This is a genomic window from Leucobacter chromiisoli, assembly GCF_016522505.1.
GTDB classification, from domain to species: Bacteria; Actinomycetota; Actinomycetes; order Actinomycetales; family Microbacteriaceae; genus Leucobacter; species Leucobacter chromiisoli.
In genome coordinates this window covers 113,452-170,080 of sequence record NZ_JAEHOH010000003.1, presented here as the reverse complement: position 1 = coordinate 170,080, position 56,629 = coordinate 113,452, and the positions used below count along the sequence as shown (strand labels likewise).

Below are 56,629 nucleotides of genomic sequence, written 5' to 3'. Positions count from 1 at the left end.
GGACCCCGACGCGGCCCTCGGCCGCGTGCTCGACATCGCGGAGCGGCACCCCGACGTGCTCGGCGCCCTCGACCGGGAACAGGGGGAGCGGCTCGCCCTGCTGGTCGGCGCGTCGCCCGCGCTCGGAGACTTCTTCTGCCGGCAGCCGACGCGACTCGACGAGGTGCTCGCGGGCGGCGGGCGGCTGGTCTCCGAGGTCGAGGCGAAGGGCAGGCTCCTCGACGCCGTCGCCGGCCTCGAGTCCGAGCCGGCGTGGAACGCACTGCGCGTGCGCTACCGCGAGCTGCTCGCGGAGGTCATGCTGTTCGACCTGCTCGAGGGGCGCCGCGGCGACCCGCTCGCCCCCTTCGACGAGGTCGCGGCGTCGCTCTCCGCTCTGGCGAGCGGGGCCCTCGAGGCCGGTCTGGCGATCGCGCGCGCCGACCTCGCCGCCGGCGCCGACGGCGGCGCCCCCGTGCCCGCCGAGCGGCTCGCCGCGACGCGCATCGCCGTCGTGGCGATGGGCAAGTGCGGGGCGAACGAGCTCAACGTGGTCTCGGACGTGGACGTCGTGTTCGTCGTCGAGACCGTCGACCCCGAGATCGTGGACGGCGACGCGCTGATCCGCGTCGGCACGCGGCTCGCGAGCGAGATGATGCGCGCCGCGCACGATCCCGCGTTCGAACCGCCGCTCTGGCAGGTCGACCCGAACCTGCGGCCCGAAGGGCGTCACGGCCCGCTCGTGCGCAGCCTCGGATCGATGATGAACTACTACGAGCGCTGGGCGAAGGCCTGGGAGTTCCAGGCGCTGCTCAAGGCGCGCGCGATCGCGGGCGACATCGAGCTCGGCGAGGAGTTCGTCGCCCGGACGCGGGCGATGGTCTGGGCGTCGGGTTCGCGCGAGGACTTCGTCGGCTCGGTGCAGCGCATGCGGCAGCGGGTCACCGAGCACATCGGCGAGGGGGACCTGGAGTACCAGCTGAAGCTCGGGCCCGGCGGTCTGCGCGACATCGAGTTCAGCGTGCAGCTGCTGCAGCTGGTGCACGGCCAGTACGACGACCGGTTGCACCTGCGGGGCACGCTGCCGGCCCTGCACGCCCTCGTCGAGGGCGGCTACGTGGCGCGCGGCGACGGAGAGCGGCTCGCCGCCGACTACCGGAGGCTGCGGGTGCTGGAGCACCGGCTGCAGCTCCGGGATCTGCGTCGCACGGCGCTCATGCCGCGCGACGAGGAGGGGCTGCGCGTGCTCGCCCGGTCGAGCGGGCTCGCGCGCGGCGGCGACGAGCTGCGCCGCCTGTGGGAGGCGACCAAGCGCGAGGTGCGCGAGCTGCATCTCAAGATCTTCTACGCTCCGCTTCTCAGCGCCGTCGCGGCGCTGCCCGAGGAGGAGCTGATCCTCGGCAGCGACGAGGCGCGGGCCCGCCTCGCCAGCATCGGCTTCCGCGATCCGGACGGGGCCATGCGCCACCTGACGGCGCTGACGCGCGGCACCTCGCGGCGTGCGCGGATCCAGCGCAACCTGATGCCCGTGCTGCTGCAGTGGCTCGCCGAGGGCACCGATCCCGACTTCGGCCTGCTGGCCTTCCGCCGGGTGAGCGAGGCGAATCTGGAGACGCCCTGGTACCTCCGTCTGCTCCGCGACGGCGCCGAGGCGGCGGAGCGCTTGACGCAGGTGCTCTCGAACTCGAAGTACGCCGCCGAGCTGCTCGAGTCGATCCCCGAGGCCGTCGCCTGGCTCGAGAAGGACGAGTCGCTGCGGCCGAGCGCGCTGCCGACGCTGCTCGAGGAGATGCGCGCACTCGCTTCCCGCCGGGAGAGCATCGACGACGCTGCGGCGGCGCTGCGCGCCGTCCACCGCCGGGAGGTGCTGCGCCTCGCGATGGGCCGGCTCGTCGACGTGATCGACGACGCCGAGGTGGCGCTCGGGCTGGATGCGGCCCACACCGCGCTGCTCGACGGCCTGCTGCTGGCGCTCGTCGGCGCCGAGTCGCGGGCCGGGCAGGGCGACCGCGGTGCGGGCGAGAGCGGGGCCGCCGCGGTCGAGCTCGCGCTCATCGGCATGGGTCGCTACGGCGGCCGCGAACTCGGCTTCGCCTCCGACATCGACATCATGGCGGTGTACCGCGCCGAGGAGGGAGTGCCGGCGGAGGCGGCCGCCCGCACGGCGCAACGACTGATCTCCGAGCTGCGGCGGCTGGTCTCGGATCCGCGCTTCCCCGTCGATCTCGACTTCGATCTCCGGCCTGAGGGGAAGAGCGGTCCCGTCGCCCGCAGTCTCGCGTCCTACCGCAGCTACTACGAGCGCTGGTCGCTGACCTGGGAGGCCCAGGCGCTGCTCCGCGCCCGCCCGGTGGCGGGCAGCCCGGGGCTCGGGGCCGCCTTCGTCGAGCTGGCCGACGAGATCCGCTTCCCGTCGCGCTTCGGGGAGAACGAGGTGCGCGAGGTGCGCAGGATGAAGGCGCGGGTCGAGGCGGAGCGCCTGCCGCACGGAGCCGATCCGAAGCGGCATCTCAAGCTCGGACCCGGCGGGATCAGCGACGTGGAGTGGCTCGTGCAGCTCCTGCAGCTGCGCCACGGCGCGGAGCACGCGGAGCTGCGCACCGTGTCGACGCTCTCGGCGCTGGCGGGGGCGGACGAGCTCGGGCTGATCGATGCCGAGGGGCGGGAGGCGCTGGAGGAGGCGTGGATCTTCGCGAGCCAGGTGCGTTCTGCGCTCAAGCTGTGGACGGATCGCGCCTCGGACGTGCTGCCCTTCGCGCGCGAGGATCTCGAGGGGATCGCGGGGGTGCTCGGGTTGCCTCGCGGGCGCACCTCGGAACTCGAGGAGCGGTGGCTCGCGCTCTCGCGGAGGGCCCGAGCGGTGTTCGAGCGGGCGTTCTTCGGCTTCGGCGAGGAGGACGAGCGGTTCCCTGCGTACTGAGGAGCTCGCCGGACTGGTAGCGTGAGGCCGGACCGGATGATCGGGACGCGGACCGGATGATCGGGACGCAGAGCGGAGCGAAGGCGGGGGAGGCCAGATGCAGCTGCGGGACAGGGTCGCACTCGTGAGCGGCGGGAGTCGCGGCATTGGCCGCGGAATCGTCGACCGGTTCCTCGCGGAGGGCGCGCGCGTCGCGATCGTGCAGCGACGCGCGGCCGATCCCGAGCTCGAACGAGACCCCAGGGTCGCCTGCATCAGGGCCGATCTCGCCGATCCGGACGCTCCGGCCGTCGCGGTCGAGGAGACGGTGCAGCGCTTCGGCGGGCTGGACGTGCTGGTGAACAACGCCGGCGCCATGTTCGAGCGAGACCTCTCGGAGCTCACCGTCGCCGAGTGGGACCTCATGGCCGCGCTGAACCTCCGTGCGCCGCTCTTCCTCGCGCAGGCGGCGCTGCCGCACCTGCGGGATCGGAGCGGCAGCGTCATCAACATCGGCTCCGTCGAGGGGGAGGCCACGAACCCGGGGCACACCGCCTACGCCGCGACGAAGGCGGGTGTGCACGGGATGACGCGGGCGATGGCGATCGATCTGGGGCGCCACGGAATCCGCTGCAACGCGATCGCGCCGGGTTGGATCGTCTCCGACCTGAGCGAGGAGTACCTGGCGTCGAGGTCCGACCCCCTCGTGGCGCGCGCCGAACTGATCCGGCTGCACCCGGCCGGACGGCTCGGCACACCGGAGGACGTCGGAGATCTCGCCGTCTACCTGGCGGCCGCCACGAGCCGGTTCCTCACGGGCGAGGTGATCACGCTCGACGGCGGCCGCACGGTGCGACTGCCGACGCCGGAGTAGGGCCCAGAGCGCCGGTGCGGAGTGTGCGCCGCCGTGGGGTGCATGGCGGCGCGGGGTGCGTGCGGTGTCTGACCGAGGGGCGGCTCAGGAGACGGCGACGCCGAAGAGCGTGCCGATCAGATAGGTCGCGGCCATCGTGGCGGATCCCATGAGCACGTTCCTCAGGATCGCCCTGATGCGGGGCGCTCCTCCGAGCGCGGCGCTGATCCACCCCGTCAGCAGCAGGCCGATCACCACGGCGAGCGCCGCCACCCACACGCGATGATCGCCGACGGGGAGCAGGATCATGAGCAGGGGGATCAGCGCCCCGATCGCGAAGGACACGAACGAGGACAGCGCCGCCGCCCACGGGCTGGTGTAGTCCTCGGGATCGATCCGGAGCTCGATCTCGGCGTGCGCGGCGAGGGCGTCGTGCGCGGTGAGCTCCTCGGCCACCCGGCGCGCGAGGTCCGCCGAGAGGCCGCGCTGCCGGTAGAGGCCCGTGAGCTCCTCCAACTCCTCCTGCGGCATCTCGCGGAGCTCGCGCCGCTCCTTCTCGATGAGGGCCCGCTCGGTGTCGCGCTGGGTGCTGACGGAGACGTACTCGCCGCCGGCCATGGAGAACGCGCCGGCGACGAGCGCGGCGACTCCCGCGGTCGCGATCGCGATCACGCTGCCGGTCGCCCCCGCGACGCCGATCACCACGCCAGCCGTCGAGACGATGCCGTCGTTGGCCCCGAGCACGCCGGCGCGCAGCCAGTTGAGCCGCTGCCCGACCCGGGCATCGTGCGGTTCGTCCGCGTGCGCGCCCGCGGGCATCTCACCGCGTCCCGGCCGTGGTCGCTCGTTCATGGGTTCATCCTCTCAGGGTTCCGCATCGGCGCGCACGAGGAAAAACGCCTCCGGCGCGTCGGGCGACCTTCGCGTCATTCAGCGGGAGCCGCGGAGATTCGGACACCTGATGTTCACTCCTGGGTCTTCCCTTATTCGTTATGGAAGCGTAACCTTATCGTTATGAACTACCTGCAGAACTTCCTTGAGGCGATGCTGGCGGAGGACGGGGCGGAGCTCGAAGACGAGCTCGAGTCCTAGACTTCCAGCAGCGCGGAGAAGACGAGAGATCGGAACCCACCGCCACCTACGAATCGGCAGAGGCCCCGCTCAGGCGGGGCCTCTGCCGTGCGGCGGGGGTGTTCGCGAGCGGTGGGGGGGTGTTCGCGAGCGGCGGGATGTTCGGCCGCAGGACGGCACCGCGGGGGCTGCGTGATCGCCGATGGGGATGGCCCGTTCGTATCACTCTTGACTTATATAAGTTGCGGCGCAAATATTGGAGCATGCACGCGTTCGACGTCCTCGGAGACCCGGTCCGCCGGAGGATCCTCGAGCTCATCGTCGACGGCGAGGAGCCCGCGGGGCGCATCACGGCCGTCATCGCCGAGGAGTTCGGGATCAGCCAGCCGGCCGTCTCCCAGCACCTGCGGGTGCTGAGAGAGCACGGTTTCGCGACCGTGCGCCCCGACGGTGCGCGAAGGCTCTACGCCGTGGATCCGCGGGGCCTCCGCGAGGCCGTCGAGTGGCTGAGCCCGTTCGAGCGATTCTGGCGGGGGCCGCTCGCCGCGCTCGGCACCGAGCTGGCCCGCGGCAGGCGGGAGCGCAGGATCGCGGCGGAGCGCAGCCGTGCGCAGAGCCGAGACCCCGGTGCCGGCAGCAGCCGCACCGGTTCCACGAGAGCAGGAAACGAGGAATGATCATGGTCGACGTACACTCGCAGATCGGCGCGGTGAGCCGCGCGCTGCGCACCGAGGAAGTGGACGGGGAGCCGTCGCACGTCCAGACGCTCGTGCAGGAGTACCCGTCCGGCATCGACGACGTCTGGGACGCCGTGACCAACGCCGAGCGCATCGAGCGGTGGTTCCTGCCCGTGACCGGTGAGCTGCGGCTCGGCGGCCGGTATCAGCTGCAGGGCAATGCGGGCGGGGAGATCCTCACCTGCCTGCCGCCGGAGGAGGGGGCCGCAGAGTACCTGGTGACCTGGGAGTTCGGCGGCGGTGTCTCCTGGGTCGCGGTGCGGCTCTCTGCGGCGGGGGAGGAGCGCACCCGCTTCGAGCTCGAGCACACCGCGCGCGAGGCGGACCTGCCGCCCGGCATGTGGGACACGTTCGGGCCGGGAGCCACGGGCGTCGGCTGGGATCAGGGGCTGCTGGGGCTCGCCCTGCACCTCGGCGCCCAGAGCGGGAGCGTTCCGCCGGAGGAGGCCGAGGCGTGGATGCTCTCGGACGAGGGGAAGGCGTTCGCACGACAGGCCGCGGACCGGTGGGCGGAGGCGCACGCCGCCGCGGGCGCCGATCGCGAGGCCGCTGAGCGCGCGGCGGACGCCACCTACGGCTTCTACACCGGCGAGACGCCGGAGGGGTGAGGCGGGTCGCGAGCTGGCGATGCGGGGGTGGCGGGACCGCTCCTGCGTGCGGCTATGCGACGACGAGCGCGCCGTCCTCGCGGCGGGGCAGCGACGGGTCGGCGAACACCGCAGGCAGCAGCGACTCCGGCAGGTTCTGATAGGCGACCGGGCGGAGGAAGCGCTCCACCGCGAGCGTGCCGACCGACGTCGTGCGACTGTCGGAGGTCGCGGGGAACGGGCCTCCGTGCACCATCGAGTCGATGACCTCGACTCCGGTCGGCCACTCGTTCACGATGATGCGCCCGGCGAGCCGCTCCAGCTGCGGCAGCAGTCGTCGGGCAAACGCGAGATCGCGCTCGCCTTCCGTCATGCGCAGCGTCGCGGTGAGCTGCCCGCCCAGAGCGGAGAGGGCGCGCGAGAGCTCCTCCTCGTCGCGGTAGACGACCACGAGCGCCGCCGCGCCGAAGACCTCCTCGTGCATCTCGGGCCGCTCCGCGAACGTCGCCGCGTGGGTGAGCAGGGTCCTCGGAGCCGGTGCATTCGGCCCCGCTCCGGCCTCGCCCTCGGCGTGGGTCGTCGCGCCGGCGCCGTGCAGCCGCTCGACGCCGGAGTCGAACGCCGAGCGGATCGAGGCGGTGAGCATCGTCTGGCCGGTGCTCGAGGCCACGGCCTCGCGGATCTCGGCGAGGTACGCGTCGGCCTCGTCCGTGGCCTCGACGAAGACGAGGCCGGGGTTCGTGCAGAACTGGCCGGAGCCGAGCGTGAGCGAGCCGACGAAGCCGGCCGCCTCGCCCGCGGCGTCCGCGCGGATGGCATCGCGGGTCACGAGCACTGGATTGATGCTCGACATCTCGGCGTAGACGGGGATGGGGCGCGGCCGGGCGGCGGCGGTCGCCATCAGCGCGGTGCCCGCCGCCTGCGAGCCGGTGAAGCCGATCGCCGCGATCGCGGGATGCGAGGCGAGCTGCTGACCGACCAGCGAGCCCGAGCCGAACAGCACCGAGAAGACTCCCTCGGGCATCCCCGTCCGCGCCGCGGCGCGAGCGATGGCCTGGCCGGCGAGTTCGGCGGTACCGGCGTGCGCCGAGTGGCCCTTCACCACCACCGGGCAGCCCGCCGCGAGTGCGGAGGCGGTGTCGCCGCCCGCCGTCGAGAACGCGAGAGGGAAGTTGCTGGCGCCGAAGACCGCGACCGGGCCGAGCGGGATGCGCCGCTGCCGGATGTCGGAGCGGGGCGCGGGCTGCCGCTCGGGCAGCGCGGAGTCGTGGCGCAGCCCGTGGAAGGCCCCGAGACGCACCTCGCGAGCGAAAAGCCGGAACTGCCCGCCGGTGCGACCGACCTCGCCCTTGATGCGGCCGACGGGCAGGCCGGTCTCGGCCGTGGCCCGCTCCACGAGCTGCGGACGCATCGCCTCGAGCTCGTCGGCGACGGCATCGAGGAACGCGGCCCGGCGCTCGTCGTCGACGGCGCGATAGGCGTCGAAGCACTCGAGCGCCGCGCGTGCCGCCCGATCGACCTCGGCGGCGCCGACAAACCCGAACTCGGGCCCCAGGGCGGAGCCGTCGACCGGCTGCACGCTGCGGTGGGTGCCCTCGGCGCCGGAGACGGGCCGGCCGGCGATGATCGAGCGGCCGGTGACGGCCGGGGTGTTCGGCAGGGTCGGAATGTTGTTCATGATGCGAGCCATCCTCCATCGACGTTGAGCAGTGTTCCGCTGACGTACTGCGAAGCGGTTGAGAGCAGGTAGACGCAGGCGTTGCCGATATCGCTCGGGTCGCCGAGCCTGCGCATGGGGATGCGACCCATGATCCGGTCGTGATCCGCCCGGTTCGCGAGCAGGCCCTCCGTCATCTCGGTCGCGAAGTATCCCGGACCGATGACGTTCGCGCGGATTCCGTGGCGCGCCCACTCCGTGGAGAAGGCACGGGCCATGCCGACGAGGCCGGTCTTCGAGACGACGTACGGGGAGATGCCCGGCAGTCCGATGCTGGAGTTCAGCGAACCGATGAACACGTGCGATCCGGGCGATTCCGAGTCGATCTGCCGACGTGCGACCGCGGTGCTCAGGAAGTACGGGGCGTGCAGGTTCACGTTCTGGACCCGGAGGAACTCGTCGGGCGCGATCTCGACCGCCGGCTTGCGCAGCTGGATGCCTGCGGCGTGCACGACGCCGTCGATCGGCGCGGCCTCGGAGATCTCACCCACGAGCGCGTCGAGGGCGCCGATCTCGCCGACATCGGCCGCCCGCACGCGAGCGATGCCGCCCGCCTGCTCGATCTCCAGCGCGGCGTCCCGCGCCTGCTCAGCGTTCCGCGCGATGATCGTCACGGCCCCGCCGGCCCGTGCGATCGCGAGCGATACGGCCCTGCCGAGCCCCCGGCTGCCGCCGGTGACGACGATGTGCGCGCCGCCGAGGTCGAACAGGGACGGCTGGGCAAGCGAGGTCATGGGGTTCCCCCGAATCGGATGTGCGGGGTCAGCGCCTCCGCGGCGGCGGTGACCCGGTTGACGTGTTCGATGGCCACGGTCCGCGCGAGCTCCGCGTCGCCCGCCGCGATGGCGTCGGCGATCCGGGCGTGCTCGTCGTGGGTCTTCGAGCGCTCGGGAGCGTAGCCCGGGCTCTGCAGGTAGGTCGCGGTGAGGATCTCGTTGAACGGCAGCGTCATGTGGGAGAAGAAGGGGTTGCCGGTGGCGTGCGCGATGACCGAGTGGAAGCCGAGGTCGCTCTCGATGTGCAGCGCCCGCTCGCTCTCCGTCTCGTCGCCGGTCGCCCGCACGAGCTCCACGAGGCGGTAGAGCTCCTCGACATCGGCGTCGCTGCGCCGCATCGCCGCGTAGGCCGTCATGCCGGGCTCGAGCGAGCGGCGCATCTCCATGAGCTGGGTGAACGTGCCGCCGCCCAGGCGCAGCATGAGCGCCACCTGCCGGGAGAAGTTCTGCTCGTCGAACTCGGCGACCTGCATCCCGCGGCGGGGGCGGATGTTCACGACGCCGCGTGCGACGAGCGTGCGACCGGCCTCCCGCACCACGGTACGGCTCACTCCGAAGCTCTCGATGAGCTCGGGCTCGGTGGGCAGCTGATCGCCCGGCTGCAGGTTCTCGTCGAGGATGCGGGACATGATCGCATCGGCCACCTGCTCGGAGAGTGGGCGGCGGTCGGCGAAGGGTGCGACTCTGGTCATGTCGGGGTTCCTCTGCTCGTGGTGTCAGGCAACTCGGCAGCGGAGCGTCGCCCCGCTGAGCGCCCGGACGGCTTCCTCGCTCGCGAGGCGCTGCAGATTGTCGAGTGACTCCTCATCGTAGAACGCCGCGTGCGGAGTGAAGAGCAGTCGGGCGGCGTCTCTCAACGGCGAGTCCGCGGGCACCGGCTCGGGTCGGGTGACGTCGAGCAGCGCTCCCGCGAGGCGACCCGAGTCGAGGGCGGCGGCGAGCGCCTCCTCGTCGATGAGCCCGCCGCGGGCGGTGTTCACGATGATCGATGCCTCGGGCATCCTCGCGAGGAAGGCCGCGTCCACGACGTTCTCGGTCTCGGGGGTGAGCGGCGCGTGCAGCGAGAGCGCCGTGGCGCGGCGCGCCAGCTCGTCGAGCGTGACGCGCTCGATCCCGGCCTCGGCGAAGGCCTCGTCGGGGCAGAAGGGGTCGTATGCGATGGTCTTCGCCCCGAAGGCGCTCACGCGCTTGTGGACGGAGCGGGCGATGCGTCCGAACCCGAGCAGGCCCACCGTGTGCTGGCGCAGGCTGCGCACGGGCCCGAGCCCCGTCGGCGTGGACCAGCCGTCGTCCCTGATCGCCCGGTCGTAGAAGGGCACGCGGCGGGCGAGGGAGAGCAGCGAGGCCGCAGCGTGGTCGGCGACGGTCTCGATCCCGTAGTCGGGCACGTTGGCGACGCGCACGCCGCGCTCCTCGGCGGCCGGCAGGTCGACGTTGTCGACGCCGATCCCGTAGCGGATCACCGTGCTGCCCGGCTGCATGGTCTGCAGCACGCGGCGCGTCATCGGGGCGAAGTTGACGAACGCGACGTCGGCGCCGGCGACGGCTGCGATCGTCTCGTCCTCGGTCGCCGCCGCGTACTCCGCGAACGCCGCGCCGACGCTGCGCGCGGCCTCCTGCTCGTAACGGGTGGTGGCGAAGGCGTGGTCGGTGACGACGATGCGTGGCGTCATGACCGTCCTTTCTTGGGGGGTGATGCTGCGCGGTGTTCGACGAGGAGTCGGCGGCGGTGGGCATCGTGAGTGGAGATTATTTAGATCGTATCATAGTATGAATGCACTCGCACGGGTCGCACTGCTCCCGCAGGCGGCTCAGAGGGGCACCAGACCACAGATAAGAGAACACCCAATGAAGGGATCGCTCATGAGACACGTCAGTTCGCGGATCATGCCTCGCTCGCTCGCCTCTATCGCACTCCTCGGCGCGGCCTCGCTCGTGCTCGTCGGCTGCGGCGGCAAGGCGCCCACGGCCCAGGGGGAGGAGGACTCGCTCAACATTGGCGTCTTCGTCGACAACGCCTTCGGCGACGGCGACTTCTTCGATCAGGCGAGCCTCGCGGAGGATCCGCTCGCAGAGCAGTTCGACGCGACGGTCAGCACCTACGAGGGCCAGCTCGAGGCACAGAACTTCGCACCGCTGCTGCAGGACGCGGCGGATCGCAACGACCTCGTGTTCGTGCTCGGCTTCGAGGCGATCGACGCCATGAACGAGGCCGCCGCCGCGAATCCCGACACGCAGTTCGTCTTCATAGACGGCGAGGCGGGGAGCGAGGACGTCGTCTCGGCCGTCTTCCGCACTCAGGAGGGGTGCTTCATGGCGGGCGCGCTCGCCGCCACCGTGAACGCGGCGAACGGCTCCTCGACGGCCGGCTTCATCGGCGGCGTCAACGCGCCGGTGGTCGAGAACTGCGAGTCGGGATACACGCAGGGCGTGGCTGAGGTTGACAGCGCGCAGACGGTCGCCTCGCAATACGTGGGCAGCTTCGTCGATCCGGGCAAGGGCTCGGAGATCGCTTCCACCCTCGGCTCCACCCGAGGCGCGTACAGCGTCTTCGCATACGCCGGCCTGTCGGGCTCCGGCGTGTTCGACGCCGCCAAGGCCGGTACGGACATCGCGCCCATCGGCGTCGTGGCCGACAAGTCCGCGCTGGCGCCCAGCAAGGTGCCGGGCAGCCTCACCATGGGCGTTGACACGGTGATGGTCGACCTCACCCGGCAGTTCGTCGACGGGAAGCTCTCGGGCGGCGACGTCCAGGACTACGGATTCGCCGAGGGCGGCTGGGCTATGGTCTACGACGAGGAGCTGCTGAGCGCGGACGACATCGCGAAGCTGGAGGCGCTGCAGGAGTCGATCGTCGCGGGGGACGTGGAGATCGATGAGTGAATCTGCACCCGCCCCGGTGCTGGAGCTGCGGGGCATCTCGAAGCGGTTCGGCGAGGTGGTGGCCAACGACCGCGTGGATCTGACCCTGTATCCGGGAGAGATCCACGCGCTCGTGGGCGAGAACGGGGCCGGCAAGACGACGCTGATGCGGATCCTCTTCGGGATGTATCGCGCGGATGCCGGGACGGTGATGTTCCGGGGGAGCCCCGCCGACTTCCACCGGCCCATGGACGCCATCCGGGCCGGCATCGGCATGGTGCACCAGCACTTCATGCTCGTGCCGTCGTTCACCGTCGCGGAGAACATCGTGCTCGGCGCCGAGCCGCCCCGCGGCGGAGGGTACAGCGCCAAGACCGCGGCTGCCGCGATAGCCCCGGTCGCCGAGCGCCTCGGCATGACGGTCGACCCGCAGGCGATCGTCGGAGACCTCAGCGTCGCCACCCAGCAGAAGCTCGAGATTATGAAGGTGCTCTACCGCGGAGCGCGGGTGATCGTGCTCGACGAGCCGACCGCGGTACTCACCCCAGCGGAGACGCGCGAGCTGTTCGGGCTGCTGCGGCGCCTCGCGACCGAGGAGGACGCCGCGATCGTCTTCATCTCGCACAAACTGCGCGAGGTGTTCGAGATCGCCGACAGGATCACAGTGCTGCGACAGGGCCGCACCGTCGACTCGCTGCTCGCCGCGGAGGCCACGACGGAGGAGGTGGTCGCGGCCATGACGGGCCGCAGCGACGTGAACCTCGGCCGCGTCGAACGCGCCCACCGCATCGCACCGACGGCGGTGCTGGAGGTCGACGGCCTCGAGACCGAGAAGGCGCCGCACGACGCCGCGCTCGGCGGCGTGGGCTTCTCGATCCGCCCCGGAGAGATCGTCGGCATCGCCGGGGTCGAGGGCAACGGCCAGACGGCGCTCGTCGAAGCGCTCGTCGGCCAGACGAGCGCGCAGGGCGGCTCCGTGCGCCTGGCCAGCGAGGAGCTCGCGGGCCTCACCGTCGCCCAGCGCCGCGACCGCGGTGTCTCGTTCGTGCCCGAGGATCGGCAGCGCGAGGGGATCCCCATGAACGGCTCGGTGCTGGAGGGCCTCGCGGCCGGCCGCATCCGCCGGGTGCACCGGAGCTCCTGGCTCGCCCGCGCGCTGCCGAAGCAAACGCGGGAGTGGGCGCGCGACCTCGTCGACCGCCACCGCATCCGCACCGCCTCGATCGACACGAGGTGCGCCTACCTGTCGGGGGGCAACCAGCAGAAGATCGTCATCGCGCGCGAGCTGGAGGAGGATCCGAAGCTCCTCGTGCTCGCGCAGCCCACCCGCGGCGTCGACCTCGGCGCTATCGACTTCATCTACGCGCGCATCGTGGAGGCCGCGGCCGCGGGATGCGCCGTGCTGCTCGTCTCCGCGGATCTCGACGAACTGCTGCGGCTGAGTGATCGCATCCTCGTGATGTACGACGGCCGCATCGTCGCCGAGGAGCCGGCGGCCTCGGCGACGCGCGAGCAGCTCGGCGTCCACATGGTCGGGATCGGCAAGGAGGAATCGTGACGAACACCACCGCCATCATCACGGCGCAGACCAAGCGCGCGACCGCGCAGACGCTGCGCACCATCCGCAACGGCGCATTCGTGTTCGTCGTCGCGGTGATCGCCGCCGTCGTGCTCATCCAGGCGCAGGGGTACGCCGCGTTCCCCACCGTCGCGGCCGGCTTCGACTACTCGCTCGGCACCCCGACCGCGATCGCTCGCACCTTCGCCTGGGGACTGCCGCTCGTCGTCGCCGCGCTCGGCGTCTCGCTCGCCTTCCGCTCCGGCATGTTCAACCTGGGCGCGGAGGGCCAGGTGTACGCCGGTGCGATGGCCGCGGCCCTCACCGGCGCGTACATCGGCCCCCTCTTCCCCGCCCTCCACCTCCTGCTCGTTACCCTCGTCGCCGCGGTCGTGGGCGGCCTCATCGCAGGCGGCCTCGGCTGGCTGCGGGCGAGATGGAACGTGGACGAGGTGGTCTCGACCCTCCTGTCGAACTACATCCTCATCCTCTTCTGCACCTACCTGGTGACCGGGCCGCTGCGGGACCCCTCGCGGCAGAGCGGCACCACCCGGCGCGTGTACGACACGGCGATGTTCCAGGAGGTGATCCCGCGGACCGGCCTCACCTCGGGCGTCGTGCTCGTCGTGATCGTGGCCGTCTTCGTCTGGTGGCTCAGCGAGCGCAGCGTCACGGGCTATCGCTGGCGCATGACGGGCAACGCGCACGGCTTCGCGGCCGCCTCGGGCGTCGACACTGCCCGCTCGCAGATCCGATCCATGGTGGTCAGCGGCGCCTTCGCCGCGACAGCCGGATCCCTGCTCGTCACCGCCTCGCAGGGACGGTACTGGACCGAGATCGGCTCGGGCATCGGCTGGGACGCCGTGCTCATCGCGCTCGTCGCGCGCGCCAAGCCCGTGCCGACGATCATCTGGGTCGCCGTCTACAGCATCATGCGGTCGACCGCTCGCGGGATCGAGCAGGTCTCGACGGTGCCCTCGGAGCTCTCGAGCGTGCTGATCTCCATCATCATCATCGTCGTCGCGGCACGGGCCGGGCTGTTCGCCCGCGCGGCCGGAGCGCTCGCGCGACTCACCTCACGGAAGGGGCGCTAGCGCATGGACATCATCGACGCATTCCTCTCCTCGGGGATCCGGTTCATCACCCCGATCCTGCTGGCAGCACTCGGCTGCCTGCTGACCGAGTGGACGAAGGATCTCAACGTCGGCCTCGAAGGCGCGATGCTCTTCGGCGCGTTCTTCGGCGTGGTGATCGGCCTCGGCACCGGCAACGCCGCGCTCGCCGTGATCCTCACCCTCCTGCTCGGCGCGATCGCCGGCGCGATCTTCGGCATCCTCGTCTCGGTGTTCCGGGTCAATGTCTTCGTCGCGGGCATCGTGCTGAACATCTTCGCCGCCGGGGCGACCGTCTACCTCCTGCGCAGCATGTACGGAGTGAAGGGCACGCTGAGCGACACCGCGATCCCGAAGCTGCCGAAGATCGTGATCCCCGGCCTCGACGACGTCCCGGTGCTCGGGGCGCTGCTCTCCGGGCACACGATCCTCACCTACCTGAGCTGGATCATCGTCATCGGGCTGGCGCTGGCCGCCCGCTACACGGTGGTCGCCCGGCACCTGAAGGCGGCGGGCGAGCACCCCGAGGCGCTCGCGGCGGCGGGCGGCAACGTCACGCTCATGCGCGTGCTCGCCCAGGTGTGGTGCTTCGCGATGTGCGCGCTCGCCGGCGTGCAGCTCAGCATGGGGCAGCTCTCGCTGTTCACCGAGGGCATGACGAGCGGCCTCGGCTTCGTGGCGCTCGCCGCGGTGATCTTCTGTCGGGGCCGGGTCGGGCTGCTCACGCTGATGTGCGTGCTGTTCGGGCTCGCGACGGCCGTCTCGATCCTGGTGGACGCCTCCGTCATGCCGCCGCAGTTCGGCCAGATGCTCCCGTACATCGTGGCGTTCGTCGGCCTCGTCGTGCTCGCGCGCACCTCCAAGTCCGGAGGCATGCGCATCGCGACCCCGAAACTGGAGGAGGCCTAGATGAGACGCGCACCCGATGCTCGGCACATCGAGTTGTTCGAGGCCGCGAGGGATCTGCTCGCAGCCCGCCACCACCCCGAGATCCACCAGGTCGCCGCAGCCGTGCGCGGCAGCGACGGCCGGGTGTACCTCGGCCTGCACATCGGCTCGCGCCGCGTGAACGTCTGCGCGGAGTCCTCGGCCATCGCCAACGCCGAGATGGCGGGCGCCGGCCCGCTCGTCGCGATGGTCGCCGTGTGCAGGAACGACTCCGACGACATCGTCGTCACGAACCCCTGCGGTGTCTGCCGCGAGCTCATGGGCACCTACGCGCAGGACGCGGAGGTCATGATCGACGACCGCGGATCGGTTGTCATGGCGCCAGCCGAGCTGCTTATGCCCAACCGATGGATGTTCCCCTCCGAGAATGATTGGACCCCCGATGACCCTTCAGCCCGATAGCGACCCGTCGACGCGCCGCCGGCCCACCATCACCGATATCTGCCTCATCACCGCCGACGTCGATCGCAGCGTCGAGTTCTACACGCAGAAGCTCGGCTTCACTCTGCGCAGTCGGATGCCCGGCTTCGCCGACTTCCAGGGCCCCGGCGTGATCCTCGCGCTGTGGGAGCGCAATCAGCTCGAGGGGGCCACCGGCATCCCCGGCCACGACGCATCCGCGCCCGGCCGCACCGTCATGCTCGCCTGCGAGCTCGGCTCGCCCGAGGAGATCGACCGCACCTACGACGAGTACCGCGCACGCGGCGTCGAGTTCGCCTCCGAGCCGCGCGACTATCCGTGGAACGCGCGCTGCATCTACTTCGACGGGCCCAACGGCGAGTTCTGGGAGTTCTTCGCCTGGTACGAGGGCGGGGAACCCGGCATGGTCGAGCCCGCTGCGGAGAGCGAGGCGGCACGGTGACCGAGCGGCTGCAGGCGCGGGAGGTGCTGCCCGAGGACGCCGACGCGCTGCTGGTCGGCCGGATCCACGACCCCGTCGCGGGCGGTGCCAGCCTCGTGCTCGTCGACGGTGATCGTCTCATCGACATCACGGACCTCGGCCCGACCGCCTCGGTGCTGTTCTCGCGCGCGGATCTCGCGGGGATGCTGCGCGAGGCGCGCAACGAGACGGACCGCGCCGGCTGGGATCTCGCCGACGCGCTCGACTTCGATCCGCTGGCTCCCGCCGACGACGCGCTGCGGCTGCTCGCTCCGATCGACCTGCAGGTGGTGAAAGCGGCGGGCGTCACCTTCGTCGAGTCCATGCTGGAACGGGTCATCGAGGAGCGCGCCGGAGGCGACTCATCGCGGGCGAAGAGCATCCGCGAGCAGCTCGTCGAGACCATCGGCGGAGCGATCTCGAGCATCGTGCCCGGCTCCCCCGAGGCGGAGGGGGTGAAGGCGGTGCTGCAGGCCGAGGGACTGTGGTCGCAGTACCTCGAAGTCGGCATCGGTCCGGACCCCGAGATCTTCACGAAGGCGCCCGTGCTCTCCGCGGTCGGCACCGGCCAGGCGATCGGCGTGCACGCAGCGTCGAGCTGGAACAACCCCGAGCCCGAGGTCGTGCTCGTCGTGCGCGCCGACGGCATCGCGGTCGGCGCGACCCTCGGCAACGACGTGAACCTGCGCGACTTCGAGGGCCGCAGCGCGCTGCTGCTCACCGAGGCGAAGGACAACAATGCGTCGTGCGCGATCGGTCCGTTCGTGCGGGTCTTCGACGACACCTTCGACATGGACGCGGTGCGGTCGCTCGACGTGCGCCTGAAGGTCGAGGGGCCGGACGGCTTCGTGCTCGACGGATTCAGCTCGATGCGCAACATCAGCCGCGACCCCGAGAGCCTCATCCGCCACGCCTGGGGCGACCACCACCAGTACCCCGACGGCTTCGTGCTCTTCACGGGCACGCTGTTCGCACCCACCCGCGACCGGCGCGCGCCGGGCGCCGGCTTCACCCACGAGCTCGGGGATCGCGTGAGCATCTCGAACCCGCGGCTCGGTGCGCTCGTCAACACGGTCGCCCAATCCCAGACGGCGCCCCGGTGGAGCACCGGGATCTGGGACTTCTTCGCGAACCTGCGCGAGCGGGAGCTGCTGTAGCGGCAGCGCCCACGGCTGCCCCGCCTCCGCCCCGCCCGATGACGGCGCACGGACGCATCCACCGCACGAAACCCACATCCACGAGAAGAAGCAGGAGATTATGTACCGAGTCGTGAACCCCGCCAGCGGCGAGACGCTGAGCGAATACCCCGTCCTGTGCGACGACGAGCTGCAGCACGAGATCGAAGCCGCAGCCGCCGCCTTCCCCGACTGGGCCGCCCGCACGATCGCCGACCGCGCGGCGCTGACGCGTCGCGTCGCCGACGTGTTCGAGGAGCGCATCGACGACTTCCTGCCGATCATGGCTCGCGAGATGGGCAAGCGCCCGGCCGAGGGCCGCGGCGAGATCGAGACGGTCGTCTCCATCTTCCGCTACTACGCCGATCGGGCGGACGAACTCCTCGCCGACGAGCAGCTCGACATCGTCGGCGGCACCGTGACGATCCGCCGCCGCCCGACCGGGGTGATCCTCGGCATCATGCCCTGGAACTACCCGGTGTACCAGGTCGCGAGATTCGTCGCCCCGAACCTCGCGCTCGGGAACACCATGGTGCTCAAGCACGCCTCGAACTGCCCCGAGACGGCGCTCGCGATCGTCGACGCGCTGACCGAGGCAAACGTGCCGGAAGGCGTCTACCGCAACCTCTTCATCTCGACCTCACAGGTCGAGCAGGTGATCGCGCACCCCGCCGTCCAGGGCGTCTCCCTCACCGGCAGCGAGCGCGCCGGTCGGGTCGTCGCCGAGACGGCGGGTCGCTACCTGAAGAAGGTCGTGCTCGAACTCGGGGGCTCGGATCCGCTGATCGTGCTCGACTCCGACGACGTCGCAGGGACGGCCGGGACGATCGTCGCCTCGCGCCTGAGCAACGCCGGCCAAGCGTGCAACGCGCCGAAGCGGGTCATCGTGCTGGACGATCTGTACGACGAGCTGCTCGCCGCGGTGGTCGCCGAGACTGAGCGGTACCGCGCCGGCGATCCGTTCGACGAGACGGCCTCGCTCGCACCGCTGTCGTCGCGCGCCGCCGCCGAGGAGGTCGTGGCGCAGGTGCGGCGCGCGGTGGAACAGGGCGCGACGCTGCACACCGGCGGCGCGCTGCTGGACGACACGAGCGCGCTCATGGAGCCCGCCGTGCTCAGCGACGTGCGGCCCGGCACCGACGCATACCGCGAGGAGATCTTCGGGCCCGTCGTCGTGCTCTACCGCGCCGCCGACGTCGAGGAGGCGCTCGCGCTCGCCAACGACACCGAGTTCGGCCTCGGCTCGAGCGTCTTCAGCAGCGATCGACGGCGGGCCCGCGAGATCGGCGCGCGCATCGAGGCCGGCATGGTGTACGTGAACCAGGCCGGCGGATCGCAGGCCGACATGCCCTTCGGCGGCATCAAGAGGTCGGGCATCGGCCGCGAACTCGGCCCACTCGGCATCGACGAGTTCGCGAACCGGATGACGATCCGGCACTAGACGCCCTGTGGGGGATCGAGCAGCGGCGCCGTCATTGGATCCCCGGGGAATGGAGATTGCCCCTCACGATCGCGCATCGTGAGGGGCAATGCACGGCCTGTCCGTGGACGTGACCGGGGCGTCGCGCGCTACACGCCGTAGTACATCTCGAACTCGTAGGGGTGCGGCCGCAGCGCCAGCGGGGCGATCTCGTTCTCGCGCTTGTACTCGATCCAGGTCTGGATCAGCTCCTCGGTGAACACGCCGCCCTCGAGCAGGAACGCGTGGTCCGCCTCGAGCGCGTCGAGCGCCTCCTCGAGCGAGCCGGGCACCTGGGGGATGTTCTTCGCCTCCTCCGGGGGCAGCTCGTAGAGATCCTTGTCGATCGGCTCCATCGGCTCGATGCGGTTGCGGATGCCGTCGAGGCCCGCCATGAGCTGCGCGGCGAATGCGAGATAGGGGTTGCCGGAGGCGTCGGGCGCGCGGAACTCGATGCGCTTCGCCTTCGGGTTCGAGCCGGTCAGCGGGATGCGCACCGCGGCGGAGCGGTTGCCGGCCGAGTAGGCGAGGTTCACGGGGGCCTCGTAGCCCTTGACCAGGCGACGGTAGCTGTTGATGGTCGGGTTGGTGAACGCGAGCACCGCCGGCGCGTGGTGCAGGATGCCGCCGATGAACCAGCGGGCGACGTCGGAGAGGCCGCCGTAGCCGTTCTCGTCGTAGAACAGCGGCTCGCCGCCCTTCCAGAGCGACATGTGGGTGTGCATGCCCGAGCCGTTGTCGCCGAAGACCGGCTTCGGCATGAAGGTCGCCGTCTTGCCCCACAGCTCGGCGGTGTTCTTCACCACGTACTTGAACTTCAGCACGTCGTCGGCCGCCTTGACCATCGTGTCGAAGCGGTAGTTGATCTCGGCCTGGCCGGGCGCGCCCACCTCGTGGTGCGAACGCTCGAGCTCGAGGCCGGCGTCGATCAGGCGCAGCGAGATGTCATCGCGCAGATCGGCCTGCTTGTCGACGGGGGAGACGGGGAAGTAGCCGCCCTTCTCGCTCGTCGTGTTGCCCAGGTTGCCGCCCTCGTACTTGCGGGCGGAGTTCCAGTGCGCCTCCTCCGAGTCGATCTCGTAGAAGGTGCGGCGAGGAGTGGTCTCGTAGCGCACGGAGTCGAGGATGTAGAACTCGGCCTCCGGCGCGAAGAAGGCCGTGTCCGCGATGCCGGTCGAGGAGAGGTAGCGCTCGGCCTTCTTCGCGACCTGGCGGGGATCCTTCGAGTAGATCTCGCCGGTGCGGGGGTTGAAGATGTCGAACAGCATGATCAGAGTGCGCTCAGCGCGGAACTGATCGAGGTAGGCCGTGGTGACGTCGGGGATGAGCTGCATGTCCGACTCGGCGATGCCGGCGAAGCCGCGGATGGAGGAGCCGTCGAACATCTGCCCGACCTCGAAGAAGTCCAGGTCGACGGTCGATGCGGGGATGTTGAAGTGCTGCTGCACCCCCGGCAGATCGGTGAACCGGACATCAAGGAACTTGACGTCGGTCTCCTTGATATAGTCGAGGACTTCCTGGGGGGTCTTGAACATGCTGCTCCTCATCGCCAGAGCACCGGACTGGTGCCGTTCGGTCTGCACACCACCTTACGCGAGGCGGGTTTCGTTATCGTGTGAGCCGTGTTTCGGCGCTGTTACGGGCGTCCGCCGCAGGCAATAGAATCGGAGTCATGCCCGCACCCCAGCAGCCGCAGCGATTCGGAGATCTCGAACCCAGCAAGTGGCCGGGGGAGCGGCTCGGGCTCCCGGAGACCGGACCGCGCTCCGTCGCGCGCCTCGGCCGTCGCGCCCTCGCCCTCTGCATCGACTGGGCCATCGCCGCCCTCCCGGCCTACCTGCTGATCGGCGGCCCGCAGGCTTCGTGGTGGCAGTACGGCATCTTCCTCGCCATGCAGGTGATCTTCATCCCCACCCTCGGGGGGTCGATCGGCCACCGGATCTGCGGGATGCGCGTCGTGCCGATCGCCGGCGGCTGGGTGGGGCCGTGGCGCCCGGTCCTGCGGACGGTCCTGCTGGCGCTCGTGATCCCGGTCCTCGTCTGGGACTCCGATCAGCGCGGCTTCCACGACAAGATCGCCGGGACCGTGCTGATCCGGATGTGACCCCGAGCCGCACCGAGAACGGGCCTCTCCCGCGCACTCGCGGGAGAGGCCCGTTCTCTCTGAGGGATCGAGCTGGGGCGCTCGATCAGCGGGGACGCTGCGAGCGCACCTTCATCGGGTCGATCCCCTTCGGGATCCCGACCGGCGACGCCTGCGACTGCAGGGACGAGAGCCGGTTGTGCACCGCGACGACCTCCTGCCGGCGCAGCACCGGCTTGATCTTGAGGAGTGTGCGGGAGAGCTTCTCCAGGGGGACGCTGTCGGCGTCGGGACCGACCTGCAGACGCGTGACCTGCACGGTGGGGAGCACCCGCTTGACCTTCCGCTCCTCCGCGGCCAGCAGCGGCTTCGTGCGCTGCGCCGGGCCCTCGCCGATGAGGACGATGCCGCCGCGCCCGACGACCCGGTAGACGGCGTCCTGGTTGCGGGTCACCGCCACCGGGACCTCCGACCCGCGCCAGGAGCGGCGCAGCGCGCCCTGGACGACCGCCCCGACGGCGCCGGGCTGGCCGGCGATGCGCTGGTAGGCCATCTTCTCGGCCCGCCGGCCGAGCACGATCATGACCAGGAGGATGCCGACGAGGACGCCGGTCACCGGCCACAGGATCCAGGAGATCCATCCGCCGCCCAGCAGCCACGCCAGCAGTACCGAAAGTGCGATGGGAGCGAGGAAGCACAGGAGCAGTACGAACGGGAGCGCGCGGTCGTGCTCCTTCGTGGTGCGGTAGATCTGCACCATCTGCTTGATGCGGCCTGGCTCCTTGGCGACGCTCTGGTTCTTGTCCTTGGGCATACCTTCCATGGTATCGCCTCGACGAGGGGAGCGACGCCCGACCCGTGACCGGGCGGATCGCTGTCCCCAGTCGCTCACAGACGCGTTGAGCACCTCATACCCGGGGTGTCGTCCACATCGGGCGGTCTCGCCGTGCGCGTGCGGCGAGCAGCGGGCATGCTGCAGGGACGACCGGGAGAACGACCGCCGGGACGCTGGCGGGGAGGCCCGGGCCGGGAACGCCGCGGAGCGGCTGCGAGGAGAGCGAGGGCGGCGATGCGACCAGGTGGACGGAGCGGAGCGAGCGTGGGCGTCGGCGTCGGACGCGCCGAGGCGGGATCCGCCGGCGAGCTGGCCTGGAGACTCGGCGGCCTGTGCCGCGCGGGGATCGACGCGCGCGCCTCGGGCTGGTGCGTCGGGGAACTGCTGAGCACCGAGATCGCGATCGTGGCGCGCCGCGGCGTCGCGAGGGCGATCCGGGTCGACGCCGGAGGCGAGCGGTACCGCCGCGCTCGGAGACGGGCTCACGAGCAGTGCGGTCACGATGCCGCGTGCGCGGCGCTCGGGGTTCCCCGCGGAACGCTGAGGCGCGTGCTCGCGGCCTGGGACGCGGTGGGGGCGGGGGCCCTGATGGAGGAGGCCCTGGAGGAGGCGATCGAGGGCATCGCCGACGCGGCCGTGACGCAGCGCGTCGGCTGGCGGCGCGAAGACGCGCTCGAGGCCGTCGCGCACGCCGTCGGGCGCAGGATCACGCCGCTGCCCCCGGCCCGCTCCGCCTCCGGGCCCGTCCGCAGCGGCGGCGCGGGCAGGGGGACGGAGCGGGGCCGCGCCGTCCCCGTGGAACGAACGCGGCCCCGACTCCTCGCGGAGATGCTGCGGATCGCGGCTAGAGGCCGAGATCGTCCTCGAACCGACCGGCCTCGAGGCGCTGCTTCACCTGAGTGAGGAAGCGCGCGGCATCCGCGCCGTCGACGACCCGGTGATCGTAGGAGATCGCGAGATTGACGGTGGAGTGGATGGCGATGGCGTCGCCGTCATCGGTCGAGACCACGACGGGCTTCTTCACGACCGCGCCCGTGCCGAGGATGGCGACCTGCGGCAGGAACACGAGCGGCGTGTCGAACAGGGCGCCGCGCGAACCGGTGTTGGTGAGCGTGAAGGTGCCGCCGGCGAGCTCGTCGGGCTTCAGCTTGTTGTCACGGGTGCGCGCCGCCAGATCGGCGATCTCGGAGGAGATCTGGGCGAGGTTCTTCTCGCCCGCGTCTCGCAGCACCGGCGTCAGCAGGCCGCGCTCGGTGTCGACCGCGATGCTGATGTTCTCGGTGCTCGGGTAGACGATGGAGTCGCCGTCGATCGTCGCGTTGATGATCGGGTAGGTGCGGAGGGCCTCCGCGGCCGCCAGCGCGAAGAACGGCAGGAAGGAGAGCTTCGACCCGGTCCGGGAGAGGAACTCGTCCTTCTTCGCCTGGCGGAGCTTCGCGATGCGGGTCACGTCGACCTCGACCACGGTGGTGAGCTGGGCCGTCGTGTTGAGCGACGTGACGGCGCGCTCGGAGATCACCTTGCGCAGGCGGCTCATCTTCTGCGTGGTGCCGCGCAGCGGCGAGACCTCGACGGGCGCGGGTGCGGCGGCCGCGGTCGGCTGAGATGCCCCGGCTCCGTCCTTCGCAGCGGCGAGCACGTCCTCCTTGCGGATGCGTCCGCCGACGCCGGTACCGGAGACCTTCGTGAGGTCGACGCCCGACTCGTTGGCGAGCTTCCGCACGATCGGCGTCACGTAGCCGGCCTGGGAGCCGCCGGCGGGAGCCGCGTGCGCGGGCGCAGCAGCCGGTGCCGCAGCAGCCGGGGCGCCCTGCTCGGGCGCCGGGGCCTCGTCGACCTTCGCGGGGGCCTGCTCGGCCGCGGGGGCGGCCTGTTCCTGAGCGGGGGCCTGCTCCTGGGCGGGCGCCTGTTCCTGAGCGGGGGCCTCATCGGCCTTCGGGGTCTCCTGCTGAGGCGCCTCCTGCGGCGGGGCGGGGGCCTGCTCCTGGGCGGGAGCGGGATCCTGAGCCGTCTGCTCGGGGGCGGGCTCGGCCTGCGCCGGTGCGCCGCTGCCGACGCGTGCGAGCACGGCGCCGACCTCCGCGGTCTCGTCCTCCTGCACCAGGATCTCGTGCACGACGCCGGCGACGGGCGACGGAACCTCGGTGTCGACCTTGTCGGTGGACACCTCGAGCAGGGACTCGTCGACCTCGACCGAGTCGCCGACCTTCTTGAGCCAGCGGGTCACGGTTCCCTCGGTGACGCTCTCGCCGAGCGCGGGGAGCACGATGTCCTGGAGATCGCCGCCCGACTGCTGGAACTCGGCCTGGGCCGGCTGCTGCGGCGCCTCCGCCTGCGACGGAGCCTGCTCCTGGGGCTCGGCCGCCGGCGCCTCCGCGGCCGGCGCGGGCTCGGCCTGGGCGGCCGGCTGCTGCTCGGCCTCTGCAGCGGGCTGCGCCTCCTGCGCGGACTCGGCCTCGGACGCCGACGCACCATCGCCGGATCCGATGCGCGCGAGCGCGGCGCCGACCTCGGCCGTCTCGTCCTCCTGCACCAGGATCTCCTCGAGCACGCCCTCGAAGGGCGAGGGGATCTCGGTGTCGACCTTGTCGGTGGACACCTCGAGCAGCGGCTCATCGACGGCGACGGTTTCTCCGACCTTCTTGAGCCAGCGGGTCACCGTGCCTTCGGTGACGCTCTCGCCCAGTGGGGGGAGCACGAGCGATTCACTCATGGCGTTGTTCTCCGTTCGTATCGTTGTTCGTCTGGTGCGCGGCGATTCAGATCGCGTGCAGGGGCTTGCCGGCGAGCTTCAGCATGGCCTCGCCGATGGTCTCGTTCTGCGTGGGGTGTCCGTGCACGAAGGGGGCGACGTCCTCGGGGTAGGCCTCCCAGTTCACGATGAGCTGGGCCTCGCCCACGAGCTCTCCCACCCGCGCGCCGATCATGTGGACGCCCACCACGGGGCCGTCGTTCACCCGGACGGCCTTCACCGTGCCCGCCGTGCCCAGGATCGAGCTCTTCGCGTTGCCCGCGAGGTTGTACTCGTAGGCGGTGACGCTGCCCTCGCCGTACTGCTCCTTGGCCTTCGCCTCGGTCAGGCCGACGGAGGCGATCTCGGGGTCGCAGTAGGTGACCTTGGGCACGTTCACGTCCTCGACGACGACCGGGTTCAGCCCCGCGATCTCCTCGGCGACGAAGATGCCCTGCTGGTAGCCGCGGTGCGCGAGCTGCAGGCCGGGCACGATGTCGCCGATCGCGTAGACGCCGGGCACGTTGGTCGCGAGCCGCTCGTTCGTGAGCACGAAGCCGCGATCCATCTCGACGCCGACCTCCTCGAAGCCGAGTCCCTGCGTCGAGGGGCCGCGGCCCACGGCGACGAGCAGGTAGTCGGCCGAGAGCGTCGTACCGTCCTCAAGGGTCACCTCGACGCCGTTCTCGTCCTGCGTGGCGCCCTGGAAGCGCACGCCGAGCTTGAAGTCGATGCCGCGCTTGCGGAAGGCGCGCTCGAGCTGCTTCGAGACGGACTCCTCCTCGTTCGGCACGAGGTGGGGCAGGCCCTCGACGATCGTGACCTCGGCGCCGAAGGAGCGCCAGACGCTCGCGAACTCGACGCCGATCACACCGCCGCCGAGGATCACCACGCGGTTCGGGATCTCCTGCAGCTGCAGCGCCTGCTCGCTCGCGATGACGCGTCCGCCGAGCTCGAGGCCGGGCAGCGAGCGGGAGTAGGAGCCCGTCGCGAGCACGATGTGCTTGCCGACGATGTTGTCGTCGCCCACGCGAACGGTATCGGGGGAGGCGAGGCGGCCCTCACCCTCGATGACGGTGATGCCGTTCGCCTTGAGCAGGCCCTGCAGGCCCTTGAACTTCGACGCGACGATCCCGTCCTTGTAGGAGTTGACTCCGACGATGTCGATGCTCTCGACGCCCGAGTTCACGCCGTACTTCGCGCCCTCGCGCGCCACGTCGGCGACCTCGGCCGAGTGGAGCAGGGCCTTCGTCGGAACGCAGCCGCGGTGGAGGCAGGTGCCGCCCAGCTTGCCCTTCTCGATGACGGCGGCGCTGAAGCCCAGCTGCTTCGCGCGGATCGCGGCGGCGTAACCGGCGCTCCCGCCGCCCAGGACGACGATGTCAAACTGCTGATCGGCCAAGTGGGATCTCCCTCGGTTGTGCGCGTTCGCTCTGCGGTGCCCGGCGGCGTGCCGCCTGCACCGCTTCCACCCTACTACCCAGCCGCCGCGTTTCAGTGAGAAGCCCCGAGGAGGGCCCGTCGAGCGCGCTCGGCGCTTCCTCGGGGTTCGCTGACGGCGTGATGCGGAACCCGTCCGAGGGCTGTCCGCTTTCGTAGGATGGAGGTGTGAACGAATCGATCTTCTCGGCGGAGTACGCGGAGCGCCGCGCAGGCGTGCCGCGCGGTCTGCCGCTCGTCGTGGCCCTCATGGGGCTCAGCGACGCCGGCAGCGCCGTCGGCCAGCTCGAGACGTATCTGTGGGACCGCTACCGGCCCGAGGAGATCCTGCGATTCAACGCCGACCTGCTGCTCGACTACCGAGCCCGCAGACCGGTGATCACCTTCGACGAGGATCACCTCACGAACTACGCCCCCGAAGAGCTGACGCTCGCGCTGGCGCACGACGAGCTCGGCAAGCCGTTCTTGATCCTGAGCGGGTACGAGCCGGACTTCAAGTGGGATCAGTTCATCGACACGGTGCTGCTCCTTGTCCACGAGTTCGAGGTGTCGACCACGGTCTGGACGCACGCGATCCCCATGCCCGTCCCGCACACCCGCCCGCTGCGCAGCACGGTGAGCGGCACCCGCGACGACCTCATCGAGGCCCGGTCCGTGTGGCGGCCGACCACGAAGCTGGCCGCGTCGGCGGGGCACGTGCTCGAGTACCGGCTGCACGGGCTCGGCGAGGAGGTCGTCGGCTTCGCGCTGCTCGTGCCGCACTACCTCGGCAACACCGAGTATCCGGAGGCGCTGCTCGCGGCGCTCGACGGCATCATGGCGGCGACGGGCCTGATCCTCGCCACCGACGAGGTGCGCGAGTCCTCACGGGCGTTCCACGCCCAGCTGGACGCCCAGCTCGCCGAGAACGAGGAATCCGCCGAGATGGTGCACGGACTCGAGACCCGTTACGACCAGTACATGGAGGAGCAGTCGCCGAGATCCCCCCTCATCAGCGAGGACGGGTCGATCCCGACGGCCGATCAGCTGGCCACCGAGCTCGAGAACTTCCTCGCGCAGCAGCGCGACGGCGGGGAGTCGGACGGCAGGGAGCGCTGAGCGTCCGGGAGTCCGCCCCGGCGGCCGGGAGCCCGCCCCGTGGTCAGGAAACCCGCTTCCGCCATGCAATAATGGGAGAGTAAGCCCATTCAAACCGGTTGCCGATTCCCGCGCGCGGGAATAAACCGGGCTTGACATGGGTTTTCATGCTGTGAGCAGTGTCGGGCCGACGTCCGACGCGCACACATGGATCCCGACACAGAGAGGCGGCCGCGTGGCAACTGCAACCACGACCAAGACTCGTGCTACTTCCCGGAAGACCGAAGAGGTCCCCGAGGAAGAGGCCGGGAAGAAGGCGGCGGGCACGAAGGCGGCCCCCGCCAAGAAGGCCGCTCCGGCCAAGAAGACCGCGGCGAAGAAGGCTCCGGCGAAGAAGGCCGGCGCCAAGCGGGCGAAGAAGGACGACGATCTCTTCGCCGTCGCCGACGAGCCCGACGAGACCGAGACCCACGAGGAGCCGGAGGGCGCCGAGCAGGCGTCCGGCGCAGCGAAGAAGTCCACCGTCCCGGTGGAGCCGCTCCCCACGGGGGCCATCGTGCTCCGCTCCTCGGAGGACGAGGAGGTCCCGACCGTCACCACCGCGATCCCGGGCGCGACCGCGGATCCCGTGAAGGACTACCTGAAGCAGATCGGCAAGGTGGCGCTGCTGAACGCCGCCGAGGAGGTCGAGCTGGCGATGCGGATCGAGGCGGGGCTCTTCGCAGAGGAGAAGCTCGCCACCGAGAGCGGCCTGCCCAAGAAGCTCGAGCGCGAGCTGAAGTGGGTCGCGCGCGACGGCCAGCGCGCCAAGAGCCACCTGCTCGGCGCGAACCTGCGCCTCGTCGTCTCGCTCGCGAAGCGCTACACGGGCCGCGGCATGCAGTTCCTGGACCTCATCCAGGAGGGCAACCTGGGCCTCATCCGCGCGGTCGAGAAGTTCGACTACACCAAGGGCTTCAAGTTCTCGACCTACGCGACCTGGTGGATCCGGCAGGCGATCACCCGCGCCATGGCCGACCAGGCTCGCACGATCCGCATCCCCGTGCACATGGTCGAGGTCATCAACAAGCTCGCCCGCGTGCAGCGTCAGATGCTGCAGGACCTGGGCCGGGAGCCCACTCCCGAGGAGCTGAGCCGGGAGCTCGACATGACCCCCGAGAAGGTCGTCGAGGTGCAGAAGTACGGTCGCGAGCCGATCTCGCTCCACACGCCGCTGGGCGAGGACGGCGACAGCGAGTTCGGCGACCTCATCGAGGACACGGAGGCGGTCGTGCCCGCCGACGCCGTGGGCTTCACGATGCTGCAGCAGCAGCTCGAGCAGCTGCTCGACTCCCTCTCCGAGCGCGAGGCCGGCGTGATCCGGATGCGCTTCGGCCTGGGCGACGGCATGCCGAAGACCCTCGACCAGATCGGCGACACCTTCGGTGTGACGCGCGAGCGCATCCGCCAGATCGAGTCGAAGACCATGGCGAAGCTGCGCCACCCCTCCCGCTCGCAGCAGCTGCGCGACTACCTCGAGTAGGAGCGGCACGACGACGAAGGCCCCGGGAGTGATCCCGGGGCCTTCGTCGTCGTGCCTGCGGCGCGCTCGCGCCGCAGGGTCACGCCTGCAGCTTGTGCGTCTCGTCGTGCCAGACCTCCGCCATGGGGCGGAGCTTGGCCTCGTGCTTCCGTGCGTGGTGAGCGCAGAACAGCAGCTCGCTGCCGCTCAGCACCGCCCGGACGTAGGCCTGAGCCCCGCAGCTGTCGCAGCGGTCGAGGCCGCTCAGGGGACGGTCCGCGGCATCGGCAACCTCGGCGGTCACAGCGCGATCCTGCTCCAGTGTCGTCATGGCAACATCCCCTTTCTCTTTCGTGGACACCTCCATCCAAGCACGTTCGAGCCCCGTCCGGGCTGCGAACCGGCCCCGGTTCGCTGAGCGCGTAGCAGCGGAGGGCGGTATCCTCACTCGCCGGTCTCATGTGCGTCTCGTGTCGGCGACACCCTCTACAGTTGTTCTGTTCGCCTCGGAAAGGGGATCGCAGTGGCAGTATCCAAGCGGGAAGAGTCGAGTTACTCGGCGCGGCACCTGACGGTGCTCGAAGGCCTCGAGGCCGTGCGCAAGAGGCCCGGCATGTATATCGGCACGACCGACTCCCGCGGCCTGATGCACTGCCTCTGGGAGATCATCGACAACTCCGTCGACGAGTCGCTCGCCGGTCACGGCGACGACATCCGCATCACCCTCCACGACGACGGCAGCGTCACCGTCGCCGACAACGGCCGAGGCGTGCCCGTCGACATCGAACCCCGCAGCGGCCTCTCCGGCGTCGAGCTCGTGTACACGAAGCTGCACGCCGGCGGCAAGTTCGGCGGCGGCGGCTACGCGAGCTCCGGCGGTCTCCACGGCGTCGGCGCCTCGGTCGTCAACGCGCTCTCCTCCCGGCTCGACGTGGAGGTGGATCGCGACGGCAAGACGTGGGCGATGTCGTTCCGGCACGGCGAACCCGGCGTGTTCGACGGCGACACTCCGACGAGCCCGTTCACGCCGTTCGAGAAGTCCTCCGAACTGCGCGTCGTCGGCAAGGTCAAGAAGGGCGTCACGGGCACGCGCGTGCGCTACTGGGCGGATCCTCAGATCTTCCTGCCGACCGCCCGCTTCGAGCCGGAGTCGCTCGTGGCACGCGCCAGGCAGACGGCGTTCCTCGTGCCCGGGCTCGCCATCGAGATCCGCGACGAACGCTCCGAGTCGCGCCACGAGGAGACCGGCGAGCCCGCGGTGCACCGCTTCGCCTTCGACGGCGGGCTCTCCGAGTTCGTCGACTTCCTGGCCGTCGACGCCCCCGTCACCGAGACGTGGCGCATCGCCGACTCCGGGACGTTCACCGAGACCGTGCCCGTCATGGACGAGGCCACGGGGCACCTCGTCTCGCGCGAGGTGGAGCGCACCTGCGAGGTGGACATCGCGCTGCGGTGGGGCACGGGCTACGAGACCGAGGTGCAGAGCTTCGTCAACATCATCGCGACCCCCAAGGGCGGGACCCACCTCAGCGGTTTCGAGCAGGGCCTCGTCAAGTTCTTCCGCAAGCAGATCGAGCAGAACGCCCGCAAGCTCAAGGCCGGCTCGGACAAGCCCGAGAAGGACGACATCCTGACCGGCCTCACGGCCGTCGTGACCGTCCGGGTGCCCGAGCCACAGTTCGAGGGCCAGACCAAGGAGGTGCTCGGCACGGCCGCCGTGCGGCAGATCGTCTCGCGGGCGATCGTCAAGGGACTCGATGAGCGGTTCGAATCGCCGAAGCGCCACGACAAGGCGCAGACGGGCACGCTCCTCGAGAAGATGGTGTCCGAGATGAAGTCCCGGATCGCGCTGCGGGCTCAGCGCGACACCGCCCGACGCAAGAGCTCGCTCGAGAGCTCGTCGCTGCCGGCGAAGCTCATCGACTGCCGCTCCAGGGACGTCGCCAACAGCGAGCTGTTCATCGTCGAGGGCGACAGCGCCCTCGGCACCGCCAAGCCGGCCAGGAACAGCGAGTACCAGGCGCTGCTGCCGATCCGGGGCAAGATCCTGAACGTGCAGAAGGCCTCGATCGCCGAGATGCTCGGCAACGCCGAGTGCGGCGCGATCATCAAGGTCATCGGCGCCGGCTCGGGGCGCGACTTCGACCTCGACGCGGCCCGCTACGGCAAGGTGATCCTGATGAGCGACGCCGACGTGGACGGGGCGCACATCCGCACGCTGCTGCTCACCCTGTTCTTCCGCTACATGCGCCCGATGCTCGAGGCGGGGCGCGTGTACGCGGCCGTGCCGCCGCTGCACCGGGTCGTCGTGCAGAACTCGGGCCGCAAGCCCAACGACGTGATCTACACCTACAGCGAGCGCGAGTTGAATGCGCTGCTGGCGGACCTCCGGCGGCGCGGCAAGAAGTATCAGGAGCCGATCCAGCGGTACAAGGGCCTCGGCGAGATGGACGCCGATCAGCTCGCCGAGACGACGATGGACCGCGAGCACCGCACGCTGCGCCGGGTGCGCTTCGAGGATGCGCACGCCGCGGCGCAGATGTTCGAGCTGCTCATGGGCAACGAGGTCGCGCCGCGCAAGGAGTTCATCATCGACAACGCGGACGACCTCGATCGCGAGCGCATCGACGCGTAGCCGCCGCGCGGTTCCCCTTCCCGTTCCCGGCGAATCGGGGACGCCTCTTCACCTTCCAGATGCTGAATACGGGCTTATGCGTCCCCGATTCGGAGTGACATCTGCGACTCCTGCTCAGCGAGTGGGGCGTCCCCGAGCCCGAGTTGGATTACGACGTGTTCGACGATGCGGGCCGCCTGCTGGGGTGCAGTGAGATCGCGTTCCCCGAGCACCTCGTGGCGCACGAGTACGAGGGCGACCGTCACCGGACCGAACCGGCGCAGTGGAATCGAGACATCCGGAAGTACCGCGACTACGGTAGTGCCGGGTGGGAGGTGATCCGAGTGACGTCCCAGCTGCTCTACGTCAGGGCGAATGAACTTCGAGAGCAGACGTTCGATGCGCTCAGGAGACACGGCTGGACGCCTCCGGGTTACTCGCGAGGAGGTGGCGAGATCGGGGACGCTTCTGTGCGTTTCGCCGTGCTGAAACGAACATGAGCGTCCCCGATTCGAGCACGAGCGGGACGGACCGCGGCGGGCGGGGCGGGGAGGGGAAGGCGGAGGCTGGGCGGGACGGGAGAAGTCAGCCCCTACGGGGCGCGGCCGACGAAGGCCGCGGCGCCGTCGAGCGGGGTGCCCGACCCGTCGCGTTTGCCGAGCTCGACGGGGAGCTTCAGCGCGGACCCCTCCGCATTCAGCGCTCTCGGCTCGCCGCTGCCCACCCAGGCGCAGGCGAGCTGATCCTCCCACTTCAGGAACCGCTGGGCCCGCACGCCGCCGGTGCCCCGGCCCTTCGCCGGGAAATCGGCCCAGTCGGAGACCTTCGCCGTGGCGACGTCGGTGCCCGGCAGGGTGAGGGAGCTGTCGGCGATCGTGACGACGCGGGCCTCGGCCCCGTCCGGGACGGCGCCTGCGAAGACCACCCTCGCCTCCGCGCCGAGGCGGATGCCGGACATGCCGCTCGCGGGGCGACCCTGGGGCCGGACCGACGAGGCCGGGAAGCGCAGCAGCTGAGCGTCGCTCGTGACGACGGCGAACTCCGATCCGTCGGGGGCGGGAAAGGCGCCGATGAGCCGATCGCCGGGCCTCAGACCGACCACCTCGAACTCGGGCTTCGCCGGCAGATCGCGGAGCACAACCCGCTTCACGACGCCCTGCTCCGTGAAGAGGCCGACGGGCGTCTCGGTGTCGAGCTGCACGAGCCCGACGACGCGGGTCTTCCTGTCGGTGATGCCCAGGTAGGCGGTGAGCGGCACGCCCGCCGAGAACGCGATGCTCGCCGCGGGCACGAGCGGCAGGTCGACCGGGGTGAAGCGATGCAGCGTGCCGTCGGAGAGCACGGCGCCGAGCTCGCCCCGCACCGTGCCGTCGACGCTCGAGACGACGGCACCGTGCTTCGTCGCCCGGCCGGCCCCGCGGGCCGAGGCGGGCGCCTCAGGGTCGCGGTCGAGGCGCAGCGCCCGACCCGTCGCCGAGAGCAGCACCGTGCACGGCGTGTCCGCGACCTGCAGGGCCTCCGCCCCCTTGGCGGCTCGCGCGGGTCGCGCGACGGCGCCGGTGAGCAGGGTGCGCCGCGGCGTGCCGTAGGCCTCGGCAGCGTCGTCCAGCTCCCCGGAGACGACGGCCCTCAGCCGATCCTCGTTGCCGAGGATCTCGAGCAGCTCCTCGATCTCGCTGCGCAGCTGGTCGCGCTCGGCCTCGAGCTCGACGCGGGAGAACTTCGTGAGGCGACGCAGTCGCAGCTCCAGGATGTACTCCGCCTGCGGTTCGGAGAGGTCGAAGACCTGCATGAGACGGGTGCGCGCGGTCTCCGCGTCGTCGCTCGTGCGGATGAGCTGGATGACCTCGTCGATGTCGAGGATCGCGATGAGCAGCCCCTCGACGAGGTGCAGGCGCTCGCGGCGCTTCCGCAGTCGGAACTCGGAGCGTCGGCGCACGACCGAGAGACGGTGGTCGAGGAAGACGCGCAGCATGTCGGGAAGCCCCAGGGTCTGCGGCTGTCCGTCGACGAGCGCCACCGAGTTGATGCTGAACGAGTCCTCGAGGGGTGTGTAGCGGTAGAGCTGCTCGAGCACCGCCTCGGGGGAGAAGCCGGTCTTGAGGGTGATGACGAGACGCAGGCCGTTCTTGCGGTCGGTGAGATCGGCGACGTCGCCGATGCCCGAGAGCTTCTTGTTCTCGACGCCCTGCTTGATCTTCTCGATGACGCGCTCGGGGCCGACGAGATAGGGGAGCTCGGTCACGATGAGGCCCGTGCGGCGGGCCGTGAGCTGCTCGACCGCGACCTTCGCCCTCGTCCGGAATGCGCCTCGGCCGGTGCGGTAGGCGTCCTTCACTCCGTCGAGACCCACGATGATGCCACCGCCCGGCAGGTCCGGCCCGGGGATGAACTCCATGAGCTCGTCGGCGCTCGCGTCGGGATGGTGCAGCAGGTGCTTCGCGCCCTCGACGACCTCGACGAGATTGTGCGGCGCGAGGTTGGTCGCCATGCCGACGGCGATGCCGCTCGCCCCGTTCACGAGCAGATTCGGCACCGCGGTGGGCAGCACGTCGGGCTGCATGATCTGGTTGTCGTAGTTGGGCACGAAGTCGACGACGTCCTCGTCGAGCGACGCGGTCATGCCGAGCGCGGCTCCCGCCAGGCGGGCCTCGGTGTAGCGCGATGCCGCCGGGCCGTCGTCCAGCGAGCCGAAGTTGCCGTGGCCGTCGACGAGCGGCAAGCGCATGGCGAACGGCTGCGCGAGGCGCACGAGGGCGTCGTAGATCGAGGCGTCGCCGTGGGGGTGCAGCTTGCCCATCACCTCGCCGACGACGCGCGCCGACTTCACGTGCCCCTTCTCGGGCCGCAGGCCCATCTCGGTCATCATGAAGAGGATGCGGCGCTGCACCGGCTTCAGGCCGTCGCGGGCGTCGGGGAGGGCCCGGGAGTAGATGACTGAGTAGGCGTACTCGAGGAAGGACCCCTCCATCTCCTGGGAGATGTCGATGTCCTCGATCCGCTCGCCGGGATGGACGAGCTCGTTCGCGGGCGTGTCGCTGTGCGCTTCGGTCACGACGTCTGTCACGTGCCTTTCGGTGTTCCGAGAAGCGCGGCGCCGGCCCGCCACCACGGGCGTGGGGCGCGGGGCGCCGCGCGGATACGATGGTGTTCATGCTACCCACGCCCACCGACAACGGCGCGAGGCTGGCCGCGATTCTGCCAAGCGGGCTCGCCGCCGTCGCCCGGGGACTCGGCTCGGATCCCGACGAGCTGCTCGATCTCGCCTTCGCCTCATCCGCCGGGGCCGTATCCGCCGGGGCCGCGCCATCCGCCGGCGCTCCCGCCGCGCTCCCCGGGCTGCGCTCGTTCGTGGTGGTCGTGGCCGACGGTCTGGGCCAGGCCAACCTGAAGGCGAGGGCCGGTCATGCCCGGACGCTGAGCTCGCTGCCCCAGAAGCGGATCGAGACGGTGGCGCCGTCGACGACCGGTGCGGCGCTGACGACGCTCACGACCGGCCGGCTGCCGGGCGAGCACGGCCTCATCGGGTACCGGATCATGCACCCCGAGCTCGGGCTCGTCACGACGCTGAAGGACTGGGGCGGCATCAGGCGGCCGCGGGAGTGGCAGCGCGCCGAGCCGCTGTTCGCGCTGGCGGAGCGCGCGGGCGCGCGCGCCGTGGCCTTCGGCCGGCCCGCCCACGCGAGCGGGGGGCTGACCGAGGCGATCCTCCGCGGCGCCGAGTACGTCGGAGGGCAGCGGATCGAGGATCGCTTCGCCGACGCCTCCCGGATCCTGCGGGGTCCGGATCCGGTCTTCGCGTATCTCTACGTGGACGAGCTCGACCGGGCCGCGCACGAGCACGGGTGGGAGAGCGAGACCTGGCTGCGACGGCTCGAGCAGCTGGACGCGGCGCTCGAGGGCTTCCTGCGAGGCCTGCCCGGCGACGTCGGCGTCGTGGTGACGGCCGACCACGGCATCGTGGACGTCGGGGCCACTCAGCAGATCATGATGGACGCTCGACCGGAACTGCTGGACAGGGTCGCGGAGATCGGCGGCGAGCCGAGGCTGCGCTCCCTGTACCTGCGGCCCGGCACGGATGCGCGGGCCGTGGCCGCGGCCTGGGAAGAGGCCGAGGGTGCGCGGGCCTGGGTCGGCACGCGCGAGGACGCCATCGCCTCGGGCTGGTTCGGGCCCGTGCACCCGGAGGTGGCGCCGCGGCTCGGCGAGGTGCTCGTCGCGGCGCGCAGGCAGGTGGCCTACTACGTCGGTTCGGACGACCCGAAGTCGCTCGACATGGTCGGCCAGCACGGGGGCTTCACCTCGGAGGAGCGCGGGATCCCGCTGCTGCTCGCCGGGGCGCTCGCGGGCACGGGATTCGCCTCGGCGGTCGCGTCCATCGCTCGCACGCGGGTTCCGGGAGCGCTGCCGGCCCCCTGACGGGCGGCGGGACGGATCGGCACGACGGCGGATCGCGCGGCGCCCTCCGGACAGGGACCCGGCCGCGGGACGCCGTCGCGCCGCGTTCCGGCGCTCAGGCGGGGTCGTCCTCGCTGCGGGTGCCGAAGAGGATGTCGTCCCAGCTCGGGATCGAGGCGCGGCGCCTGCGCCCGGCCTCCGGCTGAGCCTTGCCCGCGCTCGAGGCGTCCTGGGAGGCACCCGGATCCCGTCGGCGGGTCGGATCCTCCCGCTCGGCTCCGTCGGCGGGCGCCCGGTCCGCCTCGCCGAGGGCGCGCCGTCCGAGCGTGGGGAGCGGCACGCTGGTGGCGTCCTCTCCCGCGCGCGTCGCATCGGCCGACCCGGAGGGAGCGGCCGTCTCGGACCCGTGCGACCCGGAGTCGGGGGCCGAACCGCCCTGCTCGCGGTCGAGCTCCTGCTCCCGTTCGCCTCGTCGCCTCCGGAGGGCGTCGAGCAGATCGGCGGTCTGCCCGAGGTCGGCGGAGGACGGCGTCGTGCTGATCGCGCGCTGGTCGATCTCGCGGCGCCGTGCATACTCGGCGACGCGATCGGGCTCGGCGGGATGCTCCTCGATGGGGGCCTCCTCGGCACCACCGGGATCGCTCCCGTCGTGCTCCGCGGTCTCCGAGGAGTCGTCGGGTGCGGCGCCCTCGGCACGGGCCGCGGCGTCCACCGCCCGCAGCTTGGGGATCAGGCGATCGCCCACCTCGCCCTGCTTCGAGAGTGTGACGGCGTCGGGGTTGACGGGGGAGAGCACGCCCTTGCGGTGCTCGAAGGACCACACCGCGCGGTGCTCGATGTCGTGCGAGACGAAATCCAGGCCGATCATCCAGCCGGCCTCCTCGTCGCGCCAGGACGACCAGTCGGAGCGCTCGGCGCTGAGGCCGATGAGGCGCTCCGCGATGACGGCCCCGAACTGCTCCTCCTGCGGATCCCCGTTGCCCGTGCGCACCGGCACGGCGTGGGCGCGCTCCAGGATGTACCTGCGCTCGGCGAGCACGGGCTCCTCGTAGCGCTCGATGTCGACCTCGTCGATGCCCGTCAGCTCCGCGACCTCGGAGCGGCTCTTCCCGCTGCGGATGAGCGCCTGGATCTCGCGCGGACGGATCTTCGAGGTCTCGCGACCCCTCCGACTGAGGTGGCGCAGCTCGCTGAGCACGGAGTCGTCGACGATCAGGCGGAACTCCTCGCCGGACTCGGTTGCGACGACGAGTGATCGATCCTCTCGCCGAACCAAACGCAGTTCATCCATCGCACTTCCTCCCGGTAGTCGCGATCCAGAGTGGCACAGCAACCCCCGTCGAGCGCGGATTGACGCGGCGAGGTTCGAAAAAGGGGTCGCGCGGAATACGCTCACAGCGATCTTGCGGGATGCGGTTTGCGCATGACGGGCATCGTGCGGCAGACTATGGCCGCTCGAAGGTTGAAGTGCCAGCACCGGCACGGGAATGCAGGAGAGAATGGCCACCGACTACGACGCCCCGCGCAAGTCCGAGGAAGAGACCGATTCGATCGAGGCTCTGAAGGAGCGCGTGCCCGCGAAGGGCACTTCCGCGATCGACTCGGAAGACGCCGACAACCCGAGTTTCGACCTGGGCGGATCCGACCTCTCCGACGTCGAGCTCGACGTCGTCGTGCTGCCGCAGCAGGACGACGAGTTCACCTGCGTCAGCTGCTTCCTCGTGCGCCACCGGTCCCAGGTGGACCACGAGACCGACCTCGGCCCCATCTGCCGGGAGTGCGCAGGCTAGTCGACAACGCGCAGCGTTTTCGACCGCCTGCGGTGCCGCACACGGCGGCAGCCCACGGAGCGCAGCGAGGGGCGGCAGGCTAGTCGACAACGCGCAGCGTTCTCGACCGCCTGCGGTGCCGCACACGGCGGCAGCCCACGGGCGTCCCTACCGCGCGCTCCGGATCGCGGAGGCCAGCTCCTGCGGCCGCCGCGAGGTGATGATCCAGTAGGGCGCGGGATCCCGGGGATCGAGATTCGGGATCCTGACGCCCCGATGGATCCAGCCCCTCACGACGAGGTAGCTGCGCGCGTCGATTCCCGGGCCCAGCGCCCTCCGCAGAGCGTCCGCGTCGAGCAGCTCCGGCTCGCCGAGGAGCGACACGGGGATGCGGGCGCGGGCCGCCGAGAGCGTCCCCGCCTCCACCTCGACGCTCGGGCTGAGCAGCAGCAGCGTCGCGGCCACGATCACGTAGACCGCGATGGCGACCGGCACGGCGATGTCGCCGTCGATGGGGGTGAGCACGAGCGCGACCGCGGGGACGACGAGGAGCAGGGCGATGAAGAGTCCCGCTCCGGGCCACAGGCGTTCGCGATAGCGCGTCACCGGGCGATCGCCCGGAGCGGTGGAGGCGTTGTTCATGCCCTCATTATCCCGTCCCTCTTCTGGGAATGCGTCGCGGGCGACGGCCCGCCGATCCTGATCCGATACCCTGTCGGGGTGACTGATGTGGTTGAGGTGCCCATTCGGGCGGAGAACATGCCGAGCTACGCGCATCCCGGCGACGCGGGGGCCGATCTGCGCGCCGCCGAGTCGCTGTCGATCGGGCCGGGAGAGCGGGCGCTCGTGGGAACGGGCGTCTCGTTCGCGCTGCCCGAGGGCTACGCGGCGTTCGTGGTGCCGCGCAGCGGTCTCGCCGCGAAGCACGGGATCACGGTGCTCAACTCCCCGGGCACCGTCGACGCCGGCTATCGCGGCGAGGTCAAGGTGACGCTGCTCAATACGGATCGCAGCGCGACCTTCCGGGTGGAGGCCGGCGACCGGATCGCGCAGGTGATCTTCGCCCCGGTCTCCCGGGCGGTGTTCGTCGGCGTCGACGAGCTGCCGGACAGCGTGCGCGGGACGGGCGGCTTCGGGTCGACGGGTGTGCGGGACGGAGCGCGGCCCTAGCGCCACGAGCACGGACGGCGGGCCAGAGGGACCCGCCGGGGAACACGAACTTCGCCCCGACGGGGCGGCCAGCGAATGGAGAATCAGCATGAGCGACGAGACCCAGGGCGCGGACGAGATCGAGCTCCGCGACGAGGACGCGCAGGACGCGCAGGAGGTGGACGAGTCGAAGTCCGCCCCGGAGGACCGCGCGACGGCGGGTCCCTTCGACGTGAGCGAGGTGCCCGGCATGCGCCCCTACGTGGATCTCGGGGGCATCAAGGTCGCCCCCCGCGAAGGGCTGCAGCTGCGCCTCGACGTCGACGAGAAGGCGAAGCGCGTGGTGGCGGTGTCCCTGAACTACGCCGAGTCGCTGATGCAGGTGCAGGCGTTCTCGGCGCCGAAGAGCACCGGCCTCTGGAACCAGGTGCGCAGCGACATCGCGGCGCAGACCTCGGCCCAGGGTGCGGAGGTCGCGGAGGAGGCGGGTCCGCTCGGGCCCGAGCTCGTGGTGCGCTCCGCGGCGCCCGCCGAGCAGGGCGGGGGCACCCGCGTCGTCCGCTTCATCGGCGTCGACGGCCCGCGCTGGATGCTGCGCGGCGTCGTGATGGGCCGGGCGGCCGTCGAGGAGGAGACCCGTGCGCGGGTGATCGAGCTGTTCCGCGAGCTGGTCGTGGTGCGCGGCGATCAGCCGATGCCGCCGAGCGAGCTCCTCCCGCTGCAGGTGCCGGCCGGCGTGCAGCAATCCGGCCAGGCGCAGGGTCCGGTCCAGGGCCAGGTGCAGGGCGGGGTTCAGGAGGCGTGAGCGACTCCGAGTCGGAGCGCGACGGCGCTCGGGAGCCGGCGGCCGGGGAGGCGGGATCCCCGCTGCCGATCGGGGGAGCCCTCGGGCGGACGGTGCGCGCGGGACTCAGCGGTGAGGACGTCTCGGCGCGGGGCGTGCTCGCGGCCATCGGCGGGTGGCGAGGCGTCGCCGAGTCGCTGCTGCCCGGGCTGCTCTTCCTCGTCGTCTACGTGTTCACGCAGGATCCCTCCGTGTCGGTCATCGCGCCGGCGGTGCTCGCGGTGCTCGCGGTGGTGCTGCGCCTGGCGCTGCGGCAGCCGGCGGCGTCGGCATTCTCCGGCGCGCTGGGGGTCGCCGTGTGCGTCGCGGCCACGCTGCTGACGGGGAGCGGGAGAGACTACTTCCTCCCCGGCTTCTGGATCAACGGTGCGTGGTCGGCCGCCCTGCTCATCTCGCTGCTCGCGGGGTGGCCGCTGCTCGGGGTCGCCCTCGGCGCCCTCCGCGGCGATCTGCGCGCATGGCGCGGCGACCGCGTGCTGCGCCGCGTCGCGACCTGGACCACGCTGCTGTGGCTCGGGATGTTCGCCGCCCGGCTCGCGGTGCAGCTACCGCTGTACCTCGCCGACCGGACGGAGGCGCTCGGCCTGGCGCGTCTCGTCATGGGGGTGCCGCTCTTCGCCCTCGTGGTGCTGTTCACCTGGCTGCTGCTCAGCCGGTTCGCCACTTCGTCTGATGAATCGGATAGCGAATTGAAGCGAAACGCCTGAGCTTTGTAGGCTTCGCCCCTCCTCCGAGGGTGTAGAATTATCTTGACATCGAGACACTTTTGGAGGAGCCTCATGGGAGCGGTCAACAGCTTCGGTGCCCTGAGCACCCTCGCCGTCGGCGAGAAGGAATACGAGATCTACCGGATCGATCAGGTGCCGGGCCACGAGCGCCTGCCGTACAGCCTGAAGGTGCTGCTGGAGAACCTGCTGCGCACCGAGGACGGCGCGAACGTCACCCGTGAGCACATCGAGGCGCTGGGGGGCTGGGACCCCGCGGCCGAACCCGACACCGAGATCCAGTTCACGCCCGCGCGCGTGATCATGCAGGACTTCACCGGCGTCCCCTGCATCGTCGACCTCGCCACGATGCGCGAGGCCGTGACCTCGCTCGGCGGCGATCCCGACAAGATCAACCCGCTCGCCCCCGCAGAGCTCGTGATCGACCACTCCGTCATCTCCGATGTCTACGGAACCCCCGGCGCTGCGGCGAAGAACGTCGAGATCGAGTACCAGCGCAACGGCGAGCGCTACCAGTTCCTCCGCTGGGGCCAGGGCGCCTTCGACGACTTCAAGGTCGTGCCCCCGGGCACCGGCATCGTGCACCAGGTGAACATCGAGTACCTGGCGCGGGTGACCTTCACGCGCGAGGTGGACGGCAAGGTGCTCGCGTACCCCGACACCTGCGTCGGCACCGACTCGCACACGACGATGGAGAACGGCCTCGGCGTGCTCGGCTGGGGCGTCGGCGGCATCGAGGCCGAGGCGGCGATGCTCGGCCAGCCCATCTCGATGCTCATCCCGCGCGTCGTCGGCTTCAAGCTCTCGGGTCAGATCCCGGCCGGCGTCACCGCGACCGACGTCGTGCTCACCATCACCCAGATGCTGCGCAAGCACGGCGTGGTGGGCAAGTTCGTCGAGTTCTACGGCGAGGGCGTCGGATCCGTGCCGCTCGCCAACCGCGCGACGATCGGCAACATGAGCCCGGAGTTCGGCTCCACCGCCGCCATGTTCCCGGTCGACGACGTGACGCTCGACTACATGCGGCTCACGGGCCGCCCCGAGGAGCAGATCGAGCTCGTCAAGGCGTACACCCAGGCGCAGGGCATGTGGCACGATCCCTCGCGCGAGCCCGAGTTCAGCGAGTACCTCGAGCTCGACCTCGGCACCGTCGTCTCCTCGATCGCCGGCCCGAAGCGACCGCAGGATCGCATCGAGCTGTCGAGCGCGAAGTCGCAGTTCGAGCTCGACCTCAAGAACTACGCGCAGGCGTCGAACCCCGCGAAGGTCAAGGATGGGGCGGGCAACGAGTTCGAGCTGGATCACGGCGCGGTCACCCTCGCCTCGATCACCTCGTGCACCAACACCTCGAACCCCTCGGTGATGCTCGCCGCGGGCGTGCTCGCGCGCAACGCCAACCGGGTCGGCCTCAAGGCGAAGCCCTGGGTCAAGACCACGCTGGCCCCCGGCTCCAAGGTCGTCACCGACTACTACGAGAAGTCGGGGCTGCGCTCCGATCTCGAGGATCTCGGCTTCTTCCTCGTCGGCTACGGATGCATGACCTGCATCGGCAACTCGGGGCCGCTCAACGAGGAGATCTCGCAGGCGGTCAACGAGAACGACCTGGCGGTGACCGCGGTGCTCTCGGGCAACCGCAACTTCGAGGGCCGCATCAACCCCGACATCAAGATGAACTACCTGGCGAGCCCGCCGCTCGTGGTGGCCTACTCCCTCGCCGGCTCGATGGACTTCGACTTCGACAGCGAACCGCTCGGTCAGGATCGCGACGGCAACGACGTCTTCCTGCGGGACATCTGGCCCGATCCGGTCGAGGTGCAGCAGATCGCCGACGCGTCGATCGACGCCGACATGTTCACCTCGAAGTACGCGGGCGTGTTCGACGGCGACGAGCGCTGGAAGTCGCTGCCCACCCCGGCGGGCAACATCTTCGAGTGGGACGAGAAGTCGACCTACGTGCGCAAGGCCCCCTACTTCGACGGCATGAAGCTCACCCCGGCGCCCGTCGAGAACATCTCCGGCGCGCGCGTGCTCGCCAAGCTGGGCGACTCGGTCACGACCGACCACATCAGCCCCGCGGGCAGCTTCAAGGCGGAGACCCCGGCCGGTCAGTACCTCGTGGCCAACGGCATCGCACCGCGCGACTTCAACACCTACGGCTCGCGCCGAGGCAACCACGAGGTCATGATCCGCGGCACCTTCGCGAACATCCGCCTCCGCAACCAGCTGCTCGACGGCGTCGAGGGCGGTTTCACCCGCGACTTCACGCAGGACGGCGGCCCGCAGAGCTACATCTACGACGCCTCGCAGAACTACCAGGCCGCGGGCATTCCGCTCGTGGTGCTCGGCGGCAAGGAGTACGGCTCGGGGTCCTCGCGCGACTGGGCGGCGAAGGGCACGCGTCTGCTGGGCGTCAGGGCCGTCATCGCCGAGAGCTTCGAGCGCATCCACCGCTCGAACCTCATCGGCATGGGCGTGCTGCCGCTCCAGTTCCCGGTCGGCGAGAGCGCCGACTCGCTGGGCCTCGACGGCACGGAGGTGTTCGAGATCTCGGGCATCGACCAGCTGAACGAGGGCGTCACGCCGAAGACCGTCGCGGTCACCGCCACGAAGGAGGACGGCACCGAGGTCGCCTTCGACGCGGTCGTGCGCATCGACACGCCGGGCGAGGCCGACTACTACCGCAACGGCGGCATCCTGCAGTACGTGCTGCGGTCGCTCGTCTAGGGCGCAGCCGGGCAGCGTGAACCGGCGGCGGGGGTTGCGGCGGAGGCCGCGACCCCCGCTTCGCTTTTCGCCCGCGTACGAGGGCAGCGGTAGGATGAAGCGGTGCCTCGGGGGAGCATCCCCCGGGAGAAATCGGAGGCAACTGGTGACGATCCTCGAGCGAATCGAGCACCCTCGGGACCTCGACGGCCTCTCGGCCGAGGAGTGCCGCGTGCTCGCAGCCGAGATCCGCGAGTTCCTCATCTCCGCGGTCTCGAAGACGGGCGGTCACCTGGGCCCGAACCTCGGCGTCGTCGAGCTCACGATCGCCCTGCACCGGGTGTTCGAGTCTCCCCACGACCCGATCGTCTTCGACACGGGGCACCAGAGCTACGTGCACAAGCTGCTCACCGGCCGCAAGGACTTCTCGGGGCTGCGCACGCGGGGCGGTCTCGCCGGCTACCCGCAGCGCTCGGAGTCGGAGCACGACATCGTCGAGAGCTCGCACGCCTCGAGCTCGCTCAGCTGGGCGGACGGCATCTCCCGTGCGTTCGCCCGCACCGGGCAGCAGGATCGCCACGTCGTCGCGGTCGTCGGGGACGGCGCGCTGACGGGCGGCATGACGTGGGAGGCGCTCAACAACATCACCGACGACAACTCCCGCAACCTCGTGATCGTCGTCAACGACAACGGCAGGTCCTACGCGCCCACCATCGGCGGCATGGCGCGGTTCCTGAACACGGTGCGCACCAAGGACACCTATCGCGACCTGCAGGAGGGCAGCGAGAAGCTGTTCTCGGCGTTCGGCGCACCCGGCCGCACGGTCTACCAGGCAGCGCGCGGCGCGATGCGGGGCATCGCGAGCCGGGCCTCGGGCAACCAGGATCTCTATTCGAACCTCGACATCAAGTACCTCGGCCCGATCGACGGGCACGACCTCGAGGCCGTCGAGGAGGCGCTGCGCCAGGCGAAGGACTACGGCCGGCCGACGCTGGTGCACGTGATCACGGAGAAGGGCCGGGGCTACGCGCCGGCCGAGAACGACGAGGCCGACCAGTTCCACGCCATCGGGCAGATCGACCCCGGCAGCGGCGAGCCGCTCGAGGCCGCGTCGGGGCGCAGCTGGACGGGGGTGTTCCGGGAGCGCATCGTCGAGCTCGCCCGCGAGGACGAGCGCATCGTCGGCATCACCGCCGCGATGCTCGCGCCGACCGGTCTCGACGCCTTCGCCGAGGTATTCCCCGGGCGGGTCTACGACGTGGGCATCGCCGAGCAGCACGCCGTCACGTCGGCGGCCGGCCTCTCGTACGGCGGCCTGCACCCGGTCGTCGCGCTCTACGCCACCTTCATGAACCGCGCGTTCGACCAGCTGCTCATGGACGTGGCGCTGCACCGCGCCGGCGTGACGTTCGTGCTCGACCGCGCGGGCATCACGGGCACCGACGGCCCGAGCCACAACGGCGTGTGGGATCTGGCGACGCTGCAGGTGGTGCCGGGCATCCGCATCGCGGCGCCCCGCGACGAGGCGACGCTGCGCGAGCTGCTGGGGGAGGCGGTGGCGGTCGAGGACGGGCCGACCGTCGTCCGCTACCCGAAGGGATCCGTGGGCGCTCCCGTGCCCGCTCTGCGGCGGACGGCGGACGGCGCGGACGTGCTGCACGAGGACGCCTCGGTCTCCACCGCCACGGGCACCCTCACTCTCGCCGAGAGCATCGCGGAGGCGCGCGCCGCGGGAGCGGGCGCGGAGGCCGACGCTGCGGAGGGCGCCCCGATGCGCGACGTGCTCTTCGTCACGGTCGGGCCCATGGCGAGGGTGGCGCTCGAGGCGGCCGCGATCCTGGCCGAGCAGGGCATCACCTCGACGGTCGTGGATCCGCGATGGGTGGTGCCCGTGCGGGAGTCGGTCATCGACTTCGCCGGCGACCACCGGCTGCTCATCAGCATCGAGGACGGCATCCGGGTCGGCGGTGTGGGCACGCGCATCCGCCAGGCGCTCCGCGACGCCGGGGTCGACACGGCGGTGAGCGAGCTCGGCACCCCCGACGAGTTCCCGGAGCACGCCTCCCGCGGTGAGCTGCTGGCCGACGCCGGGCTGACCGCCGAGCAGATCGCCTCCAACGTGGCCGAGCAGGTTCGGGGCACCCGGATCCCGGTGGCCCGCCCGGAGTAGTCGCCGCCCGGGCCCCCCCCCCGGGGTGCGGCCGCCGCGCGGGCGGGTCAGCGGGTCGCCGCGACCCTCGGCGTGTGGAAGTCGCCGCCCGCGGCGCGCTCGCTCGCACCGACCCGGTCGAGGTACGGCGTCGCCCCGCCCGCCTGGAAGGGCCAGCCGGCGCCCAGGATGAGGCAGAGGTCGATGTCCTCGGGCGCCGAGACCACGCCCTCGTCGAGCATGATCCGGATCTCGCGGGCCAGCTCGTCCTCCACGCGGCGCAGGATCTCCTCCTCCGAGACGGCGTTCGAGCCGAGCTTCAGCTGCTTCTTCGCGGCCCTCGAGAGATCCTCGACCTTGCCGTGCTTGCTCTTGACGAGCGGCTCATCGAGATCGGCGAGGGCGTGCAGGTTGGGCGACGCGTAGAACCTGTCCGGGAACGCGCCGGCCATCGTGTCCTGCACGTGCGCGGCCACCTTCCAGCCGACGAGGTCGATGAGCTCGAAGGGGCCCATCGGCAGACCGATGGGGGCGAGCGCGCGCTCCACGACGGGCATCGGGGTGCCCTCGTCGAGCGCCCTGGCCGCCTCGCCCATGACCTTGGCGAGCAGGCGGTTGACGACGAAGCCGGGGCGATCCGCCGTGATGACGGCGCTCTTCCCGAGCTGCTTCGCGACGGCCATCGCCGTCGCCAGGGTGGCGTCGTCGGTGCCCGGCGTCCTCACGACCTCGACGAGCGGCATGACCGCGACGGGGTTGAAGAAGTGGAAGCCCACGAGGCGCTCGGGGCGGGTCAGCCGCGCGCCGATCTCCTCGACCGAGAGCGAGGAGGTGTTCGTCGCGATCACGGCCGTCTCGGGAATGATCGGCTCGATCTCGGCGAACACCTGCTGCTTCACGCCGAGCTCCTCGAAGACCGCCTCGATGACCCAGTCGCAATCGGCGTACTCGCCCGTGTCCGTCGTGCCGCGCACGAGCGCGCGCACCTGATTCGCGTCGTCGGCCGTCAGCCGGCCCTTCTCCTGCATCTGGTCGATCTCCCCCGAGATGTGCTCGAGGCCCTTGTCGACGCGGCTCTGATCCAGGTCGGTGATGAGGACGGGGACGCGGAGCTTGCGTGCGAAGAGCAGCGCGAACTGGCTGGCCATGAGACCCGCACCGATGATGCCGACCTTCTTGACCGGCTTCGCGAGCTCCCGGTCGGGTGCGCCCGCCGGACGCTTGGCACGCTTCTGCACGAGGTCGAAGGCGTAGATGGAGGCCCGGAACTGATCGCCGGAGATGAGCTGGGCGAGGGCCTCGTCCTCGCGCTCGAAGCCGCGCACCCGGTCGTTGTCCTTCGCGGCGGCGAGCAGGTCGAGCGCGACGTAGGGCGCCTGCGCGGCGGTGCCGATCCGCGCCTTCAGGGTCTCGCGGGCGATCTTGATCGCCGCCGGCCACTTCGTGAGCCGCTCCAGCTTGCCGGGGAGGTGCGGCCGGTCGACGTCGACGCCGCCGCTCAGCACCCCGTCGGCCCACGCGATCGAGCGCTCGAGGAAGCTGGCCGAGCCGAAGATCGCGTCGAAGAGGCCCAGCTCGTGCGCCTGCTTCGGCTTCAGCATGCGGTTGTTCTTCAGCGGGTTCGAGATGACGATCTCGATGGCCTTCTCGATGCCGATGAGGTTCGGCACGATGGTCGCGCCGCCCCAGCCGGGGATGATGCCGAGGAACACCTCGGGGAATGCGATCGCGGCGGCCGAGGAGTCGACCGTGCGATAGTCGCAGTTCAGCGCGATCTCGACGGCGCCGCCGAGGGCGAGCCCGTTGACGAAGGCGAACGAGGGGACGCCCAGGTCGCCGAGCTTGCCGAGGATGTGGTGGCCGTACTGCGCCATGAGGCGGGCGTTCTGCTCGGTGGCGAGGCTCGACACCTTCGAGAGGTCGGCCCCCGCCGCGAAGATGAACGGCTTCCCGGTGACGGCGACCGCGCGGATCTCGCCGGCGGCCGCGCGAGCGGCCTGCGCGTCGAGCACGCGGCCGAACCCCTCGAGGGTGCGGGGGCCGAGGGTGTTCGGGCGCGTATGATCTCGGCCGTTGTCGAGGGTGATGAGCGCGAGCGCCCCGCCCGAGGGGAGCGCGACGTCGCGGACGAAGGCCTCCGTGACCACCTCGTCGGCCGAGGCCTCGATCAGCGGGGAGAAGTCGATGCTGCTGTAGTCGGTCATGGTCGCGTTACTTCCTCTTCCTCTTGCCGTCGAAGTGCGGGTTCTCCCAGATCATGGAACCGCCCTGACCGAGGCCCACGCACATCGCGGTGAGGCCGTAGCGGACGTCCGGCCGCTGCTCGAACTGCCTCGCCAGCTGGATCATGAGCCGCACGCCGGACGCGGCCAGCGGGTGCCCGAACGCGATGGCGCCGCCCCAGGGGTTGACCCGCGGGTCGTCGTCGGAGATCCCGAAGTGGTCGGTGAAGGAGAGCACCTGCACCGCGAACGCCTCGTTGAGCTCGAAGAGCCCGATGTCGTCGATGGTCAGGCCGGCCCGGCGCAGGGCCTTCTCGGTCGAGGGCACGGGGCCGAGGCCCATGACCTCGGGCTGCACGCCGGCGAACCCGAAGCCCACGAGCCGCATCTTCGCCGTGAGCCCGAGCTCCTTCGCGGTGTCCGCGCCCGCGAGCAGCGAGACGGTGGCCCCGTCGGTGAGGGGCGACGAGGTCCCGGCGGTCACGCGCCCGTGCGGTCGGAACGGGGTCTTGAGACCGGCGAGCCCCTCCATCGTCGTCTCGGGGCGACGGCCCTCGTCCTCGGTCGCGAGCCCCCAGCCCTCCGGTGTGCGGAACGCCACCGGCACGAGGTCGGCCTGGATGTCGCCCCGGTCGTAGGCCGCCTGCACCTTCTGCTGGCTCAGCATGCCGAAGCGGTCCGCGCGCTCCTTGGTCAGCTGCGGGAAGCGGTCGTGCAGCCGTTCGGCCGTGACGCCCATGTTGAGCGCGTCGGCGCTGACCATCTTCTCGGCGACGAAGCGGGGGTTGGGATCGGCGTCGAAGCCGATGGGGTGGCGGCCCATGTGCTCGACGCCGCCGGCGATGGCGACGTCGTACTGGCCGGCCCCGATGGCGGCTCCCATGAACGAGGCCACGGTCATGGCGCCCGCGCACATGCGGTCGAGGGCGAATCCCGGCACGGTCAGCGGGATGCCCGCCAGGATCGAGACCGTGCGGCCGAGGGTGAGCCCCTGGTCGCCCTGCTGCGTCGTGGCGGCGATCCCCACGTCATCGATCCGGTCGAGCGGCAGGTCGGGGTTCCGCTCGATCAGCCCCTGGAGCGCCTTCACCGCGAGATCGTCGGCTCGCGTTCCCCAGTACATTCCCTTTTCACCGGCCCGTCCGAACGGGGTGCGGACCCCGTCCACGAACACGACGTCTCTCATTGCGGCCACTGTGCCTCCATCGGATGTGGGTTCTGGTCTGCCACCATCCTAAGAACTGCGGCGCCGCTTTCGAGCGCGGCGTGCGGAACCGCAGGGAGCGCGGGGCCGCGCGGAGTCGACGTTATGCGACCTCTACAAAAGCCCGGGCGATGATTGGTGCGGTGAGTGCAGTCTGCCACTCGCGCGCGCCCAGCTCCCGGAGGCGCTCGGACACGGCCTCGGAGGTGGCGGGCACCGGCGGCTGCCACGCGAGCCGGCGCAGGAGCTCCGGGGTGAGGAGATTCTCGAGCGGGATCCTGCGGCGCTCGGCCTCGGCCTCGAGGGCCGTCCGGGCGGCGGCGAGGCGGGCTGCGGCCTCGGGATGCCGCTGCGGCCAGCCGCGATGGTGCGGCATGGCCCCCGGCACGCGCGGTCGCGGCCCGGGCAGATCCTCCGTGGTCTTGCCGCGCAGGATCGCCCGCCACCAGCGGTCGAGCTCGGAGCGGCTGGCGCGGCCCTTGAAGGTCTGCAGACGGGCGAGATCGCCGGGCGATCGCGGATTCGCCGTCGCGGCGGCGACGATCGAGGCATCGGGGATCAGCCGCCCGGGGGAGACGTCCTTCATGCGGGCCAGCTCGTCGCGGGCGAGCCAGAGCTCCCGCGCCAGCGCGAGCTCTCTGGCCGAGCGCAGCTTGTGCCCGCCCGACAGCCCGCGCCAGCGCTCCTCCTGCCGAGGCTTCGCCGGCCGCGTGCGGACGGCCTCGAACTCCTGCCTCGCGAACTCCGCCTTGTCCTGGGCGTCGAGCTCGCGCGCGATCGCGTCGCGGAGTTCGGGGAGCAGCGCCACGTCCAGCGCCGCGTACTCGAGCCACGGCTCGGGCAGCGGCCGGGTGGACCAGTCGGCCGCCGAGTGCGCCTTCCGCAGGTGGATCCCGAGCATCTGCTCCACGATGGCGCCGAGCCCCACCCGCTCGAAGCCCAGCAGACGCGCCGCCAGCTCCGTGTCGAAGAGCTGCGGGGGGTGCAGGCCGAGGTCGTCGAGGCACGGGATGTCCTGGCTCGCGGCGTGCAGGATCCACTCCTCGCCAGCGAGCGCCTCGGCCAGCGGCGCGAAGCTGTCGATCCCGATCGGATCGAAGAGGAAGGTGCCGGATCCGCGGCGATGCACCTGCACGAGGTAGGCCTCGGAGCCGTAGCGGAAGCCGGAGGCGCGTTCAGCGTCCACGCCCGCGGGGCCGGTGCCCGACGCGAGTTGCTCGGCGGCGCGCTCGACGCCCGGGCCGTCGACGACCATCGACCAGGCGGCGTTCAGTTCGGACTGCTCGACCACCTCGTCAGGCTCCGGCCTTCTCGGCCCGCTGCCTCGCGCGGCGAGCTCCCAGCGAGTCGACGCCCTCCTGGTGCGGCAGCCCGGCGAGCAGGCAGAGGAGCTCGGACCAGGCCTCGGCGTGCGCCGCGAACCCCGGCCCCTCGGGCGTCCACGACGCCCGCACCTCCAGCTGCGCCCCCTCGCCCTGGGACTCCAGCGTGCCGAAGCCCGACGAGAGCGTCTTCGTGGCGGTGCCCGAGGCGTAGCTGTAGCGAGCCCCCCGCGACTCGAGGGCGTCGATCAGCCACGACCACGCGACGTCGGCGATGAACGGATCGATGCCGATCTCGACCTCGAGCGGGGCCTGCGCGTAGCAGACAATGCGGAACGGGCCGCCCCACTCCTCGGCGGAGTCGGGATCGAACAGCAGCACGAGCCGGCCGGCGCCGTAGGGGGAGTCACCCTCGGCGTCGTCGCCGCGACCGCCGCTCACCCCGGCGGCGAAGGCGACGGAGTGCGGCGCGATCCGCTCGGGAGCGGCGATCTCGCGCACATGGAGTTCGCTGCGGAACCGAGCGCCGCGCAGCTGCTCGGCGGCTTCTCGGAACGCCCTCGGTTCGCCGGAGATCCTTGCCATCACACAGGGAACTGTAGGGTTTGCTGTGAGCCCGGCGCGGATGCCACGCCGGGAACCACCGATCCGGGAGAGGTTGAGGAGGAACATGTCGACACGATCAGCTGCTCGCAGCTTCGGGCTCTGGACGGGCGTCGCAGCGGGATGCGCCGCCCTCGGGGCGATCGTCGTCGGGGGGCTCGGGATCGCCGTGGCCCGCCGGGTCGTCACGCCGGCCGCACGACCGGAGTCCCGCGCGACGATCCACGAGATCGATCGCGCCGGCGGGCGCATCCGCGCCTGGCTGAGCGGTCCCGACGGCGATCTGCCGGGCCGGTACTCCTTCATCTTCGACGACGGCGCGGGGCACGCCCGCCTGGGACCGGTGCTCGCCCGCCGCGGCGGCAGCGTCGCGCGCGAGGTCGTCGGCGTCGACCGCGGCACCCTCCGGGAGGGCGTGCGAGGACGGATCACCGGCTGGTGGTACGTCGATCCCTCCGAGCTCGGGTACCGCGTCGAGCGGGTGGCCTTCCCCGTGGAGGGCGGGGAGGCCGAGGCGTGGCTGGTGCACCCGCGGCGCGCGAAGAAGGGCCGCTGGGCGGTGCACGTGCACGGCCGCGGGGCGCTTCCCGAGGAGGCCATCCGCGGGGTGGCGCCGTTCGCCCGCGCGGGAGTGACGAGCCTCGTGATCTCCTACCGCAACGACCCTGGGGCCCCGCGCGGCACCCACGGCCGGTACGGCCTCGGACTCGCCGAGAGCCGCGACGTCGACGCCGCGATCGCGGAGGCCGAGCGGCGGGGCGCCACGCGCGTGACCCTCTTCGGCTGGTCGATGGGAGGAACCGCCTGCCTGCTCAGCGCGGCGCACGGGGAGCATCGGCGCCTCGTCGACGGTCTCGTCCTCGACTCCCCGGCGCTCGACTGGGAGCCGCTGCTGCGCCACCAGGCGACCCTCTCGCGGGTGCCGCGCCCGGTCGCGAGAGCGGGCGTCGAGATGCTCGGCCGCGGCGTGGTGCGGGCTGGCGAGCCGGGGGGCCTCGACTTCGAGCGCCTGAGCGCGGAGCGGTTCGCCCGGGATCTCCGGGTGCCGGTGCTGGTGCACGCGAGCGAGGGCGACACGTTCGTGCCTCCGGAGGGCGCGGTGCGCTTCGCAGCGGCGCGCCCCCGTTTCGTGCAGCTCCGGCTGCAGAGGCAGGGTGAGCACGTGAGACTCTGGAACGTCGACCCGGAGGGCTGGGAGGACGCCACCGAGACCTTCGTGCGCGCGCTGCCCCGCCAGGGCGCGTGAGCTCGCGGTAAGCTGGCGGGGATGTCAACGGACCCACTCCACAGCTCGCCCCGCCTGGTCGATCGCCGACCCGATATCTCGGGCGCCGAGCTCGTCGCCACACTCGTGCCGCCGCCGCAGTTCGACCACGCCACGTTCGACTCCTACCGGCCGGATCCCCAGCACCCCTCGCAGGCCGAGGCGCGGGATACGCTCCGGGCGTTCGCCGAGCCCGAGCCCCCGGCCTCCCGCGGCGGTTTCTTCGGCTTTGGCCGTAAGAAGACCGCCGAGCCGCGCCCCGACGCTCCGACGAGGCCCGGCGTCTATCTCGACGGCGGCTTCGGCGTCGGCAAGACGCACCTGCTCGCGGCGACCTGGCACGCGACGGCGGGCCGCAAGTACTTCGGCACCTTCATCCAGTACACGGCGCTCGTCGGAGCGCTCGGCTACTCCGGAGCGGTGAGCGTGCTGCAGGGCGCGCGACTGATCTGCATCGACGAGTTCGAGCTCGACGATCCGGGCGACACGATGCTGATGACCCGCCTCATCGGCGATCTCACGAAGACGGGCTCGCGCATCGTCGCGACCTCGAACACCCCGCCGAACGCCCTCGGAGAGGGCCGGTTCGCCGCCGCCGACTTCATGCGGGAGATCCAGGCGATGGCCGATCGCTTCGTCACGATCCGCATCGACGGATCCGACTACCGGCAGCGCGATCTCGCGGGGGAGGCGGTGACGCTCTCCGATGACGCCTACCGCTTCGCCCTGGCCGACGTCGCGGCGGCGGGGGAGCGCATGACCGACGACGACTTCGGCGACCTCGTCGCGCACCTCTCGACGGTGCACCCGTCGAGCTACGTGGGCATTCTGGACGGGGTGCAGACGATCGGGCTGCGCGACGTGTTCGAGCTCACCGACCAGTCGGCCGCGCTGCGCTTCGTCGCCTTCATCGACCGGGTGTACGACGCGCAGATCCCCATCCGGGCCACGGGCGCCCCGCTCACGACGATCTTCGGCGGCGGCATGCTCGACGGCGGGTACCGCAAGAAGTACCTGCGCTGCATGTCCCGGCTGAACGCGCTGACCGCGGGCGAGAGCCCGGCGTGACGCGGGGCGGATCCGGCGGCCGCCGCCCCGCGTCCGGGGCGGGCGGCGAGCTCATCAGAGCTCTGGGCCGCTCGCTGGCGGGCCTGCTCGGCGCGGGCGCCGGCTCGGGATCCCGCTCGCGGAGGCGCGGAACGGGGACGGCCCCCTCGGCGCCGAGACCCTATCTGCGCGGCTCCGCCGACGAACGGACCTCGCCGGGCCGCCTCGGCGCCGACGCCACGCGGGATCTCACCGCCGCCGGGATCCGGCGGCTGCGGTTCGACTACGCGCCGCACCCCGACGGCGATCCCGACCCCGGCGAGGTCGTCTGGACGTGGGTGCCCTACGTCGAGAACGACGGCCGGGGGAAGGATCGCCCCGTGCTCATCGTCGCCCGGATCGACGCGGAGACCGTCGCCGGGTGCTACCTCAGCACGAAGCACCGAGAGGGTTTCGTGAGCGTCGGCACGGGCGGCTGGGACTCCCAGGGCCGCGAGAGCTTCCTCTCGCCGGAGCGCGTGCTGCGCATCTCGCACGCGGGGATGCGCCGGGAGGGGCACGAGATCGATCGGGATCGCTTCGTCTCCGCCGCCCGCGCGATCGCGGGCAGGCACGGGATGCGGGGCTAGGCGAAGGCCGAGAGGCCGGTGATGTCGCGGCCGATGATGAGGGCCTGCACCGTCTCGGTGCCCTCGTAGGTGTGCAGCGCCTCGATGTCGGCGAAGTGGCGGGCCACCCGGTTCTCGAGCAGGATCCCGTTGCCGCCGAGCAGATCGCGGGCGTTCGCGGCCATGCGGCGCGCGGTACGCGTGGCCGTGTACTTGCCGAGGGAGGCCCCGGGCCCGCTCAGCTCGCCGCGCTCCTCGGCCCGGGTGAGCTGCATGAGCAGCGACTGCAGGCCCGTCAGATCGCTCAGCATCTCCGCGAGGCGGTTCTGCACGATCGGCGAGGCGGCGAGCGGGCGGCCGAACTGGACGCGCTGCCGCGCGTAGTGGACCGACGTCTCGTAGACCGCCGTGGCGTGGCCGAGGGCGGACCACGCGACCCCGAGCCGCGTCGCCTGCAGCACGCGGGCGGTGTCCGCGAAGGTGCTGGCGCCGGGCATCCGCGCCGCCTCGGGCACGAAGACGCCGTCGAGCTCGATGCTGGCCTGCCAGATCGCCCGCAGCGACACCTTGCCCTCGATCGTCCGCGCCCGATAGCCGGGGGCGTCCTGCGGCACGAGGAAGCCCTGCACCTGCCCGTCGTCCCCGCGCGCCCACACGACGGAGACCTGGCCCACGCCTCCGCTGCCGATCCACTTCTTGTGCCCGTCGATCAGGTAGCCGCCGTCGACCGCCCGTGCCCGGGTCTCGAGGCTCACCGAGTCCGAGCCGTGCGTCGGCTCGGTGAGCGCGAACGCACCGAGCTCGGCGCCGCTGGCGAGCGGCTCCAACCAGCGATCCCGCTGCTCGGGCGAGCCGCAGAGGGCGATCGAGCGGAGCGCAAGCCCGCCCTGGACTCCGACGATGGTGCCGATCGAGCCGTCGCCGCGGCTCAGCTCCATCGTCACGAGGCTCGCGGCGGTGAGGCTCTGCTCGGGGAAGCCCGGCACGTCGATGCCGTCGCGCAGCAGGTCGAGCTCGCCCAGCCGGCGCGCGAGGTGCAGCGGGTACTCGGCGCGGTCCCAGAAGCCGTCGATCACCGGCCGCAGCTCGTCCTGCACGAAGGCCCTGGCCCGATCGCGGTAGGCGCGGTCGGCGGCCGGGACGTCTCGGAAGACGCCGGCCACATCGGGGTCGAGGGGCTCCCACAGCTCGTACTCCGGTTCGGCCGTCCCGAGCCTCAGGTGCGCTGACGTCATCGCGATTCCTCCCACCAGTCATTCGGAGTGCTCATTGTCGCGCACGCGCCGGGCGGGCGCCACGTCTTCGTAGAGGATGCTGCAGCCGATCGGGGCCGGAGGCATCCCGAGGTGAGCCTTCCTCCAGACGAGGATCCGGGCGGGCCGTGGGACGGGGCCGCTACTCCGCCCGCGGCAGCTCCACGCCGAACATCTGCGCCGCGGCCCGGGCCGAGGGCGCGCCGGCGTCGGGATCGGCTCCGGCGCGCAGCAGGGCCAGCATCACGGGTGCGTGCCGCTTGAACACGGCTCCCGCGAGCGGAGTCTGCCCGCGGTCGTTCGACCGGTTCACGTCGGCCCCCAGCCGGGCCAGGGCCGCCACCAGCTCCGCGTTGCCGTGATAGGCGGCCAGCATGAGCAGCGTGTTGCCGCTCGCGTCCGCGAGGTCGACGGGCGCGCCCTGCTCCACCGCCCCGACCACGAAGCCGGTGTCGCCCGCGCGAGCGCCGTCGAAGAGCCGGTGCGCGAACTCGACGACGGGATCGGGGGAGTGCTCGTTCGACTGCTCGTCCATGCCACCAGTCAACCACGCGTCGCGGCGGCCATCGCCGCGCCGCGGCCGGAATGCGGCGGAGGGGCGTTCTCGGTAGCCTGGAGACAGCGCGACAGGAGCGGCTCGAGGCGTGCTCGGCCGATGCGCGGATCCATCGAGAAAGGAACCCACATGGCCTATCGAGTTCAGGGTGTCGTCGTCCGCGAGAAGGACGCGCCCGCCACGATCGAGACGATCGTCGTGCCGGATCCGGGGCCCGGCGAGGCGGTCGTCGACATCATCACGAGCGGGGTCTGCCACACCGATCTCCACTACAAGCAGGGCGGCATCACGGACGAGTTCCCCTTCCTCCTCGGGCACGAGGCCACCGGCCGGGTCGCGGCCGTGGGCGAGGGCGTCACCGAGGTGGCCGTCGGGGATCGCGTCATCCTGAACTGGCGCGCCGTCTGCGGCCAGTGCCGGGCCTGCGCGAAGGGTCAGCCGCAGTACTGCTTCGCGACGCACAACGCCACGCAGAAGATGACGCTGGAGGACGGCACCGAGCTGTCGGCTGCGCTCGGCATCGGGGCCTTCGTCGAGAAGACCCTCGTCGCGGCGGGGCAGTGCACCAAGATCGACGAGGAGTCCGACGCCGCGGCCGTGGGCCTGCTCGGCTGCGGGGTGATGGCCGGCATCGGGGCCGCGATCAACACGGGCGAGGTGCGGCGCGGCGAGTCGGTGGCCGTGATCGGATGCGGCGGCGTGGGCACCGCGGCGATCGCCGGCGCGCAGCTGGCGGGGGCCACGACGATCATCGCGGTCGACATCGACGATGCGAAGCTCGAGCAGGCGAAGCGCTTCGGGGCGACGCACGCCGTCAACTCGCGCTCGGAGGACGCCGTGGAGGCGATCCGCGCTCTCACGGGCGGCTTCGGCGCCGACGTGGTGATCGACGCCGTCGGCCGCCCGGAGACGTACCGGCAGGCGTTCTACGCGCGCGATCTCGCCGGTCGCGTGGTGCTCGTCGGCGTGCCGACCCCCGAGATGCAGCTCGAGCTGCCGCTGCTCGACGTGTTCGGGCGCGGCGGATCGCTGAAGTCCTCCTGGTACGGCGACTGCCTGCCGAGCCGCGACTTCTCGATGCTCATCGACCAGTACAAGCTGGGGCGCCTCGACCTCGACGGCTTCGTGACGGAGCGGATCGGGCTGGGCGACGTGGAGGCCGCCTTCGACCGGATGTCCGAGGGCACCGTGCTGCGATCGGTGGTCGAGCTGTGAGCGGCGCGGACGGCGCCGCCGGCGCCCGTATCGAGCACCTCGTGACGAGCGGCACCTTCTCGCTCGACGGAGGCACGTGGGAGGTCGACAACAACGTGTGGATCGTCGGCGACGACTCCGAGGTCATCGTCATCGATCCCGCGCATGACGCCGAGGCCGTCGCGGAGGCGGTCGGCGAGCGCGACGTGCTCGGCATCCTGCTCACGCACGGGCACGACGATCACGTGCGCGCGGCCGTCGACACCGCGAACCGACTCGACTCGCATCTCTACCTGAACCCGGAGGACCACGTGCTCTGGGAGCAGGTCCACGAGACCCTGCCCGACTTCGAGCTCTCGGACGGCGCGACGTTCACCGTGGCCGGTGTCGAGCTGACGGCGATCCACACCCCCGGGCACTCCCCGGGATCGACGAGCTTCTTCGCACCCGCGCTGGGCGCGGTGTTCACGGGGGACACGCTCTTCCAGGGCGGACCCGGCGCGACCGGGCGGTCCTACAGCGACTTCCCGACGATCATCGACTCGATCCGCGAGCGGCTGCTGACGCTGCCTCCGGAGACGGTGGTGCACACCGGGCACGGCGACACCACGACCATCGGCGACGAGGCGCCGCACCTCGAGGAGTGGATCGCGCGCGGGCACTGACCCGGGCCGAGCGACGGCGAACCCGGCGCAGACGAAGGCGCCCGCAGCTCGAGAGCTGCG

At 71.2% G+C, this 56,629-nt stretch carries 49 protein-coding genes (1 of these 49 cut by a window edge); 30 read left to right on the top strand and 19 right to left on the bottom strand.

The genetic code is table 11. From position 1 onward, the window contains the following. Nucleotides 1-2,899, top strand: partial view of a bifunctional [glutamine synthetase] adenylyltransferase/[glutamine synthetase]-adenylyl-L-tyrosine phosphorylase gene (locus JD276_RS03525; RefSeq protein WP_200113966.1) — the 3' portion only. The gene continues 149 nt to the left of window position 1, outside the view; 2,899 of the gene's 3,048 nt are visible here — the last part of the coding sequence; the start codon falls outside the window, past its left edge; it ends in the stop codon at nt 2,897-2,899. A gap of 97 nt (nt 2,900-2,996) precedes the next feature. After that, complete coding sequence (locus JD276_RS03520) at nt 2,997-3,752, top strand: SDR family NAD(P)-dependent oxidoreductase (RefSeq protein WP_200113964.1); 756 nt, start codon at nt 2,997-2,999, stop codon at nt 3,750-3,752. 84 nt (nt 3,753-3,836) lie between these two features. Here JD276_RS03520 and JD276_RS03515 read toward each other — a convergent pair whose 3' ends face one another. Beyond that, entirely contained in the window at nt 3,837-4,583 is a 747-nt protein-coding gene (locus tag JD276_RS03515; RefSeq protein ID WP_233615268.1) for a VIT1/CCC1 transporter family protein, read from the bottom strand. Between the two features lie 482 nt (nt 4,584-5,065). Between JD276_RS03515 and JD276_RS03510 the strand changes: the two genes are divergently transcribed. Further along, nucleotides 5,066-5,479 (top strand): ArsR/SmtB family transcription factor, encoded by a 414-nt coding sequence (locus JD276_RS03510; protein ID WP_200113962.1) that lies wholly within the window; start codon nt 5,066-5,068, stop codon nt 5,477-5,479. Nucleotides 5,480-5,481: 2 nt separating this feature from the next. Next, nucleotides 5,482-6,147, top strand: a complete 666-nt coding sequence (locus JD276_RS03505; protein ID WP_200113960.1) for an SRPBCC domain-containing protein — start codon at nt 5,482-5,484, stop codon at nt 6,145-6,147. Between the two features lie 52 nt (nt 6,148-6,199). Here the strand turns inward: JD276_RS03505 and JD276_RS03500 are convergent, their stop codons facing one another. From JD276_RS03500 to JD276_RS03485, 4 genes are read right to left on the bottom strand one after another with little or no spacing between them, the layout of a single operon-like run. Further along, nucleotides 6,200-7,804 carry an aldehyde dehydrogenase (NADP(+)) gene (locus tag JD276_RS03500; RefSeq protein ID WP_200113955.1) on the bottom strand — a complete coding sequence of 535 codons (1,605 nt, stop codon included), beginning with the start codon at nt 7,802-7,804 and terminating at the stop codon, nt 6,200-6,202. Beyond that, on the bottom strand, nt 7,801-8,577 hold the full coding sequence (locus tag JD276_RS03495; protein WP_200113954.1) for an SDR family NAD(P)-dependent oxidoreductase: 777 nt from the start codon (nt 8,575-8,577) through the stop codon (nt 7,801-7,803). The genes JD276_RS03500 and JD276_RS03495 overlap by 4 nt, the downstream gene beginning before the upstream one ends. Next, nucleotides 8,574-9,311 carry a FadR/GntR family transcriptional regulator gene (locus tag JD276_RS03490; RefSeq protein WP_200113953.1) on the bottom strand — a complete coding sequence of 246 codons (738 nt, stop codon included), beginning with the start codon at nt 9,309-9,311 and terminating at the stop codon, nt 8,574-8,576. Before JD276_RS03490 ends, JD276_RS03495 begins: the two co-directional genes overlap by 4 nt. Nucleotides 9,312-9,335: 24 nt before the next feature. Further along, entirely contained in the window at nt 9,336-10,292 is a 957-nt protein-coding gene (locus tag JD276_RS03485; RefSeq protein WP_200113952.1) for a C-terminal binding protein, read from the bottom strand. Between the two features lie 190 nt (nt 10,293-10,482). On the opposite strand from JD276_RS03485, the gene JD276_RS03480 reads away from it, so the two are divergent. The 8 genes from JD276_RS03480 to JD276_RS03445 all read left to right on the top strand — a co-directional run bounded on the left by JD276_RS03480 (nt 10,483) and on the right by JD276_RS03445 (nt 18,595). After that, the gene (locus JD276_RS03480) at nt 10,483-11,502 is read left to right on the top strand and encodes a BMP family lipoprotein (RefSeq protein ID WP_200113951.1); all 1,020 of its coding nucleotides are present in this window, start codon (nt 10,483-10,485) and stop codon (nt 11,500-11,502) included. Beyond that, complete coding sequence (locus JD276_RS03475) at nt 11,495-13,039, top strand: ABC transporter ATP-binding protein (protein WP_200113949.1); 1,545 nt, start codon at nt 11,495-11,497, stop codon at nt 13,037-13,039. Before JD276_RS03480 ends, JD276_RS03475 begins: the two co-directional genes overlap by 8 nt. Then, on the top strand, nt 13,036-14,133 hold the full coding sequence (locus JD276_RS03470) for an ABC transporter permease (protein ID WP_200113946.1): 1,098 nt from the start codon (nt 13,036-13,038) through the stop codon (nt 14,131-14,133). The genes JD276_RS03475 and JD276_RS03470 overlap by 4 nt, the downstream gene beginning before the upstream one ends. Before the next feature lie 3 nt (nt 14,134-14,136). After that, nucleotides 14,137-15,060: an ABC transporter permease gene (locus JD276_RS03465; RefSeq protein WP_200113944.1), complete on the top strand. Its 924-nt coding sequence runs from the start codon at nt 14,137-14,139 to the stop codon at nt 15,058-15,060. Continuing rightward, nucleotides 15,061-15,501 (top strand): cytidine deaminase family protein, encoded by a 441-nt coding sequence (locus JD276_RS03460; protein WP_200113942.1) that lies wholly within the window; start codon nt 15,061-15,063, stop codon nt 15,499-15,501. It begins immediately after the preceding gene. Next, nucleotides 15,482-15,961, top strand: coding sequence for a VOC family protein (locus JD276_RS03455; RefSeq protein WP_200113940.1), 480 nt, complete (start codon nt 15,482-15,484; stop codon nt 15,959-15,961). The genes JD276_RS03460 and JD276_RS03455 overlap by 20 nt, the downstream gene beginning before the upstream one ends. After that, nucleotides 15,958-17,136 (top strand): fumarylacetoacetate hydrolase family protein, encoded by a 1,179-nt coding sequence (locus JD276_RS03450; protein WP_307866424.1) that lies wholly within the window; start codon nt 15,958-15,960, stop codon nt 17,134-17,136. The genes JD276_RS03455 and JD276_RS03450 overlap by 4 nt, the downstream gene beginning before the upstream one ends. 100 nt (nt 17,137-17,236) lie before the next feature. Then, entirely contained in the window at nt 17,237-18,595 is a 1,359-nt protein-coding gene (locus tag JD276_RS03445) for an NAD-dependent succinate-semialdehyde dehydrogenase (protein ID WP_200113938.1), read from the top strand. A gap of 128 nt (nt 18,596-18,723) precedes the next feature. Here JD276_RS03445 and glnA read toward each other — a convergent pair whose 3' ends face one another. Beyond that, nucleotides 18,724-20,148, bottom strand: coding sequence for a type I glutamate--ammonia ligase (gene glnA, locus JD276_RS03440; protein WP_200113936.1), 1,425 nt, complete (start codon nt 20,146-20,148; stop codon nt 18,724-18,726). 137 nt (nt 20,149-20,285) lie between these two features. On the opposite strand from glnA, the gene JD276_RS03435 reads away from it, so the two are divergent. After that, on the top strand, nt 20,286-20,717 hold the full coding sequence (locus tag JD276_RS03435) for an RDD family protein (RefSeq protein ID WP_200113928.1): 432 nt from the start codon (nt 20,286-20,288) through the stop codon (nt 20,715-20,717). A gap of 85 nt (nt 20,718-20,802) precedes the next feature. Here JD276_RS03435 and JD276_RS03430 read toward each other — a convergent pair whose 3' ends face one another. Then, the gene (locus tag JD276_RS03430) at nt 20,803-21,510 is read right to left on the bottom strand and encodes a DUF4191 domain-containing protein (protein ID WP_200113926.1); all 708 of its coding nucleotides are present in this window, start codon (nt 21,508-21,510) and stop codon (nt 20,803-20,805) included. A 285-nt stretch (nt 21,511-21,795) separates the two neighbouring features. Between JD276_RS03430 and JD276_RS03425 the strand changes: the two genes are divergently transcribed. After that, the gene (locus JD276_RS03425) at nt 21,796-22,434 is read left to right on the top strand and encodes a hypothetical protein (protein WP_200113925.1); all 639 of its coding nucleotides are present in this window, start codon (nt 21,796-21,798) and stop codon (nt 22,432-22,434) included. Here the strand turns inward: JD276_RS03425 and sucB are convergent. Further along, nucleotides 22,376-24,244, bottom strand: a complete 1,869-nt coding sequence (gene sucB, locus JD276_RS03420) for a 2-oxoglutarate dehydrogenase, E2 component, dihydrolipoamide succinyltransferase (protein ID WP_200113924.1) — start codon at nt 24,242-24,244, stop codon at nt 22,376-22,378. The two genes, JD276_RS03425 and sucB, sit on opposite strands and share 59 nt — an antisense overlap. Before the next feature lie 46 nt (nt 24,245-24,290). Further along, complete coding sequence (lpdA, locus tag JD276_RS03415) at nt 24,291-25,664, bottom strand: dihydrolipoyl dehydrogenase (protein WP_200113923.1); 1,374 nt, start codon at nt 25,662-25,664, stop codon at nt 24,291-24,293. 206 nt (nt 25,665-25,870) lie between these two features. Between lpdA and JD276_RS03410 the strand changes: the two genes are divergently transcribed. Both JD276_RS03410 and JD276_RS03405 read left to right on the top strand, forming a co-directional pair. Further along, nucleotides 25,871-26,800 carry a proteasome assembly chaperone family protein gene (locus tag JD276_RS03410; protein ID WP_200113921.1) on the top strand — a complete coding sequence of 310 codons (930 nt, stop codon included), beginning with the start codon at nt 25,871-25,873 and terminating at the stop codon, nt 26,798-26,800. A 214-nt stretch (nt 26,801-27,014) separates the two neighbouring features. Next, on the top strand, nt 27,015-28,301 hold the full coding sequence (locus JD276_RS03405; protein WP_200113920.1) for an RNA polymerase sigma factor: 1,287 nt from the start codon (nt 27,015-27,017) through the stop codon (nt 28,299-28,301). Between the two features lie 79 nt (nt 28,302-28,380). Here the strand turns inward: JD276_RS03405 and JD276_RS03400 are convergent, their stop codons facing one another. Further along, nucleotides 28,381-28,611 (bottom strand): DUF7455 domain-containing protein, encoded by a 231-nt coding sequence (locus tag JD276_RS03400; RefSeq protein WP_200113919.1) that lies wholly within the window; start codon nt 28,609-28,611, stop codon nt 28,381-28,383. A 192-nt stretch (nt 28,612-28,803) separates the two neighbouring features. On the opposite strand from JD276_RS03400, the gene JD276_RS03395 reads away from it, so the two are divergent. Beyond that, nucleotides 28,804-30,915: a DNA gyrase/topoisomerase IV subunit B gene (locus tag JD276_RS03395; RefSeq protein ID WP_200113918.1), complete on the top strand. Its 2,112-nt coding sequence runs from the start codon at nt 28,804-28,806 to the stop codon at nt 30,913-30,915. Nucleotides 30,916-31,070: 155 nt separating this feature from the next. Further along, nucleotides 31,071-31,394: a putative endonuclease domain-containing protein gene (locus JD276_RS03390; protein ID WP_200113916.1), complete on the top strand. Its 324-nt coding sequence runs from the start codon at nt 31,071-31,073 to the stop codon at nt 31,392-31,394. Nucleotides 31,395-31,486: 92 nt separating this feature from the next. Here JD276_RS03390 and JD276_RS03385 read toward each other — a convergent pair whose 3' ends face one another. Next, nucleotides 31,487-33,949, bottom strand: a complete 2,463-nt coding sequence (locus JD276_RS03385; protein ID WP_307866423.1) for a DNA gyrase/topoisomerase IV subunit A — start codon at nt 33,947-33,949, stop codon at nt 31,487-31,489. 98 nt (nt 33,950-34,047) lie between these two features. On the opposite strand from JD276_RS03385, the gene JD276_RS03380 reads away from it, so the two are divergent. Then, nucleotides 34,048-35,313: an alkaline phosphatase family protein gene (locus JD276_RS03380; RefSeq protein WP_200113914.1), complete on the top strand. Its 1,266-nt coding sequence runs from the start codon at nt 34,048-34,050 to the stop codon at nt 35,311-35,313. Between the two features lie 94 nt (nt 35,314-35,407). On the opposite strand, the gene sepH is transcribed toward JD276_RS03380, so the two are convergent. Continuing rightward, nucleotides 35,408-36,583 carry a septation protein SepH gene (sepH, locus tag JD276_RS03375; RefSeq protein WP_200113912.1) on the bottom strand — a complete coding sequence of 392 codons (1,176 nt, stop codon included), beginning with the start codon at nt 36,581-36,583 and terminating at the stop codon, nt 35,408-35,410. A 208-nt stretch (nt 36,584-36,791) separates the two neighbouring features. Here sepH and JD276_RS03370 point away from each other — a divergent pair, with 208 nt between their 5' ends. Next, a complete protein-coding gene (locus tag JD276_RS03370) occupies nt 36,792-37,082 on the top strand; it encodes a DUF4193 domain-containing protein (protein WP_200113911.1) in 291 nt (96 codons plus the stop codon). A gap of 147 nt (nt 37,083-37,229) precedes the next feature. On the opposite strand, the gene JD276_RS03365 is transcribed toward JD276_RS03370, so the two are convergent. Beyond that, nucleotides 37,230-37,703: a DUF3093 domain-containing protein gene (locus JD276_RS03365; protein WP_200113909.1), complete on the bottom strand. Its 474-nt coding sequence runs from the start codon at nt 37,701-37,703 to the stop codon at nt 37,230-37,232. Nucleotides 37,704-37,781: 78 nt separating this feature from the next. On the opposite strand from JD276_RS03365, the gene dut reads away from it, so the two are divergent. The 5 genes from dut (at nt 37,782) to dxs (ending at nt 44,652) form a co-directional block, all read left to right on the top strand. After that, nucleotides 37,782-38,231, top strand: a complete 450-nt coding sequence (dut, locus tag JD276_RS03360) for a dUTP diphosphatase (RefSeq protein WP_200113907.1) — start codon at nt 37,782-37,784, stop codon at nt 38,229-38,231. A gap of 88 nt (nt 38,232-38,319) precedes the next feature. Next, on the top strand, nt 38,320-39,015 hold the full coding sequence (locus JD276_RS03355) for a DUF3710 domain-containing protein (protein ID WP_200113901.1): 696 nt from the start codon (nt 38,320-38,322) through the stop codon (nt 39,013-39,015). Then, nucleotides 39,012-39,761, top strand: a complete 750-nt coding sequence (locus JD276_RS03350; protein WP_307866422.1) for a DUF3159 domain-containing protein — start codon at nt 39,012-39,014, stop codon at nt 39,759-39,761. Before JD276_RS03355 ends, JD276_RS03350 begins: the two co-directional genes overlap by 4 nt. Nucleotides 39,762-39,833: 72 nt before the next feature. Then, on the top strand, nt 39,834-42,503 hold the full coding sequence (gene acnA, locus JD276_RS03345; RefSeq protein WP_200113899.1) for an aconitate hydratase AcnA: 2,670 nt from the start codon (nt 39,834-39,836) through the stop codon (nt 42,501-42,503). Between the two features lie 145 nt (nt 42,504-42,648). Beyond that, nucleotides 42,649-44,652, top strand: a complete 2,004-nt coding sequence (gene dxs / locus JD276_RS03340) for a 1-deoxy-D-xylulose-5-phosphate synthase (protein WP_200113897.1) — start codon at nt 42,649-42,651, stop codon at nt 44,650-44,652. A gap of 47 nt (nt 44,653-44,699) precedes the next feature. Here the strand turns inward: dxs and JD276_RS03335 are convergent, their stop codons facing one another. The 4 genes from JD276_RS03335 to JD276_RS03320 all read right to left on the bottom strand — a co-directional run bounded on the left by JD276_RS03335 (nt 44,700) and on the right by JD276_RS03320 (nt 49,964). Further along, nucleotides 44,700-46,835: a 3-hydroxyacyl-CoA dehydrogenase NAD-binding domain-containing protein gene (locus JD276_RS03335; RefSeq protein WP_200113895.1), complete on the bottom strand. Its 2,136-nt coding sequence runs from the start codon at nt 46,833-46,835 to the stop codon at nt 44,700-44,702. Nucleotides 46,836-46,842: 7 nt separating this feature from the next. Then, complete coding sequence (locus JD276_RS03330) at nt 46,843-48,048, bottom strand: thiolase family protein (protein WP_200113893.1); 1,206 nt, start codon at nt 48,046-48,048, stop codon at nt 46,843-46,845. A 112-nt stretch (nt 48,049-48,160) separates the two neighbouring features. Further along, entirely contained in the window at nt 48,161-49,312 is a 1,152-nt protein-coding gene (locus JD276_RS03325; protein WP_200114023.1) for an HRDC domain-containing protein, read from the bottom strand. A gap of 40 nt (nt 49,313-49,352) precedes the next feature. After that, on the bottom strand, nt 49,353-49,964 hold the full coding sequence (locus JD276_RS03320) for a DUF3000 domain-containing protein (RefSeq protein WP_200113891.1): 612 nt from the start codon (nt 49,962-49,964) through the stop codon (nt 49,353-49,355). 85 nt (nt 49,965-50,049) lie between these two features. Here JD276_RS03320 and JD276_RS03315 point away from each other — a divergent pair, with 85 nt between their 5' ends. From JD276_RS03315 to JD276_RS03305, 3 genes are read left to right on the top strand one after another with little or no spacing between them, the layout of a single operon-like run. Beyond that, nucleotides 50,050-51,228, top strand: a complete 1,179-nt coding sequence (locus tag JD276_RS03315) for an alpha/beta hydrolase family protein (RefSeq protein WP_200113889.1) — start codon at nt 50,050-50,052, stop codon at nt 51,226-51,228. A gap of 21 nt (nt 51,229-51,249) precedes the next feature. Further along, nucleotides 51,250-52,314: a cell division protein ZapE gene (gene zapE, locus JD276_RS03310; protein ID WP_200113887.1), complete on the top strand. Its 1,065-nt coding sequence runs from the start codon at nt 51,250-51,252 to the stop codon at nt 52,312-52,314. Next, nucleotides 52,311-52,922 (top strand): type II toxin-antitoxin system PemK/MazF family toxin, encoded by a 612-nt coding sequence (locus JD276_RS03305; RefSeq protein ID WP_307866421.1) that lies wholly within the window; start codon nt 52,311-52,313, stop codon nt 52,920-52,922. Before zapE ends, JD276_RS03305 begins: the two co-directional genes overlap by 4 nt. Here JD276_RS03305 and JD276_RS03300 read toward each other — a convergent pair. Both JD276_RS03300 and JD276_RS03295 read right to left on the bottom strand, forming a co-directional pair. After that, a complete protein-coding gene (locus JD276_RS03300) occupies nt 52,919-54,136 on the bottom strand; it encodes an acyl-CoA dehydrogenase family protein (protein ID WP_200113884.1) in 1,218 nt (405 codons plus the stop codon). The two genes, JD276_RS03305 and JD276_RS03300, sit on opposite strands and share 4 nt — an antisense overlap. Before the next feature lie 160 nt (nt 54,137-54,296). Continuing rightward, nucleotides 54,297-54,689, bottom strand: a complete 393-nt coding sequence (locus JD276_RS03295; RefSeq protein WP_200113877.1) for an ankyrin repeat domain-containing protein — start codon at nt 54,687-54,689, stop codon at nt 54,297-54,299. Between the two features lie 150 nt (nt 54,690-54,839). Between JD276_RS03295 and JD276_RS03290 the strand changes: the two genes are divergently transcribed. Together JD276_RS03290 and JD276_RS03285 are read left to right on the top strand one after the other, a co-directional pair. Beyond that, the gene (locus JD276_RS03290) at nt 54,840-55,925 is read left to right on the top strand and encodes an S-(hydroxymethyl)mycothiol dehydrogenase (RefSeq protein WP_200113876.1); all 1,086 of its coding nucleotides are present in this window, start codon (nt 54,840-54,842) and stop codon (nt 55,923-55,925) included. Then, entirely contained in the window at nt 55,922-56,569 is a 648-nt protein-coding gene (locus tag JD276_RS03285; RefSeq protein WP_200113875.1) for an MBL fold metallo-hydrolase, read from the top strand. The genes JD276_RS03290 and JD276_RS03285 overlap by 4 nt, the downstream gene beginning before the upstream one ends. The last annotated feature ends 60 nt before the right edge of the window (nt 56,570-56,629 follow it).

What these genes read in the sequence shown, in the direction of transcription:
- JD276_RS03460 (WP_200113942.1), top strand. Translation starts at nt 15,061, where the DNA reads ATGAGACGCGCACCCGATGCTCGGCACATCGAGTTGTTCGAGGCCGCG.
- JD276_RS03325 (WP_200114023.1), bottom strand. Translation starts at nt 49,312, where the DNA reads ATGGTCGTCGACGGCCCGGGCGTCGAGCGCGCCGCCGAGCAACTCGCG.
- JD276_RS03315 (WP_200113889.1), top strand. Translation starts at nt 50,050, where the DNA reads ATGTCGACACGATCAGCTGCTCGCAGCTTCGGGCTCTGGACGGGCGTC.
- JD276_RS03365 (WP_200113909.1), bottom strand. Translation starts at nt 37,703, where the DNA reads ATGAACAACGCCTCCACCGCTCCGGGCGATCGCCCGGTGACGCGCTAT.
- JD276_RS03505 (WP_200113960.1), top strand. Translation starts at nt 5,482, where the DNA reads ATGGTCGACGTACACTCGCAGATCGGCGCGGTGAGCCGCGCGCTGCGC.
- JD276_RS03300 (WP_200113884.1), bottom strand. Translation starts at nt 54,136, where the DNA reads ATGACGTCAGCGCACCTGAGGCTCGGGACGGCCGAACCGGAGTACGAG.
- zapE (WP_200113887.1), top strand. Translation starts at nt 51,250, where the DNA reads ATGTCAACGGACCCACTCCACAGCTCGCCCCGCCTGGTCGATCGCCGA.
- JD276_RS03430 (WP_200113926.1), bottom strand. Translation starts at nt 21,510, where the DNA reads ATGCCCAAGGACAAGAACCAGAGCGTCGCCAAGGAGCCAGGCCGCATC.
- JD276_RS03335 (WP_200113895.1), bottom strand. Translation starts at nt 46,835, where the DNA reads ATGACCGACTACAGCAGCATCGACTTCTCCCCGCTGATCGAGGCCTCG.
- JD276_RS03500 (WP_200113955.1), bottom strand. Translation starts at nt 7,804, where the DNA reads ATGAACAACATTCCGACCCTGCCGAACACCCCGGCCGTCACCGGCCGC.
- JD276_RS03520 (WP_200113964.1), top strand. Translation starts at nt 2,997, where the DNA reads ATGCAGCTGCGGGACAGGGTCGCACTCGTGAGCGGCGGGAGTCGCGGC.
- JD276_RS03495 (WP_200113954.1), bottom strand. Translation starts at nt 8,577, where the DNA reads ATGACCTCGCTTGCCCAGCCGTCCCTGTTCGACCTCGGCGGCGCGCAC.
- sepH (WP_200113912.1), bottom strand. Translation starts at nt 36,583, where the DNA reads ATGGATGAACTGCGTTTGGTTCGGCGAGAGGATCGATCACTCGTCGTC.
- JD276_RS03320 (WP_200113891.1), bottom strand. Translation starts at nt 49,964, where the DNA reads ATGGCAAGGATCTCCGGCGAACCGAGGGCGTTCCGAGAAGCCGCCGAG.
- JD276_RS03490 (WP_200113953.1), bottom strand. Translation starts at nt 9,311, where the DNA reads ATGACCAGAGTCGCACCCTTCGCCGACCGCCGCCCACTCTCCGAGCAG.
- JD276_RS03380 (WP_200113914.1), top strand. Translation starts at nt 34,048, where the DNA reads ATGCTACCCACGCCCACCGACAACGGCGCGAGGCTGGCCGCGATTCTG.
- JD276_RS03435 (WP_200113928.1), top strand. Translation starts at nt 20,286, where the DNA reads ATGCCCGCACCCCAGCAGCCGCAGCGATTCGGAGATCTCGAACCCAGC.
- JD276_RS03475 (WP_200113949.1), top strand. Translation starts at nt 11,495, where the DNA reads ATGAGTGAATCTGCACCCGCCCCGGTGCTGGAGCTGCGGGGCATCTCG.
- JD276_RS03370 (WP_200113911.1), top strand. Translation starts at nt 36,792, where the DNA reads ATGGCCACCGACTACGACGCCCCGCGCAAGTCCGAGGAAGAGACCGAT.
- glnA (WP_200113936.1), bottom strand. Translation starts at nt 20,148, where the DNA reads ATGTTCAAGACCCCCCAGGAAGTCCTCGACTATATCAAGGAGACCGAC.
- JD276_RS03290 (WP_200113876.1), top strand. Translation starts at nt 54,840, where the DNA reads ATGGCCTATCGAGTTCAGGGTGTCGTCGTCCGCGAGAAGGACGCGCCC.
- JD276_RS03510 (WP_200113962.1), top strand. Translation starts at nt 5,066, where the DNA reads ATGCACGCGTTCGACGTCCTCGGAGACCCGGTCCGCCGGAGGATCCTC.
- JD276_RS03455 (WP_200113940.1), top strand. Translation starts at nt 15,482, where the DNA reads ATGACCCTTCAGCCCGATAGCGACCCGTCGACGCGCCGCCGGCCCACC.
- JD276_RS03355 (WP_200113901.1), top strand. Translation starts at nt 38,320, where the DNA reads ATGAGCGACGAGACCCAGGGCGCGGACGAGATCGAGCTCCGCGACGAG.
- JD276_RS03485 (WP_200113952.1), bottom strand. Translation starts at nt 10,292, where the DNA reads ATGACGCCACGCATCGTCGTCACCGACCACGCCTTCGCCACCACCCGT.
- JD276_RS03465 (WP_200113944.1), top strand. Translation starts at nt 14,137, where the DNA reads ATGGACATCATCGACGCATTCCTCTCCTCGGGGATCCGGTTCATCACC.
- JD276_RS03400 (WP_200113919.1), bottom strand. Translation starts at nt 28,611, where the DNA reads ATGACGACACTGGAGCAGGATCGCGCTGTGACCGCCGAGGTTGCCGAT.
- JD276_RS03480 (WP_200113951.1), top strand. Translation starts at nt 10,483, where the DNA reads ATGAGACACGTCAGTTCGCGGATCATGCCTCGCTCGCTCGCCTCTATC.
- JD276_RS03515 (WP_233615268.1), bottom strand. Translation starts at nt 4,583, where the DNA reads ATGAACGAGCGACCACGGCCGGGACGCGGTGAGATGCCCGCGGGCGCG.
- JD276_RS03295 (WP_200113877.1), bottom strand. Translation starts at nt 54,689, where the DNA reads ATGGACGAGCAGTCGAACGAGCACTCCCCCGATCCCGTCGTCGAGTTC.
- sucB (WP_200113924.1), bottom strand. Translation starts at nt 24,244, where the DNA reads ATGAGTGAATCGCTCGTGCTCCCCCCACTGGGCGAGAGCGTCACCGAA.
- JD276_RS03445 (WP_200113938.1), top strand. Translation starts at nt 17,237, where the DNA reads ATGTACCGAGTCGTGAACCCCGCCAGCGGCGAGACGCTGAGCGAATAC.
- acnA (WP_200113899.1), top strand. Translation starts at nt 39,834, where the DNA reads ATGGGAGCGGTCAACAGCTTCGGTGCCCTGAGCACCCTCGCCGTCGGC.